Origin of the sequence: Microbacterium sp. A94 (assembly GCF_051842855.1) — a bacterium.
Classification (GTDB): domain Bacteria; phylum Actinomycetota; class Actinomycetes; order Actinomycetales; family Microbacteriaceae; genus Microbacterium.
Genome location: NZ_JBPXMU010000002.1, coordinates 169,687 through 225,684, shown reverse-complemented (window position 1 = coordinate 225,684; position 55,998 = coordinate 169,687). Strand labels below are relative to the sequence as shown.

The following is a 55,998-nucleotide window of genomic DNA, read 5'->3' as shown; positions in this document are numbered from 1 at the left end:
CCTCGGCGTCCTGCAGGCCGTGCACGAGCTCGCCCTGCAGTTCGGGCTCCAGTGCCTCGAAGACCTCGAGCGCCCGCTGCTTCGACAGCAGCCGGTAGACGATGGCGCACTGGCGCGGATTCAGCCGATCGAGGATCTGCACCAGCTGATAGATGGAAGCCGGCGTGAGGGCAGCGGATGCTGCGGCGAGATCGCGTTGGGAAAGCGCCTGTTCGATTGTGTCGATCAGGTCGGTGATCTCGACGGTGGGGACGGGGATGCGCTCCGTGTTCATATGCGTGCTTCCTGGGCAGGCCGACGAGCGCGAACGAATACGCGAACGATCGATCATCGGCTCGGATGGACAGGTCGAAGCCGGGCGCCGCAAGAGGAGTCTGAGTTGTATGGGGCGACGCGACTAGGCGGGGTCCGGATGGTGAGGGCGACTATCACCGCTCATGGCGTCACCACCCCGCTTTCCGTCTCTCAGCGATCCTGCGCGAACTGTCGCGCAACGCACCCGTCAATCTAGCTCATGTCACGTGGACGGGGTCTGAATGCAAAGCGCCCTGCCGGGGCAGCTCAGGCCGGATCGATCCGCAGCACGTCGGGTGTCTCGCCGCCGGCCAGATCGTCAGCGATGCGGATGCTTCGGGCCAGATCATCGAGCGCGGGAATCAGGGCGCCGAAGCGTTCGCGATCACTGCAGATCGCGTTCAGAGTCACGAGATGTGTGCCGGTGTCCCAGCTGTAGCTCGCGAAAGGAGAACTGGCCGGGTCTGACGGAGTGGCGATGACCAGTTTCTCGCCGACACCCAGCGGTGTGGCAAACGACTCGGTGTCGTCGTACTCGATCGGCCGGGTCGCACGGGCGATGCGCACCTGTGGGGTGAGCTCCTGCACCGTGGCCAGTGCGACGACGAGATCGGGCTCCGCCTTCCACGTCCACGCGAGGACGCGGCCGTCGAAGCGGCGCATCATCATCGGGGCCGCCTGGCTCATCATCCACGCGCCGACGCGCGAGCCCTGCTTCTCGCCGCGACCGAGCGCCTGGTTAGCCTGGCCCAGCAGCATCCGCAACGCCGCCTTGCGGTGACGACGGCCACGAAAGCCGAGCGAATCGGTCACGGGGATCCAACGACTCAGGTCTGCGGAAGCTGTCAGGCGCATCCTGTCACGGTACCGGGGTCAACTGCAGGAGTGCCGGGAGCGGCTGGGTGCCTGCCGGGAGGGCAGCCAGCCAGGAGTACGGCTGGCCTGATCAGTGCGCGCGGGCCCCTCCGGTAGAGTTGCCTGCGCCCCGATCCGGGCCTCCCACACTGTAAGGCTCCCATCCGTGACCTCCTCCGACACTCCGCTGAAGATCCTTATCGGTGGCGATACCTTCTCGCCCGACATCAACGGTGCTGCCCGCTTTGCCGAACGCCTGGCCGCCGGGCTCGTGCAGCGCGGTCACGACGTGCACGTTGTCGCGCCGAACCGGAAGTACCGTCGCGCTGCCCCCGCTACCGAGGTCATCGAGGGCGAGCCGATGACCCTGCACCGGCTGCCATCGGTGCGCTGGGCTCCGCACGACTGGCTGCGGTTTGTGTGGCCGTGGCGCTCCAAGCACTATGCCCGCAAGGTGCTCGACGCGGTTCAGCCGGATATCGTGCACATCCAGTCGCACATCATCATCGGACGTGGTCTGGCACGCGTCGCCGCCGAGCGTGGCATCCCCGTCATCGCCACCAATCACGTGATGGCCGAAAACATCCTCGATCACAGCACGTTCCCGAAGTTCATCGACGAGATCGTGTTGAAGTTCGCCTGGGCTGATGCCAAGCGCACTTTCGACCTCACTCGCGCCATCACCACGCCGACCCGTCGTGCGGCCGACTTCCTGGAGCGAACCGTCGGGGTCGAGGGCGTCATCCCGGTCAGCTGCGGAATCGATCGCACTCAGTACACCCCGGTCATCGCCCCGCGCGAGAAGAATCGCATCATCTTCGTCGGGCGACTGACGGCTGAGAAGCAGGTCGAGGTCATCCTCGAGGCGATGACAAAGCTCGACCCGGCACTGGGAACAACATTCGACATCGTCGGCGGCGGTGACCAGCGCAAGAACCTTGAGCGGCTTACGGCTGAGCTCGGGCTGTCTGACCTCGTCACCTTCCATGGGCGCACGACCGATGAGCAGCTGCGCGCGCTCCTGTCGCGGGCGAGCCTGTTCGTGATCGCATCCATCGCCGAATTGCAGTCGATCGCAACCATGGAGGCGATGGCGTCGGCGTTGCCGATCGTCGCGGCGGATGCTGTGGCGCTGCCGCACCTGGTCGACAACGGCGGCAACGGCTACCTGTTCGAGCCGGGCAACGCCGACGAGCTTGCCGCGCGTCTGACCGATGTGCTCACCGCCGAACCGGAAGAGTACGCGCGGATGCAGCAGGCATCACTCGACGGTGTGCTCGTGCACGACATCAACCGCACCCTCGACACCTTCGAGGCGCTCTACCGCGACGAACCGCTCCCGGAGTAAGCGATGCACATCGCGCTGTTCGCGGATCAGCACCTGGCATCTCTCGGCGGAGCGCAGGTGTCGATGAGGTTGCAGAAGCAGTACCTCGAGCGCGCAGGACACACCGTCACGGCGGTCGCGCCGAAGATGCACGCGGCCAGTTACTTCGGCGGCGATGACGCGCTGATCGATCTGCCCTCTCTGCCGATCACGCTGGACCGCGAGTACTCCATGTCGTGGCCGGGCCGGCGCACCGACCGCTTTATCGACCGTGCTTTCACCCGGCGCCCTCCGGTCGACATTGTGCACGTGCAAGCAGACTTCTGGGGGGCGTTCATCGGCCACCGCTTCGCACATCGCCACGGCATCCCGGTCGTGCACACGATGCATAATCGCGTCGATGTCGGCATGGCCGCGGTCACCCCGCTGCACCGCCAGGTGCTCGCGGTGCTGAACCTCTGGCGTCGCTGGTCGATGCGTGGAATCGGCTCTGCCGTCGGCGGCAGCGATGGCTGGGCGTTTTTGCGAGGGATCGCACAGGGATCGGCCGCGGTGACGGCGCCATCCGGGCATTTCGCGCGCCGGCTCGAGCAGTACGGGGTGTTCCCGAGCGTCGACGTCGTCTGGAACGGCATCGATGATGCTCTGCTCGCCGAGGTGCTTGGTGCTGAGGTGCTTGGTGCTGGGGTGCTTGGTGATGGGTCGCTCGGTGATGGGTCGCTCGGTGATGGGTCGTCATTTGCTGCGCGAGACGCCACGTCCGAAGTGCTGATTCGTGGCGGAAGTGCCGATTCAGCCGCGCACCGCCCGCGGTTCGTCTGGCTCGGACGGATGAGCCCTGAAAAGCGCCTGCTTCCGTTCCTGGAAGCGGTTGTCTCTTCCCAGGTGGATGCTGACATCGAGGTGATCGGCGGCGGTGGGCAGTTGCGTGCCGCCGAGAAGATCGCTCGCGGGCACGACAGCGTCCGTTTTGCGGGGCGGCTGTCCTATGCCGAGACTCTCGCGCGAATCGCCGCGGCGGATGCTGTCGTGCAGACGTCCATCGGGTTCGAGACGCAGGGGATGACCCCGTTCGAAGCCGCAGCACTCGGAACGCCCACGGTCATCAGTGACCCCGATATCGCGGGCGAGCTGCGGGGCGGTCTGTGGCAGGTGCCCGGCCCCAGCGTCACCGAGCTTGCAGCGACGCTGCAGCGCGCAGCATCCGATATCGCAGCCGGAACCGCCCCGAAGCCCGATCCTGAGGTTGCCGCGGCGTTCCGCCAGTCATCGCGCACCGCCGCGATGATCGAGGTCTACGAGCGCGTGCTTGGTGCGGACTGGGCTGTGTGAACCTTCCCGCCGCGCGCTCGCGTCAGCGGAGCGCAACCTCGCTCACCACGATCATGTGATCGGAGTATGAACTGGGGATCACGGACGCGGAGTTGGCTGCGACGGTGAAATCCGAGGATTCTGCAAACACGTAGTCAAGCTTCCTCGTTCCAGTATGATCGACGCCCGGGACTTCGTCGCCCATCAGGAGAGGGGCGAAGGTGATGTCGCCATGACGGGAGCTTGGAAGTCCTGTGGACCACCTCGCATCGAACTGATCGGTCTCGGTGAATAGTCCCGCTCCCCCGGCATCCGCGCCGTACAGTTCGTCCAGGCGATCGTCGTCGGGTAGGACGTTGAGGTCGCCGGCCAGTAGCACTCGGTGCGCACCCGCCAGGGATGTGAGCACGTCGGCGAGCTCACTGTTCTGCGACGCGTTGATGTTCGTCCCGCCCAACGTGAGGTGGTGCTCCTCAAGATGGGTCGTGCACGGGGTGATGACTCCGGCGGTGCTAGGCAGGGTAACGTTCATGCAGAGCACACGTCGGAAACGGTTGGGCTGGATCGTCGTGTACGAGTGGTAAAAGCCGCCATCGCCGACCGTGGTCGGGAACGACATCGGCCAGCGGCTGAGAATTGACATCGCGTAGTCATCGTCGCCGTATGCAGGATCGGATGTGGCGCAGTTGGGCACCGAATAGTTCGTCTTGACGCTCTGACGATTCAGAGCCGCGTACTCGGTGTGGGTGCGCAGAGCATCCGCGATCGCCGTGACCTGCTTGATACAGACTTCGTTCAGCGTAATGATGTCGGGCTGAAGTGCCATGATCTTCTGGACGAGATCGGTGACGGGCAGATCTGTCGAACCCAGATTGAGACCGTTTCCGGCGAAGTTGAAGTGGAGGATCCGGATCTTCTGTCCGGTGACGTCCTGGATGCGGTCGGGCGTCGTCGTGACGGCCATGGGAGGATAAACGACGCTCTGAAGAAGAGCGCCCGCTCCGAGCGCGGTGACGGTCAGGAGGGTCGCGAGGACGCGAGCTGTGCGGGAGAACATCGTCATTTCCTTACGGGAAGGGGCGAATGCTGGTGTGGTGCGACGTTAGCACAACCGGTATAGTCCGGAATAGGGTGACTGTGTCATCGCCTGTTGCGATAACACGTAATAGTGGACATCGCGGTCTTCCCGCGTACGAAAGGACTTGTGCATGAATTCGATCGATCTTGCGTCCTCTCCCTTGGCTGCCTCGGCGCGCATCACGGTCATGGAGGGCATGCTCGACGCGGCGCCACCATGGAAGGTTGCGCTTGCTGACGAGCGCGAGGGGCTCGGCACGCTCGGGCCTGCTGCGGTCGGACCATCGCGGTTCCAGCTACGCATCGACGCTCAGGGGCGCGCGGAGATACAGGCGAGTGATCTGCCGGCGCTTGCCCGAGTGGAGACGCTTCTCCGGACGGCGAAGGGGCCGGGACCATCGGGTATCCAGCAGGTTGTCGATCGGGCGAATGTGAAGGTGCGTGCGGTTCTGGAGTGTTTCTACGGTCGGCTCTGGACCGCGCAGGAGCGGGCGAGCGTCGTTGCCGGTGCGGCGCGGCGCGGTGCGAACGCTTACGTGTTCGGGCCGTCCGCAGACCGAGGCAACGGCGGAGGCTGGCGTGAGCCGTACGCGGGGCATGTCCGCGCTGACCTGCAGGCGCTGACAGCGGATCTTCGTTCGAGGGGCATGGTCGGAATCTGGCGGGTCTCGCCGGGTGCTCCTGTCGAGGAGAGCGCCGGCATGCGACTCGGCGACGCAGCCGAGCTCTCGTTGCTGCTCGCCAAGGTCCAGGACGTGCGGGATATCGGGTTCGAGAAGGTGCTCATCGCCTTCGATGATCTGACTGACGGTCTTCGTGGCGACGCGGCGGCGGCGGCGACGCGGCACCCGTTGGCGGAGGCGCATGCGGCCATCGTCAACGCCGTCGCTCGCGCCAACGGTGCCGACCGGGTGATCGCGTGTCCGACTCACTACTGGGATACTGCGCCGTCTCGGTATCGCACCGATCTCGCCGCGTTGTTGGAGCCCGGCGTCGAGATTTGCTGGACCGGCCCCGAGGTGATTTCCCCGGCCGTGACGGCTTCGGAAGTGCGAGAGGTGAGGGCTCAGCTTGGTCGCGACATCTGGCTCTGGGACAACTATCCCGTGAACGATTGGGACCTCGACGGCGTCACTGGTTCGATCTTCGCTCAGATCTCCGGCGTCGACAATCTCGTTGCACCGCGCAGGCTCGCGCTCGCCGCATTGGATGGGCGAGATCCAGGTATGGTCGACGATCTTGCGGCGTACGGTGTGAATGCGGCAATCAACCCTTTGATGGGGGCGATCCCGGTGCAGACCGCGATGGACTGGGCGTGGCAGGGTGCGTCCTACGATCCAGTGACGTCCTGGCGATCCGTCGTCGAGGACGAAGGTGTTGATGCCGGCGCACTCGCCGTGCTCGCGGACGCCGCTGGGCCGACTCTCGGCCTGCCGACCACATCGGTGGGGGCGCTCGCAACAGCCTCTGCGCGAATGATCGCCGAGGCGTTCACGTCGAAAGCCCCCCATGCGGCTGGGGAGTTGGAAAATGAGGCGCGCCGCGCGCTTGAGGCTATTCGTGTTCTCCGCGCGCAGCCGTCAATGCTGGTCGCAGAGGTACACCCGTGGATCATCGAGCTCGGACGGCAGGCGGTCTTCGCGTCGCTCGCGGCGCAGGTGCTGGGCGGGTGGGGTGACCGGCGTGCCCTGGTCGTGGCACTCCGTGACGCACTGGGGCGCAACTCGCTGGTGTCAATGTGCGCAAACGTGCCCAGGGCTGCAGCGGAAGTGGCGCGATCGATGTGCTCTTCTGGTGTCCCGGATCTGCCGAGTTGACAGTGGACTAGTCCAGAATTTAGGATCGCCACAAGCACATCATCTCCTGCACTGACGCAGGTCGATCGAACGGAATCAAATGAAAAAGACGACGGCAATGGTGGGAATCACCGCCTTGGCGCTGAGCCTGACCGCATGTGCGGGGGTCGGCACAGCCGAGGAGGCCAATGACGAGAACACCCTGACGATCTGGGGCTGGCGTGGTGATGCCCCGTGGGTCGAGATGCTCGAGGGCTACGGCGCTGACAACGGAGTGGCGATCGAGTACAGCTCGTTCAAGGGCGAGGAGTACAACAGCGTCCTTCAGAACGGGCTCTCCAGCTCTTCAGGACCCGATATCGTCATGTTGCGCTCGTATGGGGGCCTGTCAACGCTTGTGGCCGGTGGGCAGATCGCGGCGTTGGATGAGGCTTCCTCGCCCGCACTGGCCAATATGTCGGAGGCTGCTATCGACGGTGCTCGCATGAGCGCCGATGGGAAGGTCTATGGCGTTCCATTCCAGATCGTCACCGGGAACATCATCTACAACGCCGACCTGCTCGCCGAGCATGATCTCACCGAACCAACGACGTGGGAAGAGTTCGTAGAGCTGAACGACGCCCTCCTCGAGGTGGGGGTGACTCCAATGGCGGCAGGCGTTCTGGACTCCTGGATTCTGCCGATCTATCGCGACCTGTTCGCTGGTTCCGTATACGGAGGCGCAGAGCTGGCCGAGGCGATCGCCGCGGGCGACACAGACTTCACCGACCCTGGCTATGCCGAGGCGAACGAGGTGCTCCTGAAGCTCGCGAAGTACTTCCCGAAGGGCTTCGAGGGTCTCAACTACGAGGACGCGAAGTCGCTGTTCGCCTCGGGTCAGGCCGCGATGTACCCCGGTGGCATCTGGGAGCTGGCGACATTCCAGGAAAGCATGCAGGGGACGGAGCTAGGGCTCTTCGACGTTCCGGCGGTCGACGGCGGTGAGACCCTGACGATGGGGTACGTGGATGGCTCCTTCGGGATGAGCGCGGCGCTGGAAGGCGATTCGAAGGCCGCGGCAGAAGACTTCCTGGAGTGGGTGGGATCCGCCGAGTTCGGTCAGTTGATCGCGGACGACCTCCTCTCTCTGCCCGTCGTTGAGGGCGTCGTCCCCAGCGACGAGCTGCTAGCGGTCGCGGCGGAGGGCTTCCAGGCCCACCCCGCGCCGTACCTCACGTACGTCCACTTCGACAACGGGACTCCGAGCGGAACGACGCTCGAGTACGACAACCTGCAAAAAATGATGATCGGCTCGATCTCGCCAGCGGAGGTCGGCGTAGCGGTCCAGACTGGAATCTCGCAGTGGTTCACGCCGTCTCCGTGACGACCGTAGAAGCCGGCGGCGTTCCGTCGCCGGCTTCTACGTCGTCACGCACCCGCAAGAGGGGGCGTGGTCCACTTGCTCCGCGCCCTCTCACTCTCCTCATCTTCGTCGCCCCTGCGCTGATCTTCTTCCTGGCGATGTTCGGTTACCCGATCGTCGCTGCGCTGGGAAACGCGTTCTTCGCGTGGAGCGGCACGACGCGGGGCGATTTCCTTGGACTGCAGAACTTCGCAGCGATCTTCACGCTGCAACCGTATGCGTCGCAGATGTTCACGGCGCTCGGGAATAACCTATACTTCTTCGTCGGCACGATGATCCTCCAGAACGGAGTGGGGCTCGCCCTGGCGTTCCTCCTCAACCGCACTCTGGCGGGCAAGCGGTTCTTCCAGACCGTGATCTCCGTGCCGTACCTGATGAGCGCTCTCGTCGTGGGCTACGCCTGGTCGATGATCCTCTCGCCACATTTCGGCATCCTCAACTCCTTGCTAGGCCTCATCGGCATCGACGGGCCAGTATGGCTCGGTGATCCGGATCTGATCATGCCAATCCTGATTGTGATCAATTCCTGGCAGTGGTGCGGCGTGCCGATGCTGATCTTCGGCGCCGCGCTCAGCGCGATTCCACACGAGCAGATCGAAGCCGCGCGAATCGATGGTGCGTCGTGGTGGCGCACCGCGCGGAGCATCCAAATGCCGCAGCTGTTGCCCTCCTTCTCCATCATCACCGTGCTCACGCTAATCGGCTCGTTCAACCTCTTTGATCTCGTGTATGCGATCGGCGGGGTCTCGGGAGGTATCGGCGGAGCCGCTGATGTGCTCGGCACGCTGTTCTTCAGGATCTCGTTCAGTAACGACCCGAATGCGATCGGCCTGTCCGGTGCCCTCTCGATGGTGCAGCTCCTGCTGATCCTCGCCGCGACCGTCGTCACGCAGCGCTTGTTCGCCGGGCTGGCAAGGAGATACGAATGACTCGATCCACCCGTTCAGTGCACCGTCGGGCCAGCGCAGGTGTCTATCTCGTGCTGATCGCAGTGAGTCTGCTCGCGCTGTTCCCGATGCTCGCAGTACTGCTGGGCTCGTTCCGTTCGGATGCTGACATCATTCGCGATCCGATCGGCTGGCCGACCTCGTTCAACATGGACAATTACATCGCCGCGTGGGGTGATGCATCCCTCGGACTGTACTTCCTCAACTCGGTGGGCATTACGGTCGCGGCGCTCGTCCTGGCGACTGCTCTGGCACTGCCCGCCGCCTATGCGCTCGGTCGGTGGGTCTTCCCGGGGCGGGACGTCGTGATGGCGGGATTCCTGATCGGACTGATGGTGCCGTTGAAGATTGGCATCGTCCCGCTGAACCAGGCCTTCGACCGACTCGGACTTATCGATACCCACCTGGGGCTGGTCCTCGTCTACGCCGTCGGGTGCATACCGATGACCATCCTCGTGCTGTCCACGTTCTATAGGCAGCTCCCGAACAGCCTCGAGGAGGCCGCCGTCCTCGACGGAGCGACCAGCGGTCGGATCTTCTTCAGCGTCATGACCCCGCTTGTGCGCCCGGCGCTCGCTGCAGTGCTGGTCCTCAACGTCGGCCCGGTCTGGAACGACTTCTTCATGCCGCTCGTTCTGCTGCGCTCGGATGAGAAGTACACGATTCCTGTGGGGATCACCAAGTTCTTTGGAGAGCACTCGGCAGAACGTGGCCTGCTGTACGCAGGAATCATCATCGCGGTGCTCCCAGTGGCGATTTTCTTCGCTCTCGCGATGAAGCAGATCGTCGGCGGGCTGACGGCCGGCATCGAGAAATGAGCACCCAACTCATCATCGACGTCGGCAAGTCGGCCGTTCGAGCCGGGCTTTCCTGCGGTGGACGGGCGCCGATCGTCGTGTCCCGAGAGCCGGGGCTGCCTCCGGCAACGGCGGGCGACGGGACCGCGGCCGCGCGGCTGAGCGTGATCGTCGATGAACTGCTGGATCTGCTGGGCGGAAGGGCTTCGACGTGTGGTGTGCGCCACATGCTCTTCGCCTCCACGGCTCTGCTGGATGCGCAGGCTCGGAATCAGCTTGCCGACGCCGTGCGTGCCTGGATGCCGGCGGCCGCAATTGCGTTTTGTGATGACGGGATAGCCATGCATGCGGCCGCTCTCGATGGACCGGGTACCGTCCTGACCGTCGGAACAGGCATCGCCGCGGTGCACAGAACTGTATCCGGTGAGGTGCACCGTGCGGATGGGTGGGGTCCGCTCGTCGGAGATCGGGGAAGCGCGTTCGATATCGGGCGGGCGGGACTGACGGCCGTCTTCCGCGCCGTGGATCTCGCTCTTTCCACGGCCTTGCGGGAGCAGGCGACAGCACGATTCGGCGAGCCCGATATCGGGCTTGCAGTGAAGCTGCTTGCACAGGATGATGCCGTCGCACGAATCTCGGCGTTCGCCGAGGACGTCGTCGCCCTTTCGTCATCCGATCACGAAGCGGAGCGGATCGTGCGGGACGCGGTGGATCGATTGGTGGACACCGTCGACGCACTCCGTTCTCCGGGGGCGGAGGACGTCGCTGTCCTCGGTCGGCTGGGTGATTCATACCTGGGCCGCGTGCTGCGTGCTGCGCTCGTAGAAGTCGGCTATCGTGAACGTCCTGCGGGGCGTTCGGTTTTCGAGATCGACGTGGCGGCGTTCTGCGCCGGTGCCTACCGCGACCACATCGACCACACCGAATAGCCCGAGCCGGAGGAGACCCATGGCGCGCCCGAGAGTCGTGTCGATCGAGGACGTTGATCTCCCATCGACGCTCGACGAGGATCGCGCTAAAGGCGATCAGATTCGAGAGATCCTCGAGTCGCTTGCCGCCAGCCTGGGGTCAGGTGCTGCGATCCCTTCTGATCGGCTGCTCTCTGCCCACTTCGGGGTGGCTCGCATGACGGTCCGGGCTGAGGTCAAGCAGCTCGTCGCCGACGGGGTCCTCGCTGTTCGTCCGGGGAGCGGGACATTTGTGGCCCAACCGATGCCGGCGCCATACCGCTGGGGTTCGTCGTACTCGATCGCCACTGCGGAGCGCTCGGGCGAGCCTGGTTCGCGGATGCTGGAGCACGGCGTCCGCTCCGCAAGCGAACGTGTCGCTCAAGAACTTCAGATCGATCGTGGGGCGAAGGTCCTCTCGCTCGTCCGTTTGCGAACCCTCGATGGAGATCCCATCGGTATCGAGCGCACCAACCTTCCGCTGGAGCGCTTTCCGGGGCTGGATGCGGTGGACCTCTCGAATGTGTCTCTCTACGAGACCCTCTCCGACCGCTGGGGAGTCACGCCCGTGGTTGCGACCGGGTCCGCTGAGGCAGTGCTACCCACGGCGGAGGAAGCCGAACTGCTCGGCATCGAGCCCAGCGCTCCGTGCGTCCTAGTGACGATGTCCAGCGCGAACGCCGAAGGTATCCCCTTCGAGGCAGGACGATCCCTTTATCGCGGTGATCGATATTCGGTGGGCCTCAGCTTCGACGCTCGACGCCTGCCTTCGACAGCCTGACCGCGAGCTCGTTCGTATCGTGCGCGCCGAAGAATGAGGAGAGCGCCTCGTAGTCGCCGGCGTTGTGGCTCGCGTCGTCGGCGAGGTAGCCGAGGTAGCCGTCCGTGTATCCGATCACTCGGCACATCGCATCGTTCGCCGCGATCATGTCGCGTAATGAAGCGGCGATCTCGAACGGCGTGTGCAACCAGCTCAAAGGGGGGATCGAAACGCGAGTTGTTCGGATCTCCATGCGCGTGGGCAGGTCCGACTCAGCCATGGCTCTGGCGGATCGGATCCCCTCGGCGAGTGACTCGGCGACACGCCCGCCGAGGTTCGAGATCTCCTCGCTCGCACCTGATGCCGCAGGCTCTCGAGTGTGGACGGGCACGGTGATCGTCTGGCGTCGGATCGACAGCGGGCCGTGCACCGCCGTGGTCTGCGCAAGTGCCGTGGAGATCTGCTCGCCGACCTTTGCTCCGAGACGATCGGCCTCACCAGTGCTGCGATCGCGACGGGTGAATCGCGCGCTCGCGTCACCGGAGCACCCAGGTAGGAAAAGAACCGGCGTACGGGGGTCGGCTGATTCGCCCGTGCGGATTCGCGCTCTGGCTCCGTGTACCCAGTCGGGGGAGTACAGGGCATTCTCGGGTCCCAAGACGGTCGGGTGGCATGCGAAGTCGAACATCACGGCCAGGAGTCGACCTGAGTCCGTGCGCACTGCGAGGACAAGCGACGAAGGATCGTGGGGGCCGTCTGGAGAGTGGCGGTTGGTCGCCACATCAACGATCTCCGTACATGCGTATTCCAGACGGACGGGGTGAATTCCTGCGTTGGCCGCTGCGCTCACGCGCTCGCCGATCACCTCCGCCACACGGATGATGTCCGCAATATCCTCTTCCGCGGGGAGGACGGGATGGATCGTCCCACACCACCCGGATGGGGCCGAATGCGTATGGCTCGCGACGATGATGACTTCGTCCACCCGGAGCCCCGGGCGTCGAGCAATCGCTGTGACGATCGCCTCGCGGAGGTGCTCTCCGATGGCCAAAGCGTCGATCGATATCCAGAGCACGCGCAGGCCGCTCGGATCCTCAAGCAGAAGCATGTTCGCTTCGAGGGGCGCGTGAGTCCCTGTTGCCGCTCCTGTTCTGGCAGCGAATCCGCCGAGGGTGAGACCGGGCACCGGGGTGATCGCTGCGTGCGTCGCCAGCGCGCGGAACCCGCCTGGATCGCTCGGGATCACGCGTTCAAACTCACGTAGGTGGGCGCGGGATGTCCGAGTTCGCGGAGACGGAACGTTACTTCGACGGACAGCGCCTGCAGAAGAAGCGCGCCGACCGCAGTGGAGGTTGCGCCGACCATTCCGTCGGGAGTGGGTACCACGGCATCACCGGGGACGCCGTGGTTGTCGATCACGACTTCGGCCAGCTCGAAGAGCTTGCGTCCGCTCGGTGCGCGCGAGGTCACCGAGCGCGAGTGGTTCACGGACGTCAGAGCGATTACTGCAGCGCCCAGCGAGGAGACCGCGTGCGCGAACTCGACCGGAACGGCATTGCGTCCGGAGTTCGAGATGACCGTCACAACATCCTCGGAACGAATCCCGTGAAGTGCTACGAGCTCTGCGCCCAGTCCGGCGAGGCGCTCCATGCGTGAGCTCTTCTCCAGCCCCTCGTGCAGCATTAGCGCGGGTTCCAGAATGGCGCGAATCTCGACGAGGCCGCCGGCGCGCCCCCAGAGTTCCTCCGCGAGCAGATGCGAGTGTCCGGTGCCGAAAATCCACCAGACGCCGCCCTGGGAAACGCGCGTGGCGATCAGCTCGGCCGCAGCGAGGATCCGTGGCAGTTCGGCTTCCGCTGCCTCTGTGCAGATGGTCAGCGTACGCGCCACGTAGTCGGCGGCAGGAGAGAGGGGCATGACATTCCTTTCTGGACTAGTCCAGTCTAGAGGGCGCCGTCTCGAGCGGCAAGTCATGCGTTACGTTGGCTTACACGCTGAGGGCTTCTTTGAGGATGCTGTTGAGGTCGAGAGCGACATTCCGGGTCAGCTCCGGGACCGATCGGACCCAGCGCACGCCGGTGATCGCTGCGTGTCCGCAGTCGATCGTGAGCTGCCGTGCATCGCGCGGAACGGGAGCTATTCAAGATCGGCAACGCCGATAGGCTCGCCGTTTGCCAGAGTAAGCAGTCCTCGGAACGCCAACTATCCTCACCGCCCCGATATCAAAGAAAGCGTGCGGGTGATCTGTCCGCCAGTCATCGCGCACCGCCGTGATGATCGAGGTCTACGAGCGCGTGCTGCGTTCTGCTCAGTAGTTCGGCCTCCCCGCGGTGGGACAGATCAGTAAAACAGTGGCGCCAGCAGTGCGATGACGGCACCGATGATGCCGCCGGCGACGCCCGCGATGCCTAAGCCCACGGCGATGCCCGCCTGACCGTGCGGTGCGCCGATGCACTTCATCCCGATGATGCCCAGTACCAGCGCGACCGCAGCGGCGATGAAGGCCGCGAGCGAGCCGAAGCCCGAGAGGAATGAGGCGACGCCGAAGCCGAGACTGCGGTAGGTCGCCTGGATCGCGATCGTTGCGATTGCCCCGATCGCGAGGCCAGCGACTCCGAAGATGAGCCCGACCCGGCCGAAAATGTTCGCGGTTCCGGGTGCTGGCTGCTGCTGGGGATGTGCGGCGGCGTAGTACTGGTGGCCCGCTGCCGGTTTCTGTAGCGGGGCTCCGGGTCGCGGATGCTGGCCGGCGTACGGCGGGAGCTGAGGCTGTTGCTGATCGCTCATGGCGTTGAGCTTACGTGCCAGTGCCCCGGCTCAGGGAGCGACGTCTCGTGCGCCTCGACGCCTTCATGACTGACGTCGGCGACGCAGTACAGCAGTGACTGCGTTGGATATCCGTGCGGGCGATTGTCGCGGATGATCGCCGCGTCATCCGTGGGGTCGAGTGCAGCGGATGCCGCGAGCAGGTCGATCCACTCATCGACCCAGTCGTCCGTGCGCGCGGCGTGGGCGCGGAACTCGGGCAGCCACCGGGCGATGCGCGGGGTCTCCGGATCGTCGAGGTCGTCGTGGGCGATCATGTGGACCCCGGGCGGCAGTGGAGTCTCCCGCAGAGTCTTGCCGTCCCAGGACAGCACGCGGGCGGCATCCGGGGTGACTTCCAGCAGGTTGAAGCCGTGCATCGGCAAGGGCGCTGTCGGAGCTCGTCCGGCCACGGATTCCAATGCAAGGCTGCCGCGGGTGAGTACCTGATCCTCCGGCAGATCCAGCGTGTCGGCGCGGTTGAGCAGCACCGCGAGGCGGCGATGCTCTGTGTCGTAGGCGAGCCAGGCGCCGCCGGCGCGGCGATCCCGGATGCCGATGACGCCGGGATACTGCTGCGGCCACCAGGCGCCGAGCGAATCCCACTCGCGCGCGGGGTCCTCGTCGCGGATCGCCAGCAGCCGCGACCCTCCGGGCTCTGCGACATCGATCACGACAGTGCACACGCGGCCAGTCTAAGTGTGTCCGTGTTGCTGCGGGCCGTCGCGCGCTGGGGCGGAGAACGCGCTGTTGGGAGGAGCTGCGGCCCGAGATCCTCCGCCCATCGTTGCGTTCTCCTCCCATCGGCGCGGGGGCAGTCCCCTCAGCACGGGGCAGTCCCATCGGCGCAGGCAGCCCCATCAGCGCGGGCCACTCCCCTCCGTACGAGCCAGATTCGGGCAAACCGGCGACAGGCGAGTGCTGCTCCGGCAGAATCGAGGCATGAACATCGTCGTCGGAGTCACGGGCGGCATCGCCGCGTACAAGAGCGTTCACCTCGTACGGCTGCTGATCAAGGCCGGCCATGAAGTCACGGTGATTCCGACCGAGGATGCGCTGCGCTTCGTCGGGCAGCCGACGTGGGAAGCGATCAGCCGCAACACCGTCACCACCAGCGTGCATGACGATGTGGCACAGGTACGCCACGTCGCACTCGGACAGGCGACAGAGTTGGTGATCGTGGCGCCTGCCACCGCGAACACCATCGCGAAGATGGCCGCCGGTCTCGCTGCCGACCTGCTCGGCACCACGCTGCTCGCGACCACCGCTCCGGTCGCAATCGCCCCGGCGATGCACACCGAGATGTGGCAGCATCCGGCGACGCAGGCGAACATCGCCACCCTGCGTGAGCGCGGGGTGCACGTGCTCGGCCCCGGTGACGGTGAGTTGACCGGCGGTGATTCCGGGCCGGGGCGGATGCTCGAACCTGAGCAGATCGTCGACGCGGCCCTCGCGCTGCTCATGCCCCAGGATCTCGAAGGCGTCCGTGTGGTCGTATCGGCCGGGGGAACCCGCGAGCCGATCGATCCGGTGCGCTTTCTCGGCAATCGATCAAGCGGCAGGCAGGGGGTCGCGCTCGCCGCGGAGGCCGCCGACCGAGGCGCCGACGTCGAGTTGGTCGCCGCGAACATCGCAGCCGATGTGCTGGCCGCCGCCGGGCATCCGCGCATCCGGGTGCGCTCCGTGCAGACCGCCGCGGAACTGGGCGAGGCGATGCGGGATGCAGCGGCATCCGCCGACGTCGTGATCATGGCCGCCGCGGTTGCGGATTATCGACCGACCGAGGCGGCCGAGCACAAGCTCACCAAGGAGAGCGGGACTCTGGAGCGGATCGAGCTGGTGCAGAACGAGGACATCGTCGCTGGGCTCGCGCAGTCCGCTTCCGAGAAGCAGTTGATCGTGGCGTTCGCCGCCGAGACCCTGACCGATCCGGATGCGCGGCGGGAGCGCGCTCGGCGCAAACGGGAACGCAAGGGCGTCGATCTGCTCGCCGTGAACCTCGCCGATGCCGAGCACGGCTTCGAGCGGGCGGACAACGCTGTCGAGATCATCGGCACCGGCGGTGCGGTCGTGGCATCCGTCGCCGGTTCCAAGCGTGAGGTCGCCCGCGAAATCTGGAATGCCGTGCAGAACGTCCGCGCGTGAGGTAAAGTTGAGTCAACACCACTCAACTTTGCAAGGAGACCTCCAGGAGGAAAGATGACCAACCCCGTACAAGATGACCAGCAGTCCGCGCTCGAACAGTTCGGCATCAACCTGACCGACCGTGCCCGCCAGGGCAAGCTCGATCCGGTGATCGGCCGTGACAGCGAGATCCGACGCGTGAGTCAGGTGCTCACCCGACGCACGAAGAACAACCCGGTTCTCATCGGTGAGCCGGGCGTCGGCAAGACCGCCGTCGTCGAAGGGCTCGCGCAGCGCATCGTGGCGGGAGACGTCGCCGAATCGCTCAAGGACAAGGAGCTGATCACTCTCGATATCTCCGCTCTCGTCGCCGGTGCCATGTACCGCGGCCAGTTCGAAGAGCGGCTGAAGCAGGTCCTCAAGGAGATCACCGAATCCGACGGACAGGTCATCACGTTCATCGACGAACTGCACACGCTGATGGGCGCGGGCGGCGGTGAGGGTTCGGTCGCAGCATCCAACATGCTCAAGCCCATGCTCGCCCGCGGCGAGCTGCGTCTGATCGGTGCGACCACGCTCAACGAGTACCGCGAGTTCATCGAGAAGGATGCTGCACTCGAGCGTCGTTTCCAGCAGGTCTACGTCGGCGAGCCGACGGTTGAGGACACCATCGCTATCCTCCGCGGACTCAAGGAGCGCTACGAGGCACACCACAAGGTCGCCATCTCGGACAGTGCACTGGTCGCCGCAGCATCCCTTTCCAATCGCTATATTCCGAGTCGGCAGTTGCCGGACAAGGCCATCGACCTGATCGACGAGGCGGCATCCCGGCTGCGCATGGAGATCGATTCTGCCCCTGTCGAGATTGACGAGCTGCGGCGCTATGTGGATCGGCTGAAGCTCGAAGAGCTCGCGCTGAAGAAAGAGAAGGATGACGCTTCCAAAGAGCGGCTCGCGGCCCTCCGCGAAGACCTCGCCGGTCAGCAGACGCGACTCAGCGAGCTGCAGGAGCGCTGGGAACGTGAGCGCGCATCTCTGAATCGCGTCGGCGATCTCAAGACGAAATTGGATGCTGCGCGCGGCGACGCCGAGCGCGCCCAGCGCGAGGGCAATCTCGAGAAGGCCTCACGCCTGCTGTACGCCGAGATCCCGGCACTGGAACGCGAGGTCGTCGAGGCCGAGCGCTCCGAGGTCGAGAGCGACGGTGAAGGCCGGATGGTGAACGACCAGGTCACCGAAGAAGACATCGCCGGAGTCATCGCCGCGTGGACCGGCATTCCGGTCGGCCGTCTGCTGCAGGGCGAGACGGAGAAGCTGCTGCACCTCGAGGGCGAACTGGGCAAGCGTCTCATCGGGCAGAAGGAGGCGGTGGCCGCGGTATCGGATGCCGTCCGCCGCTCGCGTGCGGGCATCAGCGACCCCGGGCGCCCGACCGGATCGTTCCTGTTCCTCGGACCGACCGGTGTGGGAAAGACCGAGCTGGCCAAGTCGCTCGCCGACTTCCTCTTCGACGACGAGCACGCGATGGTTCGCATCGACATGTCGGAGTACGGGGAGAAGCATTCGGTGTCGCGGCTGGTCGGTGCTCCTCCCGGATACGTCGGCTACGAACAGGGCGGTCAGCTGACCGAGGCCGTGCGGCGACGCCCCTACAGCGTCGTGCTGCTCGATGAGGTGGAGAAGGCGCATCCCGAGGTCTTCGACGTGCTGTTGCAGGTGATGGATGATGGGCGTCTGACCGATGGGCAGGGACGGACGGTCGACTTCTCGAACGTCATCCTGATTCTCACCTCCAACCTCGGCTCGCCTCTTCTCATCGATCCGATGCTCTCGCTCGAGGAGAAGCGCGAGGGGGTGCAGGCGCTGGTGCGTCAGTCGTTCAAGCCGGAGTTCGTCAACCGTCTCGATGACATCGTCATCTTCCAGGCGCTCACCGAGGATGATCTCGCGCAGATTGTCGAGCTGACAATCGATCATCTACAGGCCCGGTTGCGCGAGCGTCGGCTCACGCTCGCGGTCACTCCGGATGCCCGGTCATGGCTCGCCGAGCGCGGCTACGACCCGGTATACGGCGCTCGCCCACTGCGCCGTCTCATCACCAATCAGGTGCAGAACAAGCTCGCGACGGCGCTGCTGTCCGGGCGGGTCCGGGATGGCGACACCGTGAAGGTGGATGTTTCGGCCGACGGGTCCGGGCTGGCGCTCACCTCGGCCTGAGAGCGGATGGCCTGATCGAGAACGCACAAACCGTCCTTCCTGAAGTTCGGGACGGACGGTTTGTGCGTTGTGGATCTTCGCGGTGCGGCAAGAACTATGGTTCTTTCGGGGCGAAGGAGTGAAATTTTCCCCTGTGCTTAGTCGGCCGGTCGATAGAGTCTCGTCTCATGTGCCTACGACGGGCTGTCTGGTCACGTCGTAGACGAGAGACCAGGAGCAGTGGATGACGCGTATCGGTATCGTGCAGGAACAGGTCGGCGAGACGAGGGTTGCCGCAACCCCGCAGACAGTGAAGTCGCTACGCGCGCTCGGATATGACATCGCGATCGAGCGGGGTGCGGGCGCGGCGTCCGCTTATCCGGACACCGCCTATGCGGAAGCCGGCGCACAGGTCGTGGGCGCCGATGAGGCGTGGTCGTCACCGATCCTGCTCAAGGTGAACGCCCCGACGGATGCTGAGATCACGCGGATCGCGGACCGGGCAACGCTGATAGCGCAGCTCAGCCCGAACCTGCGGCCCGAACTGCGCGAGGCACTCGCCACCCGCGGCATCACGGCGCTCGCGCTGGATGCCGTCCCGCGCATCTCGCGCGCGCAGTCGATGGACGTGCTCAGCTCCATGTCGAACATCTCCGGCTATCGCGCGGTCATCGAGGCGGCGAACGAGTTCGGACGATTCTTCACCGGGCAGGTGACCGCGGCGGGCAAGGTTCCCCCGGCGAAGGTGCTCGTCGCCGGCGCCGGCGTTGCAGGGCTCGCGGCGATCGGCGCAGCATCCAGTCTCGGCGCGATTGTGCGCGCCACCGATCCGCGCCCGGAAGTCGCTGATCAGGTGCGCTCGATCGGTGGTGAGTACCTCGAGGTCATCGTTCCTGATGAGCAGAAGGAGGTTTCCTCCGACGGGTATGCCAAGGCGACCAGCGAGGCCTACGACCGCCGCGCCGCCGAGCTGTACTCGGAGCAGGCGGCCGATGTCGACATCATCATCACGACGGCGCTGATCCCGGGGCGCGCGGCTCCGGTCTTGATCACCGCGGCAGATGTGGCATCTATGAAGCCTGGCAGCGTGATCGTCGACATGGCGGCCGCGCTGGGCGGCAACGTTGAGGGAACCCGTGCCGGTGAGCGGTTCGTCACGGACAACGGCGTGATCATCCTCGGATACACCGACCTCGCCGGACGCCTTCCCACGCAGGCCTCACAGCTGTACGGAACGAACCTGGTCAATCTGCTGAAGCTGCTGACCCCCGGCAAAGACGGGCAGCTCGTGCTCGATTTCGACGACATCGTGCAGCGTTCCGTCACCGTCGTCAGAGACGGCACGGAGACCTGGCCACCGCCGCCAGTGCAGGTGTCGGCAGCGCCGAAGGCTGCGGCTGTCGCCGAAGCGGCGGTGGTTGCGCCGAAGCGCACCCTCGGTGTTCGCGGCAAGGCCGCGCTCATCGCGGTCGGCATCGCGGCCGTGTTCCTCGTGAACGCGGTTGCCCCGGCGCCACTGCCGCAGCACTTCACCGTACTGATGCTGTCGATCGTCGTCGGCTTCTACGTCATTGGCAAGGTTTCACACGCCCTGCACACACCCTTGATGAGCGTCACGAACGCCATCTCGGGCATCATCGTCGTGGGCGCGGTCGTGCAGATCACGAGCCCGAACCTGCTGGTGCAGATCCTGTCGGCGGTCGCTGTGCTCGTGGCATCCATCAATATATTCGGCGGGTTCGCCGTGACCAGAAGAATGCTGAAGATGTTCTCCAAGGGGCCAGACGCTGCAGCCGCTGACAAGGGGGCCCGCCGATGAGCGCCATCGAACTCGCCGCATCCGCGGCTGGCGCGGCGTATATCGTCGCCGCTCTGCTGTTCATCATGAGTCTCGCGGGACTCAGCCGCCACGAGTCGTCGCGTGCCGGCGTCACGTATGGAATGGTCGGCATGGCCATCGCACTTGTCGCCACGATCTGGGTCACCTTCCAGGGTGCGTGGGGTCAGCCGCAGGCGGTGGTCGGGCTCGTGCTGCTTCTGATCGCGATGCTCGTCGGCGCCGTTATCGGACTGTGGCGCGCTCGCCGTGTCGAGATGACCGGAATGCCCGAACTCATTGCGCTGCTGCACAGCTTCGTCGGCCTGGCAGCGGTTCTTGTCGGCTGGAATGGGCACCTGCACAACCCCGGGCTCACCGGCGCACTCGCCGACATCCACCACGCCGAAGTGTTCATAGGCATCTTCATCGGTGGTGTGACGTTCACCGGTTCGATCGTTGCATTCTTGAAACTGTCCGGACGGACGTCGTCGAAACCGCTGATGCTGCCGGGCAAGAATGTGCTCAACCTCGGCGCGATCGTCGTGTTCATCGCGCTCACCGTCTGGTACGTGATCACGCCCGTCCTCTGGCTGCTGGTGCTCGTCACTGCGCTCGCGCTCGCGCTCGGCTGGCACCTGGTCGCTTCGATCGGCGGCGGGGACATGCCCGTGGTCGTCTCGATGCTCAACAGCTACTCCGGTTGGTCCGCTGCCGCTGCCGGCTTCCTGCTGAACAACGACCTGCTCATCGTCACCGGCGCACTGGTCGGCTCTTCCGGTGCCTACCTGTCGTACATCATGTGCAAGGCGATGAACCGCTCCTTCATCTCGGTGATCGCCGGAGGATTCGGCATCGCCGCGCCCCAAAGCGACGACGTCGACCACGGAGAACACCGCGAGATCGACGCCGAATCCGTCGCCGACATGCTGGCCGGCGCATCAACCGTGGTGATCACGCCCGGCTACGGCATGGCCGTTGCGCAGGCGCAGTATCCGGTTGCGGAGCTCACCCAGAAGCTGCGCGATCGTGGGGTGGATGTGCGCTTCGGCATCCATCCGGTCGCCGGTCGCCTCCCGGGGCACATGAATGTTCTACTGGCCGAAGCCAAGGTGCCGTATGACATCGTGCTCGAGATGGACGAGGTCAACGACGATTTGGCAGCGACCGCGGTCGTCCTCGTGATCGGCGCGAACGACACGGTCAACCCCGCCGCGACCGAAGACCCGTCGAGCCCCATCGCCGGCATGCCGGTGCTGCGGGTGTGGGAAGCGGAGAACGTCATCGTGTTCAAACGGTCAATGGCCGCAGGCTACGCCGGTGTACAGAATCCACTGTTCTTCCGCGAGAACACGCAGATGCTCTTCGGCGATGCGAAGGATCGGGTCGACGATATCCTCCGCGCGCTCTGACCGCGGGGAGCTGAGCTCCAGCTCCGCGACCTAGCGTGCACAACTCCTGAAGAACCGCCGCTTCCGCTCCTATCCGGGCCGGATGCGGCGGTTCTGCCATGGTTCTTCAGGAGTTGTGAGCGCCGGAGGGTGGAGCGTATACCGCTATTCTCGGCCGTATGAGACTCACCACTCGCTTTGTGCGCATCTTCCAGTGGATCGCTCCGGTACTGCTTCCTGGGTTTGTACTCTTCGGGCGAGGCCTGCTCGGTGCGCCACTGGGGTGGATGGCAGCCATCGGGCTGTTCGTCGCGCCCGTGGTCATCATCGCGATGTACGCGTCAGCGATCGTCTTCGTCTTCGACCGAGACGCTGCGGCAGCGAAGACGAGCCGGTTAGCTTATGACATCCCCAGTTATGTTCTCTGGATCGCCTTGATCGCGATGGGCTTCACCCTCCAGGATGGCGGGGACACCGGGGACTACGGTTCAGTGCTGTCGGAGTGGGGAGTGCTGAGCGACGACGCCACGTTGGCGGCATTCACCGTCGCTGCCGCGATCGCCGCCGTGTCGTGGGTCGGCACACTCGTCGCGGCGATCGTATGCGTCGTGCATTCGCGCGTCGGGATAAAGGTCAGCGCCCGGTGAACTCCGGCTTGCGCTTCTGCTGGAATGCGGCGAACCCCTCGCGGTAGTCCGCAGTGGCGCGCAGCGACACCTGGTTCGCGTTCTCCTCGGCGACGGCATCCCACAGGGCCATGCGCTCGTCACGCAACCGGCCGATAAGTCGTTTGCTGGCCAGGAACGCGCGAGTCGCACCGGTGGCGGCACGGGATGCTGCCAGCACGGTGGCAGAGATGACATCGGCAGCGGGTAGCACCTGTGAAAACAGCCCCGCCTCGACGGCTTCCGTGCCGCTCATGAGCCGCCCGGTGTAGATGAGATCGAGGGTTCGGTGCGCGCCGAGGCGTTCATAGAACAGGGCATGTCCGCCGGAATCTAAGGTCGCCCCGAGCGCGGCGAACGGAGATCCGATCTTCGCTGAGTCGGCGACGTACACGACATCCGTGGCGATCAGCAGCCCGAGCCCGACGCCGAGGCACGCACCGTGCGCCGCGGCGAACGTCGGGGCCGGGAACTGAGACATCCGCTTGAGCAGCGGGGTCACCAGGCCATCGAGATATCCGGACACATCGTCTGTCGCAGGGTCGACGCCGGCGATGTCCCGACCCGCGCAGAACCCTGCACCCTCGCCGCGCAGCACGAGCGCGCGCACACCTGCGGCTTCGGCCTCTGCATACGCTTCAGAAAGCTCGACGAGGGCACCCTCATCGAGCGCATTGCGCTTCTCCGGCGCATTGAGCATGACGTGAGCGACGTCGTCGGTGATGGTCAGATCGATCATGATGCACTCCTTCGGCTTCATTCACGCGTCGTAGTCCACGACGACGTGCTCGGTGATCGGATGCGACTGGCAGGTCAGCACGTATCCGCGCTCGATCTCGTCGGGCTCGAGCGCAAAGTTCTGCGTCATCCGCACTTCGCCTTCGATCAGACGCGCGCGACAGGTGCCGCAGACCCCACCAGCGCAGGCGAACGGCACGTCCCCTCGCACGCGGAGTGCAGCATCCAGAATCGCCTCGTTCGCCGGTGCCGGGCTCTCGACGGTTGATGAAAGCCCGTCGAGGGTGAACTCGATACGCCGCATCTCATCACCGGCGCCGATGGCGACCGGGCGTCCGCGATCGACGCGCGGACCGTCAGCATCGCTGGTGAAGAGTTCGAAACGGATGCTCTCAGCCGGCACGCCGCGACGCTCGAGCGTCTCCCGACAGAGCGTGACGAGGTCGAACGGCCCGCACAGGAACCACTCGGTCACCGTGTCCGGTGGCAGCAGTGAGTCGAGGATCGTGTTCAGCCGCTCAGCGTCGATCCGACCCGACAAGACGGGCGCGGTGCGCTGCTCGCGTGAGAGCACATGGTGCAGCGCGAGCCGGCCCGGGTAGCGGTCCTTCAGGTCCGCGAGCTCATCGAGGAACATCACATCCTGGGTGGCGCGATTCGTATAGAGGAGACTGAACCGCGTTGTCGGAGAGGATGCCAGAACGTGCGAGGCGAGCGCCATCATCGGGGTGACGCCTGATCCGGCAGCGATCCCGGCCAGATGCGCGTGGTCGAGATCCGGGAGGTGCGAGGTGAATGTCCCTTCCGGGCTCATCACGTCGATGCGATCGCCTGGCCTGAGGTTCTCGTACGCCCAGACGGAGAACAGTCCGCCCAGGTCGCGCTTTATGCCGACGCTGATGGTTGCGGGTTCTGACGGCGTCGACGGGATGGGCGCTCGGCAGATCGAGTAGCTGCGGCGCACCTCGCGGCCGTCAACGTGCGCCCGCAGCGCCACGTACTGGCCTGGGAGGTAGTCGTAGTCGCCCTGGAGTTCCGGTGGCACGGTGAAGGTGACTTCGATGCTCTCGTCCGTCAGTGGGCGCACACCGCTGATCTCGAGTTGATGGAAGCGCCCGCGGCGGCGCACGGCGGTATTCACAGCACCTTGAAGTGGTCGAAGGGCTCGAGGCACGCGCGGCACTCGAACAGCGCCTTGCACGAGGTCGATCCGAAATGAGAGACCTCACGGGTGTCGAGCGATCTGCAGCGCGGACACTTCACGGCGAGTTGGACCCTCACTGGCACCTGGCCCTTCGACAGGCTCAGGGGGCGAAAAGCAGCCCGCCCGGACGGCGGAGCGATGCCGTAGTCGCGCAGCTTCTGCTTGCCGGTATCCGTCATCCAATCCGTCGTCCATGCCGGCGACAGCGTGGTGCGCACCTCGACGTCGGCGAAGCCGGCAGCGGTGAGCGCGAGGATGACGTCGTCGCGCATGGCGTCGATGGCGGGGCATCCGCTGTATGTCGGGGTGAGCGTGACAGTGACGCGCTCGCCGCCGGATTCGGGGTCGAGCTCGACGGCGCGCAGCACGCCGAGGTCTTCGATCGTGAGCACGGGGATCTCCGGGTCGGTCACGGATGCCGTGACCCGCCAGGCCTCATCGTGGCGCGTCACCATGATGCCCCCGGATGTTGCCTTGCCAGCACCTGCATCTCGGCGAGCAGGTGCCCCATCGCAGAGAAATGGCGTCCGTGGCGCCCGCCACCCGCGGAAGCCTTCGCCTCGGGGATGTCGAGCTCCGCCTCGTCGAAAACGCTTCTGATGGTCTCGTCGAAGCCCGCGCGCAGCAGCGAGGGCCGCGCGGCGATGCCCTCGAGCTCGTCGATCAGCGGTTCGTCCCGGAACAGCTCATCAATATAGGGCCAGACATCGTGCAGTGCGCGCACCATCCGGCGGCGCGACTCATCGGTGCCGCCGGCGAGGCGCAGCGTCCACTGCACGGCATGGTCGCGGTGATAGTCGACCTCCTTCAGCGACTTCTCGGCGATGGCAGCGAGCGTCGGATCTGCGGAGGAGCGCAGTTGCGAATACAGCTCGAACAGATAGACGGATGCGGCGAGCTGCCGCGCGATCGTCTGAGCGAAGTCGCCGTTCGGCTGCTCGAACAGCCAGGCGCTGCGAAACTCCGACTCATCGCGGAAGTAGGCCAGATCGTCTTCGCTCCGACCGTCGGCGGTGCCGGCGTAGTGCAGGAGTGAGCGGGCGTGGCCGAGCAGATCGAGGCCGATGTTCCCGAGGGCGACGTCTTCTTCGAGCTCGGGTGCATGAGCGATCCATGCGCCGAGCTGCTGGGCGAGGATCAGAGCGTCATCGCCCAGCCACAGCGCGTACTCGGCGACGGCGGGGGATGCTGCGTCGCCCTCCGTTCCGGTGAGCTCGGCGGCGAGATCGAGTTCGTCCACGGTGACCGAGCCGTGCGAGGAATGTGGTGCCGGGACGGAGGCGGGTGCCGGTGCGGAGGCGGGTGCCGGTGCGGAGGCGCTTGCCGGTGCGGAGGCGCTTGCCGGTGCGGAGGCGGGTGCCGGTGCGGAGGTGTCGCGTTGTGTCGCTTCGCCCGCGCCTGTGCGGCCACTTGCGCCACCTGCCGCCGAATGGCTAGACGCCGCGGGCGGGGAGGTGTCGCGTTGTGCCGGTTCGCCCTCGCTCGCGCGGCCGTTTGCGGCACCTGGCGCTGGGCGGGTGCCTGGCGTTGGGCGGGCACCTAGCGTTGGGCGGGCACCTGGCGCGGGGCGGGTGCCTGGCGCCAGGCGGGCACCTTCCGGGGCGTCCGGCACCGGATTGACGCTGCTCACAGGTGCGGCACCCCCTCGGATGCGGTGTAATACACCGCATGGCGGTAGTTCTTGCCGGCGGGGCTCTCGAAGAACGACCCCTTGGCGTCGGGGTCGCTCGTGGTGATGGCATCCGATGGCACGACCCAGATCGATGTGCCCTCACCGCGGCGCGTGTACAGGTCGCGGGCGTTGCGGATGGCGAGTGCAGCATCCGGCGCGTGCAGCGACCCGGCATGTACGTGGCTCATGCCGCGGTTCGCGCGGACGAATACCTCCCACAGCGGCCAGGGCTCTGCGGTTTCGGTTCCTGGTGTCGTCATCATGCGGCTGCCTCCTCGGTTCGCCGGCCCTTCGACAGGCCCAGGGCGCGGCGACGGGCATACGTCGAAGCGGCCTCCCGCACCCACGCGCCCTCCTCATGCGCTTCACGTCGGGCGCGCAGCCGCTCGGCGTTCATCGGACCGTTCCCACCGAGCACCTCGAAGAACTCGGTCCAGTCGATCTCGCCGCCGACGTACTGCTGCGTCTCCTCGTCGAAGCGCAGTTCCGGATCTGGAAGCGTGATTCCGAGGATCTCGGCCTGGGGGACCAGCATCCCGATGAAGCGCTGGCGCAGTTCGTCATTCGAAAAGCGCTTGATGTTCCACGCCATCGACTGCGCAGAGTTGGGAGAGTCTCCATCGGGAGGTCCGAACATCATCAGGCTCGGCCAGTACCAGCGGTCGACAGCATCCTGCGCCATCTTCTGTTGCGCCGGGGTGCCCTTCATCAGCGTCAGCAGAATCTCGAAACCCTGTCGCTGGTGGAACGATTCCTCCTTGCAGACGCGGATCATTGCCCGCCCGTACGGGCCGTAGGATGCCCGGCACAGCGGCACCTGGTTGCAGATCGCCGCGCCGTCGACGAGCCAGCCGATCGCCCCCATGTCTGCCCAGGTGGGGGTCGGGTAGTTGAATATCGAGGAGTACTTGGCGCGGCCGGTGATGAGCTGGTCGGTCATCTCTTCGCGCGTGATTCCGAGGGTCTGCGCCGCCGAGTAGAGGTAGAGGCCGTGCCCGGCCTCGTCTTGCACCTTCGCCATCAGGATCGCCTTGCGCTTCAGGCTCGGCGCACGGGTGATCCAGTTGCCCTCGGGCTGCATGCCGATGATCTCGGAGTGCGCGTGCTGCGAGATCTGGCGGATGAGCGAGCGCCGGTAGGCCTCCGGCATCCAATCACGCGGCTCGATGCGAGAGTCGGCGGCGATGATCTCATCGAAGCGGCGCTGCTCTGCGGTGATCTCGCCTGCGATCTCGGACGTGGTCATCATGACTCCTTCGTCTTCTTTACTGACCGATCGTTTAGTTATTATCGCATGATGGATGCTGGAGCGCAAAGGGTGCCGGCGATGTCCGATGCCTCGGGCAGAGTGGGAGTATGACACCCGACGCCGCATCCACCGCTACGCATGAGGCTGCGCTCGCCGCGCTGCGTGAACTGGTCGGGCGCGATGACGCCGTGTTCCATGACGGGCAGTTCGAGGCGATCGAGGCGCTGGTGAGTGGCCGCCGCCGAGCGCTGGTCGTGCAGCGCACCGGATGGGGAAAATCCGCCGTGTACTTTGTCGCGACGCTGCTGCTGCGCCAGCAGGGGGCGGGGCCCACCGTGCTCGTCTCGCCGCTTCTGGCGCTGATGCGTGATCAAATCAACGCGGCAGAGCGCGCCGGCGTGCGCGCTGTGGCGATCAACTCGACCAATGCGCACGAGTGGACGGATGTGCTCGCGCAACTCGACCGCGATGAGGTCGACGTTCTGCTGGTGTCGCCGGAACGGCTCAACAACCCCGCGTTCCGTGAACAGCAGCTGCCGGCGCTGGTGCGCCGCATCGGAATGCTCGTCGTCGACGAGGCGCACTGCATCAGCGACTGGGGGCATGACTTCCGTCCTGATTACCGGCGACTGCGCGATCTCATCACTCAGATGCCCGCGCAGGTACCGGTGCTGGCCACGACCGCGACGGCGAACAGTCGAGTCGTCGCCGATGTCGAGGAGCAGCTCGGCGCCGGTCCGACCGGCGGGGGCGAAGTACTCACCATCCGCGGGCCGCTCGCACGAGCGTCGCTGCGGCTGGGAGTGCTGCGATTGCCGGATGCTGCGAGCCGGCTGGCGTGGCTGCTCAGCCATCTTGATGACCTGCCCGGGTCCGGCATCATCTACACGCTGACCGTTGCCGCCGCCGTCGATACGGCCCGGCTTCTGCGTGAGCGCGGTCACGAGGTGCGCGCCTATACCGGTCAGACCGACTCGGATGAACGCGCAGAGTCCGAGGGCATGCTGAAGCGCAACGAGGTGAAGGCGCTGGTCGCGACCAGCGCGCTCGGGATGGGATTCGACAAGCCCGACCTGGGATTCGTGCTGCACCTCGGCGCCCCCTCGTCGCCGGTGGCCTATTACCAGCAGGTCGGCCGTGCTGGGCGTGCGAGTGACAGCGCCGATGTGCTGCTGCTGCCCGGGGTGGAAGATCGCGACATCTGGCACTATTTCGCCACCGCCTCCATGCCGGATCAGGAGCGCGCCGAACGCGTGATCGCCGCGCTCGGCGATGCGCCGGTGTCGACCCCGGCGCTGGAGGCGATGGTTGACATCCGCCGCACCCCGCTCGAGCTGCTTTTGAAGGTTCTTGATGTCGACGGCGCTGTGCGCCGCGTGCAGGGCGGGTGGGTATCCACCGGCGAGAGCTGGGTCTACGACCGCGAGCGTTATGAGCGGATCGCCGGCGAGCGCTTGGCCGAGCAGCGCAGCATGATCGAGTACGAACAGACGGACGGATGCCGGATGGAATTCCTCCAGCGCTCGCTCGATGACGAAACCGCTGTGCCGTGCGGACGCTGCGACAACTGCGCGGGTGCCTGGTTTCCGACCGAGATCGGCACGACCGCCACAGCCGCCGCGTCCGAATCCCTGGACCGCGTCGGCGTCGTCATCGAGCCGCGGCGCATGTGGCCAACCGGGGCTGATCGGCTGGGTGTCCCGGCAAAGGGGCGCATCGCCGCAGGAGACCAGGCTGGCGAAGGGCGCGCGCTCGCCCGCCTCACCGACCTCGGTTGGGGTGGCACCCTGCGCACGCTGTTCGCGGCCGGGGTGCCCGATGCGCCGATCTCATCGGAGCTGCTCGGCGCCTGCGTGCGGGTTCTCGCAGGTTGGGGCTGGTCCGAACGCCCGGTCGCAGTGGTCGCGATGCCGTCGCGTTCGCATCCGCTGCTTGTCGATTCCCTTGCACGCGGGATCGCCGAGATCGGCAAGCTGCCATACATCGGTGCGCTGACACTCGTCGATGGTGGGCCCACAGGGCAGCCCGGAGGCAACAGTGCCTTCCGGCTCGCGGGCCTCTGGGACCGCTTCAGCGCTGAGGGGATCGAGATCCCGGCAGGTCCGGTGCTGCTCGTCGATGATCAGGTCGACAGCAGGTGGACGCTCACGGTCGCGGCTCGCGTGCTGCGGCAGACGGGAGCGACCAGCGTGCTGCCGTTCGCTCTCGCGCTGCGTGGCTGAAGAAGAAGTACGTGCTCAGGCCGACGCTTTCTCCACCAGCGTCAGCACGTCGTACGTCGCGACGATTTCGTCGTTCTGATTCAGGATGACGGCATCCCAGCGCACCTCGCCGTACTCATCCGTCTCGCGCGGGGTGATCTGCTTCGCGGTGAGCGTGACCCGGATGCTGTCGCCCGGCGAGACCGGGGTCACGAAGCGCAGGTTCTCCAGGCCATAGTTCGCGAGCACCGGCCCCGGCTCCGGGTCGACGAACAGGCCGGCGGCCCAGGACACCAGCAGGTACCCGTGTGCGACGCGTCCCGGAAAGAAGGGGTTGGCGGCCGCTGATTCCTCATCCATGTGCGCGTAGAACGTGTCGCCGGTGAAATGCGCGAACGTCTCGATGTCGTCGAGGGTCACCTCACGGGATGCCGAGGCGATCTGATCCCCGATGCGCAGGTGCGTGAGTGGCTTGCGGAAGGGGTGGATGCCGTCATCGTTTGCGGCAGCACCGGTATGCCACACGCCGGTGATCGCGGTGAGCATATCGGGGGAGCCCTGGATGGCTGTCCGCTGCATGTGGTGTAGTACTGCGCGGATGCCGCCGAGCTCTTCGCCGCCGCCGGCACGGCCGGGACCGCCGTGCACGAGGCCGGGCAAAGGGGATCCGTGTCCGGTGGAGGAGCGCGCATCGTCGCGGTCGAGGAACAGCACCCGGCCGTTCGAAGCCGCGATCGCGCTCATGATCCCGGCGGCGAAGTCGGCGTCGTGCGTTGCGACGCTGGTCACGAGCGATCCGCCGCCGCGGACGACGATGTCGGATGCCTCGGCGACAGTGTCATACGTGATCAGTGAGGACACCGGACCGAATGCTTCGATGCTGTGCACGGCCTCCGCGTGCGCATCGTCGAAGCGCAGCAGTGTGGGCGCGACGAATGCCCCGTGCGCACGCTCCGAACCGTCGGCCGAACCGTCGACCGCACCGTCGGCCGCGCCGTCGACCGAACCGTCAGCCGCACTATCGGGCGCTCCCGGATCCTCCGGACCGATCACGATTCGCCCGCCGCCGGCGATCAGCGCCTGCACCTGCCGCACGACCTCATCGCGCTGCGAGAGCGAGACGAGCGGACCCATCGTCACGCCCTCGGTGCGCGGGTCACCGATGACGATCTTGTCTTCGATGCGCGCGCGGACGGCCTCGATCACGGCATCCGCCTGAGCTGCGGGCACAACCGCTCGCCGGATCGCCGTGCACTTCTGACCGGCTTTCGACGTCATCTCAGTGACGAGCTGACGAATGTACGCGTCGAACTCCGGTGTACCGGGGGCCGCATCGGGGCCGAGCACGGAGGCATTGATCGAGTCCGTCTCAGCGGTGAACCGCACGCCGCCGGTCTGCACAGCCGGATGCCGGCGCAGCAGCGCCGCCGTCGACGCGCTGCCGGTGAATCCGACGATGTCGCCCAGTCGTAGGTTGTCGAAAAGCGTCGGTACGCTGCCGCTGACCAGCTGCAGCGATCCCTCCGGCAGGAGGTCGGCCTCGACGAGGATCCGCACGAAAGCCTCGGTCAGATATCCGGTGGGGGTTGCCGGCTTCACGAGCGTCGGCATTCCGGCGAGAAAGGCGGGGGCGAACTTCTCCAGCGGTCCCCAGACCGGAAAGTTGAACGCGTTGATCTGCACGGCGACTCCTGGCAGACGCGTATAGATGTGACGCCCGAGAAAGGAGCCGTCCTTCGACAGGGGTTCGACGGGGCCGTCGACGTACACCTGCGCGTTCGGCAGCTCGCGGCGCCCCTTGCCCGAGTATGCGAACAGCACGCCGATGCCGCCGTCAATATCGACCCACGAGTCGGCCTTCGTCGCGCCCGTGCGGGCAGACAGGGCGTAGAGCTCCTCTTTGCGTTCGGTCAGGGCCAGGGCGAACTTCTTCAGCAGCACCGCTCGCTGGTGGAAGGTCAGCGCGCCCAGGCTCGCCTGTCCGGTGGTGCGCGCGTAGTCCAGAGCGCCCGTCAGATCCAGACCCGTGGTGCTGACGTGCGCGATCTCCTCCCCGGTCGAGGCATCCCGCACCGTCGTCATCTCGCTCATCGCAACAGCGGTGGTATCCACCGGCGCAGCGGGGGTCCACCACGAACCCTGCACGTAGCTGGGCAGCACATCAATCATCAGTCGTCCCATCTGTAGAAGCCTTCGCCGCTTTTGCGGCCGAGTTTGCCGTCCGTGACCAGCTGGCGCAGCAGGTCCGGTGGCGCGAAGCGCTCGCCGAGGGCGGCATGCAGCTCTTCTGCAATGGCGAGGCGCACGTCGAGTCCGACGACGTCGGTCGTGCGCAGCGGCCCGAGCGGATGCCGGTACCCGCGCTCCATCGCTGTGTCGATGTCTTCGGCTGTGGCGACGCCGTCCTCCAGCATCCGAATCGCCTCGAGCGCGAGCACAAGGCCGAGCCGACTGGACGCGAAGCCGGGAGAATCGCGCACCGTGATCGGCGTCTTGCCGAGCGCTTCGACCCACCCGCGCGCCGCTGCGATGACGGCGGGGTCGGTGGCCGTGCCGGTCACGATCTCGACGAGCGCGGATGCCGGCACCGGGTTGAAGAAGTGCAGCCCGAGGAACCTGTTCGGACGCGCCAAGCCGACAGCCAGGGCATCGATCGAGATGGACGACGTGTTCGATGCGAGCGCGGCATCCGCGCTGAGCACCCGCTCGATTCGATGAAGCGCCTCAGCCTTGAGCGCGCGGTCTTCTGGAACCGCCTCGATCACGAGATCGCAGTCGCTGAATGCCGAGATATCGACGCCTACCGCCAGGGCAGCGGCGAAGTCGTCGATGCTTCCTGTGGCTCCGCGCTGGATGGAGCGGGATAGGTTGTCGCGGATGCGGCCGGCCGCAGCATCCGCTGTTTCCTCGTCGCGCTCGACGACCGTCACCGAGCTTCCGGTGATCACGAACGCGTGCGCGATCCCGCTGCCCATGCGCCCGCCGCCCAGCACGCCCACCCTCATCGGTGGCCGCGTTTCTCGAGAAATTCAGTCATGCGACGCATCTTCTCCGAGCTCTCGAACAGTTCGGCCTGCAGTTCGCCGTCGATCTGCGGGTGGGCATCGCGCGGCGCGCGCAGTGCTGTCTTCGTGTGCCGAATGGCAAGCGGGTCGCTCTGCGTGATGCGGTCAGCGATCGCATGCGCGGCCGCGAGGAGTTCCTCGGGCGGATGGATGCTGGACACCAGGCCCGCCGAGAGCGCCTCATCCGCCCCGACTAGTCGGCCGGTGAGCAGCATCTCGCTGGCCAGGCCATCGCCCACGATCTCGCGCAGGCGCCAGGTTGCGCCGGCAGCGGCGATGATGCCGAGGCCCGGTTCCGGGTTGCCGATCTTCAGCGTCGGCGTTGCAATGCGAATGTCTGCGGCATAGGTGAGTTCGGCCCCGCCGCCGAGCGCGAAGCCTTCCAGCGCGGCGATCACCGGCATCGGCAGCTCGCGAATGCGGATGAACGCGGTCGCATTGATGCCGCGGTGGGCATCTGCCGCGCGGCGGGCGCGCAACTGACTGATGTCGGCACCGGCGGCGAAGACACCCGCAGTGCCGGTGAGGATAAGCACGCGCGGCGTGTGCTCGAGGTCTGCGCAGAGCGCGTGCAGAGCGTCGATCATCTCGCGGTCGATTGCGTTGCGCTTGTCCGGGCGGTTCAATCGGGCGATGACGCGGTCGGATTGGGAATCGATGATGAGGGGTGTATCGCTCATCATCACGCTCCTGACTGCCTCGTCGCCTCGGTCGGGCACAGATTCCTGACCATTCGTTCAGTATTTGATTATTGCAGGGGAGCAGTGGCTCGGCAATGGTGCGAGACTGGAGCGCGTGTCAGAATCTGAAAAGTCGAATGCGGCCGAGAGCGCGCGACGAGGGCGCCCCGGCTACGACCAGCGCCAGGTGCTCGACATCGCCGTGCAGGTCTTCATCGAGCAGGGGTACGACGCCACATCGGTGGCGACGCTGGCCACGAGGCTTGGGTTGACGAAGTCCGCGCTGTACCACCACTTCGACTCCAAAGAGGCGCTGCTGGAGGTCGCGCTCGAAGAGGCGATCGGCTCGTTGGAGGGCGTTCTTCGCGAGCCCGGAGCGCAGGCCGGTTCCGCGCGCGAGCGGCTGGAGTATGTGCTGCGCGGTGCGGTGCGGGTGCTCGTCGACAAGATCGCATTCGTCACGCTTCTGCTGCGCGTGCGGGGCAACAGTAATGTCGAGCGGGCAGCGCTGGAGCGCCGGCGAGCGTTCGACCGTCAGGTGACGGTGCTTGTGCGCATGGCTCAGGCCGAGGGTGCGGTCCGAGAAGACGTCGACGCTTCGGTGGCCACACGCCTACTGTTCGGCATGGTCAACTCGATCGTCGAGTGGTACCAGCCGGCCGGCGCCGAAGGGGCAGATGGGCTCGCTCGCGACGTACTGGCCGTGGCTTTGGATGGGCTGCGCAGGGGCTGACCTGCGTTCCCGAAGCCGTTTCAGGCGCTCGCGATCACCGTTTCAGCGAGCGAACGGCGCACGCGCGGGGTGGACTCGCGCTGTTGCAGCTTCTCCGACAGCGTCGACGGGTCGCCCAGCGCGCCGAGCGCGATGACCGAGGTGGGGGTGAAGCGATCTTCGACCCCCGGCAGCGCCCGCAGGCTTTCGCGGTCGACGCCACCCATCTGGTGCACGTAGAGGCCATCGGCATGAGCTTGCACCGACAGATGAGCCACCGCCTGGCCGAGGTCGTACTGTGCCCACGGACGCGGATTTCCCTCGGCATCCGCGTCTTCCGAGAGCGCGACGATCAGCACCTGGGCGGTACCGGCCCACTCCCGGTTGAAGCCCATCAGGGCCTCATCGATCTTCACGTGCAGATCGGTGCCCCGACGCGCGACGATGAAGCGCCACGGCTGCGTGTTGCTCGCGGACGGCGACCAGCGAGCGGCCTCCAGCGCAGCGACGAGCTTGTTCTCATCGATCGGCGTCGCCATTTCGAATGCGCGGGGACTCCAGCGCTGGGCGAGAACATCGAGAACGGGAACAGAGGTCTCGGCGGTGCGATCGAGAAGCGGAGTGCTCATGGTGCCTTTCAGAGGAGGACGGGCCGACACCATTGTCCGCATTCTTCAGCGACAACCGGCGTATGCGTGCGCATATTCCCGCATCGAAGAAAATGACGCGGGAATATGCGGATGGGATGTCGCTCAGCCGCGCAGGGCCTCGCGGAACTTCACGCGGGCGCCCATCTTCAGCAGGGCGTTCTCGTAGATCTTCGCGCCGAGCATGATCACCAGGGCGCACGCGCCGAGCATGATCGCCATCGACAGCAGCGGCTCCCACCAGGCGGCCTCATTGAAGAACAGCCGGATCGGCATCGCCACGGGAGCGGAGAACGGCACGTAGGAGAGCACCGTCATCACCGTTGGGTTGTCGCCGAAGAAGATCACCAGGAAATACGGGATCATCGTCAGGTACATCACCGGTGTCATCGTCGCGCCGACATCCTCCTGGCGGGAGACCATCGAACCCGCGGCGGCGAACATGGCGGCGAGCAGGATGAAGCCGAAGAAGAAGAACACCGCGAACCAAGCGATCGGCCCTCCGATTCCCTGCAGGACAGCCGTCTGCCCCGACACGATCAACCCGATCGTGCCGACCACGACCAGCATGAGGATCTGCGAGATCGCGAGCAGCGTATTGCCGATCACCTTGCCTGCCAGCAGTACCCGTGCCGGAATCGCCGAGAGCAGGATCTCGATCACGCGCGTCTGCTTCTCCTCGACCACACTCGTCGCGATGGGGGAGCCGAACGTGATCGCGGCCATCATGAACACCAGCCCGAACGCGATGCCGAGGATGTAGCGTATCGCGCCACCGGCCTCATCCGGATTGAGCAGCTCAACCGACGGCGGCGATGACAGCAACATCATCAGACTCTGCGGTGCCTGCTTGTCAGCGATGACCAGCAGCCCGGTCGCGGACGAAGCGTCTTCGACGATGGCCGCTTCAGCGTCGCCGGAGCGCACCAGCTCTTCTGCGGCATCCCGGTCGGCGACCTCGGTCACCTCGTAGCCGTCGATGTTCTCCAACGCGGATGCTGCGTTGCTTGTTGCCGCGATCTGCGTCGCGCTCGGGTTCGCGCTGGAGACGCCGGCCCAGATGACGCCAGCCAGCGCGATCAGCAGCAGGATGGCGGTCGAGATGAGATAGGCCTTGCTGCGCAGCTTCGTGCTCAGCTCGCGCTCGGCGACGAGCCAGACGCCCTGACCGGCGCTGAGAGTTCTGGTCGCGGTTCGGGTCGAGGCGTTCACTGGATGACCTCCTTGAAGATCTGAGAGAGCGAGGGATGCTGCGGGGCGAAGCGGGAGACATCGCCGCCGTCGAGAGCACGGCGCAGAACCCGCTGAGCGATGGCGGGGTCCTCAGCGTCGAATACGGCGTTGCCGCCCTCGAAGTCGACGACGGTGATCCCCGTCTCCTCGCGCAGCCAGCCGACGTCACCGGTGCTCTCCAACTCCCAGCGCGGAGCGGAGTGCTCTGCGCGCAACTGCTCGCGAGGACCAGCGGCGCGGATCGTGCCACCGGCGATGATGACGAGGTCATCGCACAGACGCTCGACGACATCGAGCTGATGGGAGGAGAACAGGACCGAGACGCCGCGTGCCGCACGCTCCTGAAGCACGCCAGCGACAGTCTCGACCGCGAGCGGGTCCAGACCCGAGAACGGCTCATCGAGGATGAGGACACCGGGGTCGTGCACGAGGGATGCCGCGATCTGCGCCCGCTGCTGGTTTCCGAGCGAGAGCGCCTCGAGGTTGTCGTTCAGTCGTTCGCCGAGTCCGAGTTCTGTGAGGAGGGCGGTCGCCTTCTCGGTGGCATCCGATTTGTTGAAGCCATGCAGTCGCGCGAGGTACACCACCTGCTCGAGCACCTTCATCTTCGGGTACAGGCCGCGTTCTTCGGGCATGTACCCGAACTGGCGGCGTGCCTCGGAGGTGAGGTCCGCTCCGCCGAGGGTGACCGTGCCGCCGTCCGAGGCGAGCAGGCCCAGCACGATTCGCATGGTCGTTGTCTTGCCCGCGCCGTTGCCGCCGACGAAGCCGGTGAGGTGGCCGGGAGCGACCGAGAAGGTGATGTCATCGAGTACCCGGCGGGTGCCGTAGCTCTTTGTGATTCCTGCCAGTTGCAGGGTTCCTGAAGTCATACCTCCAGGCTAGGAGCGCGTGGACTCACCCGGCATCCCCCGCAGGGCGGATATTAAGAGTCCGTCGTCCAGGGGAGGTGTCGCGTTTGGTCGCTTCGCTCGCGTTGAAGCGGCCATCTGCGACACCTGTGACGGGGTGGGACGCGGATGCTTCTGCGGGGGAGCGCGGCAGGTGTCGCGTTTGGCCGCATCGCGTGCGTTGAAGCGGCAACTTGCGACACCTGCGGTGCGGGTGGCGCGGAACCCGCAACACGGACTCAGCCGAGGTCGAGCAGACGAGCAGGGTTCGCGACCAGGAGGCGGTCGACGACCTCACTACCGATGCGCTCGCGCAGTCGCGGCAGGTGCCGCTCGCCGAGGTAGCCCAGCCCGGGCATGCCGCCATAGGAGATGTACCGGGTGCTTCGGGCGACGTCGCCGCCGAGCACGATGCGATCGCCGGCGCCGCGTTCGATGGCTGCGGCGGTCAGTTCGAGCAGTTCAGCGTCGCTGCGGGTACGCGGTCGGGCGAACCCGTCATAGCCGAGGTATGCGCCGCGTTCGGCGAGCGATGCGTGCAGCCCCGGATCCGGGTCGCGGTCGGCGTGGGCGAGCACGATGCGATCGGATGCGACGCCCGAAGCTGCCAGCAGATCGAGAACCTCATGCGCTGCCGTGCAGAATTCCAGGTGCACCATCACCGGTGCGTTGCTCGCGCGATGCGCCACGGCCAGGGCTTCGAGCGTGGTGCGCTCGAAGTCGCTGATCCGCCAATAGTCGATACCGCCCTTGAGCATGCCCGCCCGCACGCGGGTGCCGGTTTCGGTGCGTGCCGCCGGGACGATCGCCATTTCGAAAACGGCGTCGTCTTCTCGGGCCATGCCCACGGTGAGGTCGGCGATGAACAGCTCTGCCAGCTGTTCGACGCTCCATACCTGCATCGGATGGTCTTCTCCGTAGTGCGCTTCGCGGTGACGGCCGGTGGTGGCAACGATGTGCATTCCGGTCGCCGTGCTGATGCGGGCGAGCGCCTCGGGGTTTCGTCCGAGACCGAAGGGCGTGGCATCCACCATCGCGGCGAAGCCGCTGGCCTTCAGCAGCGCTGCCTCGGAGGCCGAGGCATCCTCGTCATCGAGCTCGTCTCCGGGCAGCAGTGGGCTGACCTGGAAAAGGTGCTCGTGGTAGTTCGTCGGCCCGAGCAGTGCCGGGTCGATGTCACCGAGGACGGTGCGAATCATCAGCGCACTCCCTCGGCGGCCTCCGCAAGCTGCTCGACGATGTCGGCGGTCAGCTCCAGCTCGAACACATCGGCGACCACCTGCGACCAGCCGTGGATGAAGTAGCGCCAGCCGTCGACGACATGGAGGTTCTGGGACTGCTCCTGACCGCGTGCCTGGTGCAGGAACTCCAGCGTGCCGCGGTAGTTGAACTCCCAGACGTACGCGCCCTCGGGGAAGACGACGTCGTCGGGCAAGGGGGATCCGGGGCGGTCCTTGCCGAGGCCGGTGGCGTTGACGATCAGCGACCCGCGGGGTGCTGCGGCAACGAGCGCGGCGGCATCCTCGACAGAATCGGTGCGCACGTACTCGATGAGCCCGTCACGGGTGCCGTGCTGGCGGTGCACCTCGCGCAGGTGGTCGAGCTTGTCGTCGCTGCGTGCGGTGACGGTGACCTTCTGCGGGGCGTCGTCGCGCTCGGCCAGGGCCCAGCTGAGTGCGGTGCCGGATCCGCCCGCGCCGAGGATGATGACCTCAGCGCCCGTGGTGGTGAAGTAATCCGCCGGCAGGAAGTCGTTCAGAGCGAGGTCGACCGTGATCGGGTCCTTCGCGCGGCCGGAGAGCTTGTCACCGCGCTTGGCGATGCTGGAGATCTCCGAGCATGAGATCGCGAACGGGTCGAGCTCGTCGAAGAGTTCGGATGCCGCGGCGAACACGTTCATCTTGTGCGTGGTGACGAGGGCGCCGCGGTGATGCGGGTCGTCGCGGATCTGCTCGACGAGCGCGCGGTACTGCTCAGGGGCGGCATCCATCGGCAGGTCGTGGCCGATCAGCGTGCGCGTGGGCAGGCCCAGGATGTCGGCCCACAGGGGGAACACCTTCATGATCGACGATGACCCGGTGGTCACGCCAACGAAGCCCATGTAGTCGCTCGCGGGTGGTGTGCTCATGTTGCGGAGCCTTTCATCTGTTCCGGTCGCACTTCGTGCGGTTAAAAAGTGGGTTTAGCAGCGTCAAGTGCGACCGGAGCCGCGGTGGGGGCGGGGTGAGATCCGGAGACCGGATGCTGCGGGGCCTCGCCCGAGAGGACGGCGAGGACGTCAGCCAGTGACATCGAGCCCATATTGTCGACGGCCTGGGTCGTCTGCGCTCCGAGGTGCGGGGTCACGATCACGCGGTTGGCGAGATCGTCGACCAGTAGGGGACTGGCGGATGCTGCCGTGTCGCCGTCGAGCGTGTCAGCGGCGTAGCCGGCGAGGCGGCCGTCGTGCAGCGCCGCAGCAACCGCCTGCTCGTCGACGAGGTCGGGCCGGGCGGTGTTCACGATGATGCCGCCGATGCGCATGCTCCGCAGTCGTGCGGCGTCGACGAGACGCTGCCCGCCGGGAGCATGCAGGGTGATGAGATCGGCGGTCTGGAAGAGCTCGTCCAATTCCATCGGCTCGGCGCCGAGATCGCGGATGCGGTCAGCGGGGAAATACGGATCGGCGGCGATCACGCGACTGCCGAAGCCCCCGAGGCGCCGGGCGACGCCCTGGCCGATGCGGCCGAATCCGACGATGCCGACGGTGGCGGCACCCAGCTCTCGGCCTCGGCGGACGCTCCAGTCGCCCTGGCGCACGCGCCGGTCGCCGTCCGGGATGGTTCGCAGGGCCGCGAGCATGAGGCCCACGGCCTGGTCGGCGACGGCCTCGGCGTTTGCGCCGGGAGTGTTGGTGACCGGGATGCCCCTGGCCTCGGCCGCGGCGATGTCCACCGCCTCCGTGCCGACGCCGTAGCGCGCGATGATCTTCAGGTTCGGCGCTGCATCCAGGTGAGCTGCGGTGACCGGGCCGGTGCCGGCGATCCAGGCGTCGGCCCCGGCGAGCAGCGGAGCGAGCTCGTGGAGATCGTGGTGCGCTGGTCCGCGAACGATGTCGTGTCCTGCATCCGCTGCGCGCGCGACGAGGTCGATATCACCGTCGGAGAACGAACGGCTGGTGGCGAGAATGATGCCCATCAGTGAGCTCCTTCGGTTTCGTCTGCCGGGACAGATGCCGGCGCAGAACCACGGATGTCGGCCGATTCGGCCGATTTCGGCATACGTTCGTTCCCGTCGGCAGACATCTGTACCGCGGGTCCTGATGCGAACCACGGTGCCAGCGCCGCATAGGCCGAGGTGAAGCGGGCATGGCGGGTGGCGTAGATGCTGTGGCGCGAAGCATCCGGGGTGAACTCCGCCGTCACTTCACTCAGTGCGCGGGCCGCAGAGAAGTCGGCGAGGCCGAGTCCGACCGCGCCGGTGACAGCAGCACCGAGGCTGTTCGCCTCTTCGACGATCGTGCGTCGGCGCACCGGCATCCCCCAGACGTCCGCGAGGATCTGCAGGAGGGCATCGCTCTGCGCGCCCCCGCCGACGGCGTCGATGCTCTCGAGCACGGTGCCCGATTCGCGGAACGCATGGATGCTGGTGAGCAGATTGAATCCGATGCCCTCGAGCACGGCGCGAACCAGGTGCTCGCGGCTGTGGTGACGGCCGATGCCGACGAAGCCCCCGCGGGCGTTCGGGTCCCAGATGGGGGAGCGCTCGCCGAGGAGGTAGGGGAGGAAGTAGAGGTCTTCGGTATCGAGGTCGCCTCCGGCTTCGGAGGTGAGGCGGGCTGTCTCGGGCTTTGCGGGGTCGGGCGAGAGCGCCTCGGAGATCCACTGGATCGAGCCGCCGCCGGCCTGCATCGTCGCTGTCGGCACGAAGGATCCGGGCACGACGTTGTCGAAGGTGAACGTGCCCATCCCCGGGTCATGCAGCGGAGCGTGCGAAGCGAAGGAGATCCAGGATGAGGTGCCCAAGCACACGTACGCGCCATCTTCCGGAGCGACGATGCCGGAGCCGACGGCGGCCATCGGCCCATCTCCGCCGCCCATCACGACGCGGACGCCGGTGTGCAATCCCAGAGCAGCGGCGGCATCGGCGGTCAGCGAACCGGCGATCGCGGTCGACTCGAGAATCTCGGGGAACAGTGCGCGGTCCAGACGTGCCGCCTGCAGCACCTCATCCGACCAGTCGCCGGTGCGCTGGTCGTAGGCGTTCGTGCCGGACGCGTCGGAGCGATCGGTCGCCAGGCGACCGGTGAGACCGAGGACGATGTAGTCCTTGGCAACGCAGAAGCGCCGCACACGTGCCCAGATTTCCGGCTCGTTGTCGCGCACCCACATGACCTTCTCGACCGAGTAGGTAGGGTTCAGGCGGTGTCCGAGCACGGTGTAGGCGTGCTCGGCGCCGAGCGTCTGTTCGAGTTCCCGCTGCTGCTTGCTCGCGCGAGTGTCGGCCCAGATGATGGCCGGGCGGACGGGTGTGCCCTCGCCGTCGAGGAGGACGGCACCCATCATCTGGCCGCTGACAACGAGTCCCTGCACGTCTGGGGCTGCAGTTTCGGTGCGGGCGAGGAGTTCGCGGGTTGCTGAGACGACGGCATCCCACCAATCCTGTGGATTCTGCTCGGCGATGCCGCCGGCGGCGAAGTGGGCGGGGTAACTGACGGTGGTCGCTGCCACGAGACGGCCATCGTCGTGGTGCAGCGAGGCCTTGTTTCCCGTCGTGCCGAGGTCGTGGGCGATGATCACGGTTCGTGCCTGCTTCGTTGGTTGCGGTTCCGGATTGTGCTGTTTTGGAGTATACCTGTAATTACATGTCTTGTAGTTACAAGTTGTGGCAACATCGACTGCGCTGTTTAGAGCGCCCATCATCATCAGGAGAGCACCGTGAGCAACCACCCCGTCGTGGACCTTCCCACCCTGCTGGACATCTCGCCCCAGGGCGGCATCGAGGGCCGGTCCCGTCGTTACGAAAAATACCTCGGTGACATGGACGGCGTCTACCGTGATGACGCAGCCTGGCAGGACGCCGTCGGCGAGCGCGGTGTCGAAGAACTCGTCTACTGGGTCGATGACCATCGCTACCAGGAGGGACCCGGCGCGCTGATCGTCGGTACGAGCACACTGCTGCCCGGACGCTACGGGGAGGAGTTCGCCGTCACCCGCGGGCACCTGCACGCGATCGCCGATCGTGCCGAGCTGTACTACTGCCTGAGCGGCCGCGGCGTCATGCTCCTGGAGACGCTCGACGGTCAGACCTCGGCTGTCGAACTCACGCCGGGCAAGGCGGTTGACGTGCCCGGTCACTGGATCCACCGCAGCGTCAACGTCGGCGACGAGCCCTTCGTCACCCTGTTCTGCTACGCCGCAGATGCCGGGCAGGACTACGCCGTGATCGCCGACGCAGGCGGGATGAAGAATCTTGTTGTCGCTGATGGTGATGGCTGGGCGCTCAAGCCGAACCGCGATCACACCGGGTACCGGGCGTACGCGGAGTAGAAGACGAGCGCCGCGTGCGTCCTGGACGGACACTCACGTTCAGGCCAGCGGCGATCTCGCGGTCGGTCGCACGGTCATCTTCGTCACTGAACTGCGGTCCAGGAGCTGGTCGACGCGCGGGCTGATATCGGTCAACCACGCTTCGGACTGATATATCTCACGGTAACCGGCCGCCCGCGCGTCTTCGTCTTCGAACGCCCGGATCCAAACATAAACATCGTCATCGTCCTCGTCCATGAACGTGCCGAGAACGGCGACGCCGGCGGCCGCGTGCAGCGGGAGAACGGCCTCCTCCATGAACCGGATCCAATCGCTGCGTCGACCGGGAAGAGTCCGGTAGCGGCGAATCTCATAGAGCACGTCAAGCGCTCCAGCTGGCGAGCCGCTGCGCGGCGATCGGTGAGAATTCCACCGCTCGCCTTGTGGTCAGGTCGACATTGATGAGCGTCGCATCGAAGGCGCAGGCGAGGCGGCCGTGCGATTCGTCGAGGAGATAAGCGGTCATGTTCAGTGCTTTTCCGGTCGTGGCACCGACGCGCACCCGAGTCGAGTACGTATCCGCGAGTCGCAGCTCAGCGAAGTAGCGGATGTGATGCTCAGCTGTGAAGACATCCGCACCAGCGCTGCTGCGATAGTGATCATCGAGGCCGAGCCTTTCGCACATTCCGAGGATCGCCCTCGCGGCCGCGTCGAAGTAGAAGCGGATGTTCATGTGATCGCGGTCATCGATCTGCGAATCCTGGACGATCAGTGACTCCCAGATCGGCAGTGCATTCAGCTGCTCGTAGGTCGGAACAGGTGTGTGCGACACGGTCAGACAACCCGGGTCTGACCGTCGATCGCGAGGGTGTGGCCAGTGACATACGACGCGCTGGGTGATGCGAGGAAAACCACGCCGTCAGCGATGTCGTCCGGTGTCGCGAGACGGCGAAGTGCCACGTCGGCGGACTTCTCAGCGAACCCGGTGTCCGCAGAATTGGCGCGTACGCGCCCCGTCATTGTGTACCCGGGAGCAACAGCGTTTACACGGATCCCCTCTGGGCCCACCTCTTCCGCCAACGCGCGGGTGTAGTAGCCCAATGCGATCTTCGACATCCCATAGCCGGCGAGCTTTCCTTCGGGGTGAGCAACGGATGCCGAGAGCGAAGTGGTGTTGACGATCGCAGCCTGCGTCGACTCCCGCAGTGCAGGCACCGCGGCCTGACACATGTAGATCGCTGACATCAGGTTCACATCCAAGATGTGCCGGATGTCCTCGACCGGAATCGTACTGGCGCTGCTGCGGACGAATGGCGTGATCGCGCCACCGGCGATGTTGGCGACGACATCGAGACCGCCCCACGCATCCACAACTTTCGCGACGATGCGGGACGCTGCAGTGGGATCGGTGAGATCTGCCTGGATGCCGAGAGCGCGGCGTCCGAGCCCCTCGATTGCCGCTGTGGTCGGAGCGTCCTCCTCGCCGGGGATGCCCTTGCCGGAGGTGAGGTCGATATCGACGACCGCGACGTCAGCGCCCTGCTCAGCCAGTCGAATAGCGACGGCACGGCCGATTCCTCGCCCTGCGCCGGTCACGATCGCTCTGATTCCCTGCAGCTGCTCGCCCACGAAACGTCCTCGTCTCATACTCGGCCGCCGGTGCGGCCTATCGACCGTCACTCGGTCGTGAGGCCAGTCAACCCGATCCGGTGCGGTGCAGTGTCAGTCCGCCGTCCCGATGGGCACGCGACACATGTCTCGCATCGATCGCAATGCAGCGGGCGTCAACTGATGGTGACGATGCCCTCGCGGATCGCCCAGAGCGCCACCTGGATACGAGAGTTCAACCCGAGCTTCGAGATGATGTGGCTCACATGTGTGCGCGCGGTGCGCTCACTGAGAAAGAGCGTGTCAGCGATCTCCTGATTCGACATCCCCTGTGCGACCAGTGCGACGACTTCCGTCTCGCGCTCGCTCAGAACCGGTTGCGCAGCGCCGCGCGCGGAGTTCGCGACCGTCATCGCGACCTGTGGATCGATATAAGCCTGACCGCGTGCTGCGGTGCGCGCGGCTTCAGCGACCTGCTCGGGAGAGGCATTCTTCAGGAGATAGCCGTTGACGCCCGCACTCATCGCGCCGTTGACTGTTGCCGCGTCGGTCGAGCTCGTGAGCGCCACGATCTTGAGATCCGGATAGCGTGCGCGCAATTGTTGGATCGCGCTGATTCCGTCGAGTCCGGGCATCAGCAGGTCCATCAGCACGACATCGGGTTCGCGAGTCTGCGCGGCGAGGGTGTCGACCACGGCGATTGCCTCGCGCCCATCGGCCGCTTCGCCGACGATCGCCAGATCGGCCTCTGTGTCCAAGAATGCTCGCAGGCCCTTGCGAACCATTGCATGGTCGTCGACGAGGACGATGGTGATCTCGGTCATGATGTTTCCTCAGCTCTGCGTCACGTGACTGCTCTGGCCGCGAAAGGCGCCGGGAAAGATGGCGGTCACAGTCGTGCCTTCCCCCGGTGTTGCTTGCAGCGTCAATGATCCTCCGTGAACCTGCGCGCGTTCGCGCATGGAGTCGATTCCGACGGCGCTTGCGCTGCGTTGAGAGTTCACGAATCCGATTCCATCGTCGGCGACCTCGACGCGCAGTGCTGTCGGATCGTCCGAAGCGCGTGCGAAGCGGACGGTGACGCGTGAGGCGCCCGAATGCTTGGCCGCATTGCGGATCGCTTCAATCACGAGCAGGAAGACATCGTCCTGCAAATCGGCGGCCACTGCATCGGAATCGTTCTCAGCGACTATCTCGATGCTCATTCCCTGTGGAAGATCGAGTTCGTCGCACTTCGACTGCACGGCCTGCAGTAATCCGCCACCGCCGACCTCGACGGCTCGTCCTCGAAGGATGGTCGCCCGCATCTGAGCCAGTGCGCGACGGGACTGTTCGTACAGGTCATCGACTTCTTCGGAGAGCTCGACGTCGGCGCCAGCTCCGAGTCGACGCGCAAGGGCACGCGTGCGCAGCGAGAGCGAGAAGAGCTCCTGCGTCACCGAGTCGTGCAGTTCTCGTGAGAGCTTCAATCGCTCGTCCTGCGCGGCTTGCTCTCGCAATAGCCGTAGCATCCGCGCGTTGGAGATCGCGATCGCTGCGTAGTCCGCCATCGCACGCAGGAACGCGATGTCATCGTGATCGAGCTCGATATCCTCGCGGCAGAAGACTGTCAGGGCGCCGACGACATCATCGATCCCCGCGATTCCCCGTACCTCGATGGGAGCGGCGATCAAGGTGCCGATGCGCAGGCCGCGAACCGTCTCGTAGAGGGGCTCCCACCGTGCATCGGCGAAGATCGCGTTTCGCCAGTGTGGATCCACGATGATTCGACGTTCTTCGAGCGACCGCAACGTGAGAAGCGGGGCCCCGAGCCGGCGACAGGCCTCGAGTTGTTCGGCATAGTCGTCGGGTAGTCCAGAGGTGCCGGCGATGCGCACACGATGATCCGCGTCCAGCAAAGTAAGCGCGCAGGATTCCAGGTCCGCAGCGATCCGCACTTCCCGCGCGAGCTTCTTCAATGCCGCGTCGAGCTGGTCGGTGGTACTGAGTGCCTCGGCGATCGTGACGATGGCGTCGAGCTGCCTGCCGCGTCGAGACTTTTCGTGAACGGGTTCGAACCGAATCAGGAAGCGCTCCGCGTTTTCAGATTCGAACGGAACGCTTGAGAACTCGACCGCGGTCCATCCGATGCGCGTGTGACGTACTCTGCCGTGAAATTGTTGCGAGCGGTCATCGCTGAACGGCGACGGCCGACCGATCAGGTCGGTGTCCTCGCCGATGATCGCCATCGCCGCGGGATTGATGTACAGGTAACGGCTGTCCGCATCGATGATGGCGTGCGGCTCTAGCGACTGATCGAGCAGCAGCTCAACCTCGGATCGCATTCTTCCTCGTTCTGCAGATGGGGCTGAACCCTTAGCTCGCGGGCGCGGCAAGGGTGTTCATCGCACGCCGAATGCTGTCGATTCCGGCGATGATGTCGACGTCTTCCGCATCGAGCAGCCAACGAAATGCCAAGCCGCGCAGGAGATTCATCATCAGCTCGGCGAGTTCGCGAGGATCAGCTCCTGCAGCCAGGCGATTCGTCTCCGCGCCCTGGGCGACCACCTTCTCCACGTCGTCGAGGAAATCCTGGTGGATGCCGGATACGTACTCCTGCAGACCGACGGCGGGCTTCAACGACTCGAACATCAGCGCGTAGAAACCGCGCAGGGACTGCGGGGAATCCTCAGCGTTGGCGCGGATGGAGAGCAGGATCGCGTCGATGGCATCGACCCCGACGGCGTTGTCGACGGTCTGAGCCATCTCAACATGTCCGAAGCGTTTGGACAGTGTTGCGATGAGCGACTGTACGAGATTGGCCTTGGTGCCGAAACGACGGGTGACCAGTCCGTGGCTGTAACCGGCGCGCTTGCCGATCTCGATTAGCGTGGTGCCTTCGTACCCTCGCTCGGCGATCAGGTCTGCCGTTGCCTGCAGGAGCTTGCGCGTCGAGATCGATGATCGCTTCTGCTGGGTCATGCGCGGACGCTTGTTCTCGGCCTGGGTGGCTGTCTCCGATGACATCCCTGCTCCTCTGAGGTCTAGATGGTAGTTGACAGGATACTCTTTCGCGCGACGGAAGGCCTACCCGGCGCGACGCGCGTCGCATGACCGGGGCGACATCCGTCTCGTTTCCTGCTGCAGAGCCGCAACGCGCTGCCCGCGTCGGTAGCCTGGCGATGTGTCGGCGCAGTCGCCGACAGCGTGACCGACAGGATGGGAACCCCGACATGCCTCGCCCGATTCGCTCGCGACGGACTGTCCTCGCCGTGCCCGGTAGCAGTGCCAAGATGCTTGCAAAGGCCCAGACGCTGGATGCTGATTCGGTGTTCCTCGACCTGGAAGATGCTGTGGCGCCCGGCGCCAAGGAGGATGCTCGAGCATCGATCGTGACGGCGCTCGTGGATGGTGACTGGTCAGGGAAGACCGTCAGCGTTCGCATCAACGACGCATCCACCCAGTGGGCGTTCGCCGATCTGTCGACCGTCATCGCCGGCGCCGGCGCGCAAATCGACTGCATCATGCTTCCCAAGGTCGAGCGGCTCGCAGATCTGTACTGGCTCGACACCTCGCTTGACCAGCTTGAAAAGCAACATGGGCTGGAGCCCGGACGGATCGGCATCGAAGTACAGATCGAGGGGCCAGCGGGCCTCAGCATCGCCGATCAGCTCGCCGGCGGGAGCCCTCGGGTGGAAACACTCATCTTCGGCCCCGGAGACTTCATGGCCTCGATGCAGCTGCCATCGCTGACTATCGGCGAGAACTCGCTCGGCGGCTACGCTCCGCTGGACACCGTGTTCGTAATGCTCGCAATCGCTGCACGGAAGCATGGCGTGCAGGTGATCGACGGCCCGTACGGAGTGATCAGTGACCTGCCCGGGTTCGAGGAAGCAGCCAGACGCGCGGTCGCCTTCGGATTCGACGGAAAATGGGTGCTGCATCCGTCACAGATCGAGGCAGGCAACCGCATCTTCGCTCCTCAGCAGGAATCCTACGACCGCGCTGAGGAAATTCTCGAGACGTATGAGTTCCACACATCGGATGCCGGCGGAGGGCGTGGAGCCGTCATGCTCGGCGACGAGATGATCGACGAGGCCAGTCGCAAGATGGCGGAGATGACGGCCCTGAAAGGGCGGCGCGCAGGTCTCGTTCGCACGCCCCGCGGCTGAGCAGTCGTTCGTGGACATGCAGAGCAGCTCTGGTCGGCTGGACCTCCTCGTCGACGAGGCGCTTCGCGTCATGCGATCCCCGCTGCCCTCGGACATCGCCGATCTCGCAGCGCAGGCGATCAGCGACGTGATCATCTGCGCGATCGGAGGAGCCGACGGGCCGGAAGCGCGCGCATCGCGTGCCGCGTTCAGCGGCGAAGGCTCGGTGCGAATCTGGGGGACGGAGGAGTTTCGTGATCCGGTCACGGCTGCGTTCATCAACGGAGTCACGGCCCACAGCCTCGACTACGACGACTGGGCGCCGGGGTCGGGTGCACATCCGTCCGTCGCGATTGTGCCCGCGCTGCTGGCTGCAGCTGCGAGCAGAGATGTGACGGGAACGCAGTTGCTGAGTGCCTATGCCGCGGCCTATGAACTCCAGGAGCGCGTCGGACTGTCCATTAGCCCCTCCCACTACGAGATCGGATTCCACACCACCGGTATCGTCGGCGCGCTGGGTGCCGCCTGCGCGGCCGCGCTCATCCTGGGCGTCGACCGGGCGCCGCTGCGAGCGGCGATCGCATACGCGGCAACCGGGGCATCCGGGCTCAAATCGTTGTTCGGCTCGGCTGGGAAGCCGCTCAACGCCGGGAACGCCGCGAGCGTCGGCATGCGCGCGGCTCTTCTTGCCTCGGCCGGTCTCGCCGGACCGGCAGCCGACACGGTCTTCGGGCCGCAGGGGCTGGTGCCGACCCACTCGACCAGCGTCGACGAGCCGCCGCTCGCCGAGCCGTTCGGCGAGCCGTGGCACCTGCGCCGGCTGCTGTTCAAGTTCTCCTCCGCATGTTTCGGCACCCACGGCTCGATCATGGCCGCCGACGTCCTGCGAACCGAGGGGATCGATCTGGAACGGGTGGCGTCCGTGCATATCACCGTGCCGCCCATCACGCAGACCGTCTGCACCATTCCCGACCCGAGAACTGGTCAGGAGGCGAAATTTAGCGTGGCATTCACCACCGCGGCTGCTCTGGAAGGCCCGATGACGACCGCGCGATTCTCCGAGCCGTTCCAGCCGTCGCTGACCGCGCGGCGGTTGATGGATTCCACCACCCTCACCTTCGACGACGCCTACGCGAAGACGCAGACGGCGATCTCGCTGACTCTCGACGACGGCACGATCCGTCGGGCGGAGGCGGATGCCGGACAGCCGCGGTGGAGCGTGCATCCCGAGGAGCAGTGGGAACCGTTGCGAACCAAAGCCCATGACCTGTGCGACGCACGCATCGGCGCTGACAGCGTCGATCGCCTTGTTAACGCGGCACGCAGGCTGCACCTGAACGAGAGAGGCCACCATGAGTATTGGGCTTGAGAACACGATGACCGCCGTACAGCTGACCACGTCGAACGGTCAGCTGGAGGTGATTCAGGCGCCGATCCCGCATGCGGGGCGCGGAGAGATCCGCCTGCGCGTGAAGTACGCCGGCATGTGCCACACCGACATTCACTTCATCGACGGCGAGCTTGCGCCGAGAATGCCAGAGCGCGTGATCCTCGGGCACGAGGTCGCCGGCGAGGTGGACGAAGTCGGCGAGGGCGTCGCGGGATGGGTGAACGGTGACCGGGTGCTGCTGCACCCGGTCGGCATCGTCGACGGGCAGACGTCGATCGTCGGCGTCCACTACGACGGCGGCTGGGCGCAGTATGTCGTCGCCCCGTCCGAACGGGCGTTACACATCAGTCCGGATCTCGCCTACGATCAGGCGGCCATCATTGCGGATGCCGTCGCCACGCCGTGGGCAGCCATCACGGAGACGGCCCAGGTGCGGCCCGCAGAATCCGTCGCCGTCTGGGGACTCGGCGGGCTGGGATATCACGCAGTCCAACTGCTTCGGCTGGTCGGTGCGGCACCCGTGATCGGTATCGATCCCTCACCGGCAGCCCGTGAACGCGCGCTGCGCGCGGGCGCCGATATCGTGCTGGACCCGAACAATGCCGACTTCGTCGAGCAGCTGTCCGCGGCGCGGCCACTCGACGTCGCTTTCGATTTCGTCGGGCATGCGGCCGTGCAGCAGCAAGCGTTCGACGCGGTCGGTCCGCGAGGCCGCGTTGTGCTGGTCGGCATCCCCGATGCGCCGGTCACGCTCAACGACAGCGCGACCATGATCCGACTGCAGAAGCGCGTTCTCGGTCACTACGGCTCGGAACGACGCCACACCGAAGAGCTGGTCAGCCTCGCCGCGCATGGTCGCCTGGACCTGGGCGAATCTATCTCTGAGGTCCTTCCACTGGACCAGGTGAAAATGGGACTCGATCACTTGCGTAACCAGGTCGGCAATCCCATCAGAATTGTGCTGAAGCCCTGAACCTCTGATGCGCTCAGCGCGCTGGCCTCGGCAGAATGCGGTCACTGATGATCTTCTTCTGGATCTCGCTCGTGCCTTCGAAGATCGTCGTCAACCGGGCGTCACGCCAATAGCGCTCTATCGGGAAGTCGCGCGTGTAGCCATTGCCGCCGTGTAGCTGCAGAGCGCGACCGGTGACATCTACGCACATCTCGGTGGCGAGCAGTTTGGTCATCGCCGCTTCCTTCTCACACGCCACACCTGAGTCCATGAGATGCGCGACCTGCTGGTAGAACGCTCGGGCTTGCGCGACCTGCGCCGCCATGTCTGCAATCTCGAAGCGCAGTGCCTGGAAATCGCCGAGCGGATGCCCGAACTGCACGCGCTTCTGCAGGTAGCTCACCGAGTCCTCCACGGCTGCCCGTGCGAGACCCACTGCGCGCGCGGCCGTGTGCACACGCGCGACGTTGAGACCGTTCTCGACCGCCCGGAAACCACGGCCCTCGGCGCCGGAGAAACCGAACGGCTCGGCGAGATCAGCATCCGTGACGCGCACGTCGCGCAGCTCGAGGTCGTAGCTGACAATGCCGTTGTACCCGATCTTGTCGATCGGGGAGCCGGTGACACCTTCGGGGAAGCTATTGCGCGGTTTCTCGAGCACGAAGGTCTCGACGGGGCCGCGACTTCCATCCGCCTCGACGATGCGGCACATTACGAGGATGAAGTCGCCCTCGAATGCGTTTCCACACCACCGCTTCGTCCCAGAGATCACGTAGCCGTCGCCCTCGCGAACGGCGACGGTCTCGATCGACCCGAGATCCGATCCTGACTCCGGCTCGGAGAACGCGGCTGCGCCGATCCACTCGCCGCGAGCACTGCGACGACGGGCTTTCTCGGTGCGTTGAGGATCTGCGAAGGCCGTTCCGAGCCCCTGTGCCCTGGCGATGATGCTCGCCACGCTCATCCACCCGCGACCGAGCTCCTCGGCGATCATGCAGTATTCGAAGACTCCGAGACCGAGGCCGCCGTACTCCTTCGGTACCGTGATGCCGAAGTACCCGTGCTCGGAGAGCCCATGCAAGATCTCCGCCGGCATGGGGGCCTCATCGCGATCGTGCTGGTTGGCGATCGGCAGCACGACGTCAGTGGCAAACGTCCGGGCCTCCGCGAGGATCGCCTGGCGTGCGGGCGTCGACCAGGGCGGCAGCAGTGTCGGCGGTGCGGCGGGCAGCTCTACGAATTCACGGTATGCGTTGCGGTTCACAGTGCTTCGGCTTCCTGGTCGAGCCCGATTCGGTCTTTCATGAAGCGGGCGATGTAGTCCATCGCTCGTTTCGATTCCGGCACCTGCGAGGCGAAGAAAGGGAAGATATGGATCATCTTCGGCCACACGTCGAGATCTGCCGAGCCGCCGGCATCCCGGATCTTGCGGACGACTCGCACCGAGTCGTCGAAGAGTAGTTCATCTGTTCCGACGGTGACCAGCACCGGTGGAAGCCCGGAAAGGTCGGCGTAGACGGGCGAAGCGTACGGGGTATCGAAGTCCCCATCCTCACCGAGATATCGCGTGGAGTACGCGTGTGACCCGGCTGGAGTCACGATCGGGTCCACATGAGCGCGCTCATGAACCGAGTCGCCCGTGTGCGCCATGTCGGCGAGAGGAGAAAGCAGCACGGCTCCTGCAGGAAGTGGGCGAGAGTCATCGCGCAGCGCCAACATGAGGGCGAGTGAAAGCCCTCCGCCAGCCGAGTCTCCGGAGACGACGATGCGATCCGCGCTGATGCCCTGACCCAGAAGCCAGTCGTAGGCAAGACGCGCATCATCCAGCGCCGCGGGGTAGGGATGCTCGGGCGCAAGGCGGTAGCCGACCGACAGCACCGGCACTCCTGTCGTCACTGAGAGCCGTGCGCAATGGTCACGGTATGCGGCAATCGAACCGATCGAGTAGCCACCGCCGTGCAAGTAGAGCACGGCGGCATCCGCGGACGCGTTCTCCGCGATCGCCCACTCCATCTCGACCCCGACGCCGTCGACCGACTCGAATCGTGTGCTGGCCGGGATATCGGAGAACCCGGATGCGAAACGCTCGAAGTTCTCGCGCAGCTCGGGCACCGTCTTGGTGTCCGCCTTGAACGGCGCAGCGCGAAGCCGTGCGATGAGTGCCAGCATTTCTTTGCTTGCGGGATAAGGGTCCGGGAATACACGGTCACTCATCGGTTGACTCCTTACTTCGTGCGATCTCCTGGCGAATCGCGTCACCATGCTCGTCGAGGAACGGTGCGCGCACGAGCGGGTCGGGCTTCGTGCGGCTGAACTTCAGCGGCTGGCCGGCGATGATCGCCGGTCGGTCAGCGTTGGGATTCTCGACCTCGACCAGCATTTCGCGTGCCCACGCGTGCGGACTCTCGAAGATGTCGCGGATGTCGTTGACCTGACCGTACGGCACCTTGCCGCCCAGCATCTGGGTCATCTCATCGCGAGTGAAGGCCGCCGTCCACTCATCGAGGATCACCCGGATGTCGTCCCGATGGTGGGATCGCTCGAACTCCGTGATGAAACGCGGGTCAGAGATGAGTTCGGTCTTGCCCATGATGCGGCACAGCGCCTCCCATCGCAGTTGCGTGGTGGCGGCGATCGCAATCCAGCCGTCCTTGACCTTCAGGATGTCGAAGGGTGTGAGGATCGGATGCGTGTTTCCGATCGGCTTCGGCACCTGGTCTGTGTATGAGTACTGATAGACGATCCGCTCGGTGAGCGAGAGGATCGCGTCGTACATCGCGATGTCGACGTGTTGGCCGATCCCGGTCGTACGCGCTTCGAGGACCGCCGCGAGGATGCCAGTCATCAGCAGTGCACCGGGAAAGATATCGCCGACGCCGGGTCCGATCTTGACTGGATCCCCGGATTCCGTTCCCGTCACGCTCAAGGGACCTGCCATGGCCTGGATGGTGATGTCCATCGCCGGCCAGTCGATGTACGGGCTCTCGCCCGCCCAGCGTGAGCCGAAGCCGGTCAGGGTTCCATAGACCAGGCGGGGGTTGACCGCGTTGAGGGTCGCATAGTCGATACCCAGGCGGTCGACGACGCCGGGACCGAAGTTCTCGACCAGCACGTCGGCTGTGCGCACGAGAGCGAGGAACTCCTCGTGCCCCTCGTCTGTTTTGAGGTCGATGACGATGCTGCGCTTACCGCGGTTGATGCTCTGGAAGTACCCTCCGAGCATCGGCCCTTCCGCCTCCGACGTATCCTCGCGCTGGGGCAGTGGACCGACGCGGCGGGTGACCTCGCCACCGGGGGCCTCGACCTTGATGACGTCCGCACCGAGGTCGGACAGCATCATGGTGCCGTAGGGGCCCGCCAGTGCCGCCGTGAGGTCGACGACACGCAGGCCGGCAAGAGGGCCGCTCATGATCGCACGGCGTACGGGGAGGAGGTGAGCATCAGATCTGTCCGTTCACTGCGGCGCGGGTGAGTACGGTCTCGAAGATACGCGCTGTGGCGGCATCCACCATGACACCGTCGATCGCGACAGCGCCTTCGCCCTCAGCTTCGGCGGCGCGCATCGCGGAGACGACGGACTGAGCGCGCTCGATCTCTTCGGGCGTGGGGGAGTAGACCTCGTTGGCGACGGTGACCTGGTTGGGGTGGATGGCCCACTTGCCGACGGCGCCGAGCTCTGCGGCCCAGGTTGCCTGCGTGCGGTAGCCGTCGGTCTCGCGAAACTCGCCGAAAGGCCCGTCGATCGCGTCGATGCCGTTGCTGCGCGCTGCCACGATGAGTCGCGAACGCGCGGAGTGCCAGATGTCGCCGGGGTAGTGGGCACTGGTGCCGATGTGTGCCGAACGCATGCCGTGGCTCGCGGCGAGATCACCGACACCGAGGATGATCGCTTCCAAGCGGGGAGTCGATGCGGCGATGGCGTCGACATCCGAGAGTGCCTCGACCTCTTCGATCAGCACCTCGAGGCCGATGCGGCCGACGACGAGGCCAGCCTTCTCTTCGAGCTTTCCGAGGAGCGTGTCGATGAACACCACGTCTGCCGCGCTCTTCACCTTGGGCACGATGAACACGTCGAGATTCGCACCGGCGTTCAGTACGACGTCGGTGATGTCATCGAGGAACCACGGGGTCACGATGCCGTTGATGCGCACCGCACGGGTCTTGTCGCCCCAGTCGAGCGTGTTGAGCGCTTCGGCGGCCTGCGTGCGCGCGACATCCTTGACGTTAGGGGCGACAGCATCCTCAAGATCGAGGAACACGAGGTCGGCGTCGCTGGCCGCGGCCTTCGCCATCATCTTCACATTGGTCGCGGGGGTTGACAGCTCCGAACGACGTCGGCGGATCGGACGTCCGTTGACGGTGGTCGGCGGGGGGAACAGGGGCATGGTGGTCATGAGAGGCTCCAGTGTGAGTGACGTTTGATGAGGACGGAGCGGCGGCACTCGAAGACCTGCTTACCTTCGGAGGTCGCGCCCCAGTGCTGGAAGACGACGACGCCCGCGTCGTCCCGGTCGGAATCGCGCTTCTCGAGAACCTCGGTATACGCGTAGATCGAGTCGCCGTGGTAGACACTCGCGGTGAAGCGGATGGCGTCGAGACCGAGCTCCTTGATCGCCTGCTCGGCGGTGTCCTGGCTGGCGAGCCCGATCGTCAGGCTCCCGGTGATCAGGCCGAAAACGATACGCGTGCTGCCCCATTCGGAACCCTGCATCGACGCGTCGTTCCAGTGTTCCTGCGCGGAGTTCATCACGAGTTTGGTCAGCATCTGGTTCTCGACCTCGTCGACGGTCGCGCCGCGCGCATGGCGCCAGCGCTGACCGATCTCGAAGGACTCGAACCAGCCGTCATCGTCGACGAGTGTGCGTGCGCTTTGCGCTTCCATCACAGTTCCTCCTTAGTGACCAGGAGGTTTTTACGGATGTATGTCACCACGACCTTGTCGTTCTGGTTGAATCCGGTCGTGCGCCACGTGACGATGCCACGCCCGGGCCGGCTCGCCGACAGCCGGGTGTCGAGCACGACCGAGCGCGCGCGGACGGTGTCGCCGGCGTAGACCGGTGTGATGAACTCGCATTCCTCGATCCCGAGGAATGGTCCGGCCGACTCGCTGAGGTCCTCGACGGAGACGCCCACGACCGTGCACAGCACGAGGAACGGATTGATCGGCCGCGAGGGGTGTCCCTCGTGCCGCGCGTATTCATCGTTGAGATAGAGAGGAAGGAAGTACGCCAGACTCGTGGAGAATAGCGTGCTGTCGCCGGTGTCGAGAGTGCGACCCCAGTGGTGGTCAAACTCCTGACCGATCTTGAACTTCTCCAGGTAGGAGCCGCGGCGACGGACGGGGAAGCTGACAAAGTCGGGTGCGGTGGATGCGCTCATCGGATGCTCCTCACTCCACGATTCGCATGACGACCGTCGCCACGCATACTGGCTTGGTGCTGCTCGGGATGGTCATCGTCATCTTGACCCGCACCTCGGCGCCGCCGGGCTTGTCTATGACCTCTTCCAGGGTGGCGGTCGCCGAGACATCGGAGCCGGAGGGGACCGGGGTGGGGAAGCGGACAGTGTCGAGTCCGTAGTTGAGCGTGGCTTGAACGCCTTCGACGACAA

Annotated in this window: 55 protein-coding genes (2 of these 55 cut by a window edge); 19 read left to right on the top strand and 36 right to left on the bottom strand. The window is 65.6% G+C overall.

Translation table 11 applies throughout. The features are described 5' to 3' along the window. A protein-coding gene (gene mgtE, locus ACSU1L_RS06985) for a magnesium transporter (RefSeq protein WP_438253930.1) crosses the window boundary here: on the bottom strand, nt 1-274 show its beginning. 1,097 nt of this gene lie to the left of the window's left edge; 274 of the gene's 1,371 nt are visible here — the first part of the coding sequence; it begins with the start codon at nt 272-274; its stop codon lies beyond the left edge, outside the window. A 287-nt stretch (nt 275-561) separates the two neighbouring features. After that, nucleotides 562-1,149 carry a hypothetical protein gene (locus ACSU1L_RS06980; protein WP_439255226.1) on the bottom strand — a complete coding sequence of 196 codons (588 nt, stop codon included), beginning with the start codon at nt 1,147-1,149 and terminating at the stop codon, nt 562-564. A gap of 166 nt (nt 1,150-1,315) precedes the next feature. Here ACSU1L_RS06980 and ACSU1L_RS06975 point away from each other — a divergent pair, with 166 nt between their 5' ends. Together ACSU1L_RS06975 and ACSU1L_RS06970 are read left to right on the top strand one after the other, a co-directional pair. Beyond that, nucleotides 1,316-2,497 (top strand): glycosyltransferase, encoded by a 1,182-nt coding sequence (locus ACSU1L_RS06975; protein WP_439255225.1) that lies wholly within the window; start codon nt 1,316-1,318, stop codon nt 2,495-2,497. Nucleotides 2,498-2,500: 3 nt separating this feature from the next. Then, entirely contained in the window at nt 2,501-3,808 is a 1,308-nt protein-coding gene (locus ACSU1L_RS06970) for a glycosyltransferase family 4 protein (protein ID WP_439255224.1), read from the top strand. A 22-nt stretch (nt 3,809-3,830) separates the two neighbouring features. On the opposite strand, the gene ACSU1L_RS06965 is transcribed toward ACSU1L_RS06970, so the two are convergent. Next, entirely contained in the window at nt 3,831-4,844 is a 1,014-nt protein-coding gene (locus ACSU1L_RS06965; RefSeq protein ID WP_439255223.1) for an endonuclease/exonuclease/phosphatase family protein, read from the bottom strand. Between the two features lie 151 nt (nt 4,845-4,995). On the opposite strand from ACSU1L_RS06965, the gene ACSU1L_RS06960 reads away from it, so the two are divergent. The 6 genes from ACSU1L_RS06960 to ACSU1L_RS06935 all read left to right on the top strand — a co-directional run bounded on the left by ACSU1L_RS06960 (nt 4,996) and on the right by ACSU1L_RS06935 (nt 11,534). Further along, on the top strand, nt 4,996-6,681 hold the full coding sequence (locus ACSU1L_RS06960; protein ID WP_439255222.1) for a beta-N-acetylglucosaminidase domain-containing protein: 1,686 nt from the start codon (nt 4,996-4,998) through the stop codon (nt 6,679-6,681). Between the two features lie 79 nt (nt 6,682-6,760). Next, nucleotides 6,761-8,023 (top strand): ABC transporter substrate-binding protein, encoded by a 1,263-nt coding sequence (locus tag ACSU1L_RS06955; protein WP_439255221.1) that lies wholly within the window; start codon nt 6,761-6,763, stop codon nt 8,021-8,023. Continuing rightward, entirely contained in the window at nt 8,002-8,991 is a 990-nt protein-coding gene (locus ACSU1L_RS06950) for a carbohydrate ABC transporter permease (RefSeq protein ID WP_439255220.1), read from the top strand. Before ACSU1L_RS06955 ends, ACSU1L_RS06950 begins: the two co-directional genes overlap by 22 nt. Further along, nucleotides 8,988-9,827 carry a carbohydrate ABC transporter permease gene (locus tag ACSU1L_RS06945; RefSeq protein WP_439255219.1) on the top strand — a complete coding sequence of 280 codons (840 nt, stop codon included), beginning with the start codon at nt 8,988-8,990 and terminating at the stop codon, nt 9,825-9,827. The genes ACSU1L_RS06950 and ACSU1L_RS06945 overlap by 4 nt, the downstream gene beginning before the upstream one ends. Beyond that, nucleotides 9,824-10,735 (top strand): BadF/BadG/BcrA/BcrD ATPase family protein, encoded by a 912-nt coding sequence (locus ACSU1L_RS06940; protein ID WP_439255218.1) that lies wholly within the window; start codon nt 9,824-9,826, stop codon nt 10,733-10,735. Before ACSU1L_RS06945 ends, ACSU1L_RS06940 begins: the two co-directional genes overlap by 4 nt. 19 nt (nt 10,736-10,754) lie before the next feature. After that, nucleotides 10,755-11,534, top strand: a complete 780-nt coding sequence (locus ACSU1L_RS06935) for a GntR family transcriptional regulator (RefSeq protein ID WP_439255217.1) — start codon at nt 10,755-10,757, stop codon at nt 11,532-11,534. Here the strand turns inward: ACSU1L_RS06935 and ACSU1L_RS06930 are convergent. The 4 genes from ACSU1L_RS06930 to ACSU1L_RS06915 form a co-directional block, all read right to left on the bottom strand. Then, a complete protein-coding gene (locus ACSU1L_RS06930; protein ID WP_439255216.1) occupies nt 11,497-12,759 on the bottom strand; it encodes a neutral/alkaline non-lysosomal ceramidase N-terminal domain-containing protein in 1,263 nt (420 codons plus the stop codon). The two genes, ACSU1L_RS06935 and ACSU1L_RS06930, sit on opposite strands and share 38 nt — an antisense overlap. Next, nucleotides 12,756-13,430 (bottom strand): sugar isomerase domain-containing protein, encoded by a 675-nt coding sequence (locus tag ACSU1L_RS06925; protein ID WP_439255215.1) that lies wholly within the window; start codon nt 13,428-13,430, stop codon nt 12,756-12,758. Before ACSU1L_RS06925 ends, ACSU1L_RS06930 begins: the two co-directional genes overlap by 4 nt. A 423-nt stretch (nt 13,431-13,853) precedes the next feature. Further along, nucleotides 13,854-14,300 carry a hypothetical protein gene (locus ACSU1L_RS06920; protein ID WP_439255214.1) on the bottom strand — a complete coding sequence of 149 codons (447 nt, stop codon included), beginning with the start codon at nt 14,298-14,300 and terminating at the stop codon, nt 13,854-13,856. Beyond that, entirely contained in the window at nt 14,297-15,004 is a 708-nt protein-coding gene (locus tag ACSU1L_RS06915; RefSeq protein WP_439255213.1) for an NRDE family protein, read from the bottom strand. Before ACSU1L_RS06915 ends, ACSU1L_RS06920 begins: the two co-directional genes overlap by 4 nt. A gap of 256 nt (nt 15,005-15,260) precedes the next feature. Between ACSU1L_RS06915 and coaBC the strand changes: the two genes are divergently transcribed. The 5 genes from coaBC to ACSU1L_RS06890 all read left to right on the top strand — a co-directional run bounded on the left by coaBC (nt 15,261) and on the right by ACSU1L_RS06890 (nt 22,492). Next, on the top strand, nt 15,261-16,463 hold the full coding sequence (gene coaBC / locus ACSU1L_RS06910; RefSeq protein WP_439255212.1) for a bifunctional phosphopantothenoylcysteine decarboxylase/phosphopantothenate--cysteine ligase CoaBC: 1,203 nt from the start codon (nt 15,261-15,263) through the stop codon (nt 16,461-16,463). Nucleotides 16,464-16,517: 54 nt separating this feature from the next. Beyond that, nucleotides 16,518-18,659 (top strand): ATP-dependent Clp protease ATP-binding subunit, encoded by a 2,142-nt coding sequence (locus ACSU1L_RS06905; protein ID WP_439255211.1) that lies wholly within the window; start codon nt 16,518-16,520, stop codon nt 18,657-18,659. A gap of 223 nt (nt 18,660-18,882) precedes the next feature. Continuing rightward, complete coding sequence (locus ACSU1L_RS06900) at nt 18,883-20,457, top strand: Re/Si-specific NAD(P)(+) transhydrogenase subunit alpha (RefSeq protein ID WP_439255210.1); 1,575 nt, start codon at nt 18,883-18,885, stop codon at nt 20,455-20,457. After that, complete coding sequence (pntB, locus tag ACSU1L_RS06895) at nt 20,454-21,866, top strand: Re/Si-specific NAD(P)(+) transhydrogenase subunit beta (protein WP_439255209.1); 1,413 nt, start codon at nt 20,454-20,456, stop codon at nt 21,864-21,866. Before ACSU1L_RS06900 ends, pntB begins: the two co-directional genes overlap by 4 nt. A 158-nt stretch (nt 21,867-22,024) precedes the next feature. Further along, complete coding sequence (locus ACSU1L_RS06890) at nt 22,025-22,492, top strand: hypothetical protein (protein WP_439255208.1); 468 nt, start codon at nt 22,025-22,027, stop codon at nt 22,490-22,492. On the opposite strand, the gene ACSU1L_RS06885 is transcribed toward ACSU1L_RS06890, so the two are convergent. From ACSU1L_RS06885 to paaA, 6 genes are all read right to left on the bottom strand, one after another. Then, a complete protein-coding gene (locus ACSU1L_RS06885; RefSeq protein ID WP_439255207.1) occupies nt 22,479-23,249 on the bottom strand; it encodes an enoyl-CoA hydratase/isomerase family protein in 771 nt (256 codons plus the stop codon). The two genes, ACSU1L_RS06890 and ACSU1L_RS06885, sit on opposite strands and share 14 nt — an antisense overlap. A gap of 21 nt (nt 23,250-23,270) precedes the next feature. Then, complete coding sequence (paaE, locus tag ACSU1L_RS06880) at nt 23,271-24,389, bottom strand: 1,2-phenylacetyl-CoA epoxidase subunit PaaE (RefSeq protein WP_439255206.1); 1,119 nt, start codon at nt 24,387-24,389, stop codon at nt 23,271-23,273. Next, nucleotides 24,386-24,907, bottom strand: coding sequence for a 1,2-phenylacetyl-CoA epoxidase subunit PaaD (paaD, locus tag ACSU1L_RS06875; protein ID WP_439255205.1), 522 nt, complete (start codon nt 24,905-24,907; stop codon nt 24,386-24,388). The genes paaE and paaD overlap by 4 nt, the downstream gene beginning before the upstream one ends. Continuing rightward, on the bottom strand, nt 24,901-25,692 hold the full coding sequence (gene paaC, locus ACSU1L_RS06870) for a 1,2-phenylacetyl-CoA epoxidase subunit PaaC (RefSeq protein WP_439255204.1): 792 nt from the start codon (nt 25,690-25,692) through the stop codon (nt 24,901-24,903). Before paaC ends, paaD begins: the two co-directional genes overlap by 7 nt. 386 nt (nt 25,693-26,078) lie before the next feature. After that, complete coding sequence (paaB, locus tag ACSU1L_RS06865) at nt 26,079-26,384, bottom strand: 1,2-phenylacetyl-CoA epoxidase subunit PaaB (RefSeq protein WP_439255597.1); 306 nt, start codon at nt 26,382-26,384, stop codon at nt 26,079-26,081. Then, nucleotides 26,384-27,370, bottom strand: a complete 987-nt coding sequence (paaA, locus tag ACSU1L_RS06860) for a 1,2-phenylacetyl-CoA epoxidase subunit PaaA (RefSeq protein ID WP_439255203.1) — start codon at nt 27,368-27,370, stop codon at nt 26,384-26,386. The genes paaB and paaA overlap by 1 nt, the downstream gene beginning before the upstream one ends. 110 nt (nt 27,371-27,480) lie before the next feature. Between paaA and ACSU1L_RS06855 the strand changes: the two genes are divergently transcribed. After that, the gene (locus ACSU1L_RS06855; protein WP_439255202.1) at nt 27,481-29,595 is read left to right on the top strand and encodes a RecQ family ATP-dependent DNA helicase; all 2,115 of its coding nucleotides are present in this window, start codon (nt 27,481-27,483) and stop codon (nt 29,593-29,595) included. Between the two features lie 15 nt (nt 29,596-29,610). Here the strand turns inward: ACSU1L_RS06855 and paaZ are convergent, their stop codons facing one another. Genes paaZ through ACSU1L_RS06840 form a run of 3 tightly spaced genes read right to left on the bottom strand, consistent with a single transcriptional unit; the run spans nt 29,611 to nt 33,322 of the window. After that, the gene (paaZ, locus tag ACSU1L_RS06850) at nt 29,611-31,743 is read right to left on the bottom strand and encodes a phenylacetic acid degradation bifunctional protein PaaZ (RefSeq protein WP_439255596.1); all 2,133 of its coding nucleotides are present in this window, start codon (nt 31,741-31,743) and stop codon (nt 29,611-29,613) included. After that, nucleotides 31,743-32,579 (bottom strand): 3-hydroxyacyl-CoA dehydrogenase family protein, encoded by an 837-nt coding sequence (locus tag ACSU1L_RS06845; protein WP_439255201.1) that lies wholly within the window; start codon nt 32,577-32,579, stop codon nt 31,743-31,745. Before ACSU1L_RS06845 ends, paaZ begins: the two co-directional genes overlap by 1 nt. Then, nucleotides 32,576-33,322: an enoyl-CoA hydratase/isomerase family protein gene (locus ACSU1L_RS06840; protein ID WP_439255200.1), complete on the bottom strand. Its 747-nt coding sequence runs from the start codon at nt 33,320-33,322 to the stop codon at nt 32,576-32,578. The genes ACSU1L_RS06845 and ACSU1L_RS06840 overlap by 4 nt, the downstream gene beginning before the upstream one ends. Before the next feature lie 112 nt (nt 33,323-33,434). Here ACSU1L_RS06840 and ACSU1L_RS06835 point away from each other — a divergent pair, with 112 nt between their 5' ends. Next, entirely contained in the window at nt 33,435-34,052 is a 618-nt protein-coding gene (locus ACSU1L_RS06835; protein WP_438253949.1) for a TetR/AcrR family transcriptional regulator, read from the top strand. Between the two features lie 20 nt (nt 34,053-34,072). Here the strand turns inward: ACSU1L_RS06835 and ACSU1L_RS06830 are convergent, their stop codons facing one another. The 7 genes from ACSU1L_RS06830 to xylB all read right to left on the bottom strand — a co-directional run bounded on the left by ACSU1L_RS06830 (nt 34,073) and on the right by xylB (nt 41,579). Continuing rightward, nucleotides 34,073-34,660, bottom strand: a complete 588-nt coding sequence (locus tag ACSU1L_RS06830) for a nitroreductase family protein (RefSeq protein WP_439255199.1) — start codon at nt 34,658-34,660, stop codon at nt 34,073-34,075. Between the two features lie 123 nt (nt 34,661-34,783). Then, nucleotides 34,784-35,890 (bottom strand): ABC transporter permease, encoded by a 1,107-nt coding sequence (locus ACSU1L_RS06825; RefSeq protein WP_439255198.1) that lies wholly within the window; start codon nt 35,888-35,890, stop codon nt 34,784-34,786. Continuing rightward, the gene (locus ACSU1L_RS06820) at nt 35,887-36,783 is read right to left on the bottom strand and encodes an ABC transporter ATP-binding protein (RefSeq protein ID WP_439255197.1); all 897 of its coding nucleotides are present in this window, start codon (nt 36,781-36,783) and stop codon (nt 35,887-35,889) included. The genes ACSU1L_RS06825 and ACSU1L_RS06820 overlap by 4 nt, the downstream gene beginning before the upstream one ends. 257 nt (nt 36,784-37,040) lie before the next feature. Next, nucleotides 37,041-38,000, bottom strand: a complete 960-nt coding sequence (locus tag ACSU1L_RS06815; RefSeq protein WP_439255196.1) for a phosphotriesterase family protein — start codon at nt 37,998-38,000, stop codon at nt 37,041-37,043. Continuing rightward, entirely contained in the window at nt 38,000-38,929 is a 930-nt protein-coding gene (locus ACSU1L_RS06810; protein ID WP_439255195.1) for a shikimate dehydrogenase family protein, read from the bottom strand. Before ACSU1L_RS06810 ends, ACSU1L_RS06815 begins: the two co-directional genes overlap by 1 nt. A gap of 41 nt (nt 38,930-38,970) precedes the next feature. Continuing rightward, a complete protein-coding gene (locus ACSU1L_RS06805; RefSeq protein ID WP_439255194.1) occupies nt 38,971-39,978 on the bottom strand; it encodes a phosphoglycerate dehydrogenase in 1,008 nt (335 codons plus the stop codon). Then, nucleotides 39,978-41,579, bottom strand: coding sequence for a xylulokinase (gene xylB, locus ACSU1L_RS06800; RefSeq protein ID WP_439255193.1), 1,602 nt, complete (start codon nt 41,577-41,579; stop codon nt 39,978-39,980). Before xylB ends, ACSU1L_RS06805 begins: the two co-directional genes overlap by 1 nt. Nucleotides 41,580-41,717: 138 nt before the next feature. On the opposite strand from xylB, the gene ACSU1L_RS06795 reads away from it, so the two are divergent. Then, nucleotides 41,718-42,329, top strand: a complete 612-nt coding sequence (locus tag ACSU1L_RS06795; protein ID WP_439255192.1) for a glucose-6-phosphate isomerase family protein — start codon at nt 41,718-41,720, stop codon at nt 42,327-42,329. Nucleotides 42,330-42,368: 39 nt separating this feature from the next. On the opposite strand, the gene ACSU1L_RS06790 is transcribed toward ACSU1L_RS06795, so the two are convergent. The 6 genes from ACSU1L_RS06790 to ACSU1L_RS06765 all read right to left on the bottom strand — a co-directional run bounded on the left by ACSU1L_RS06790 (nt 42,369) and on the right by ACSU1L_RS06765 (nt 46,922). Beyond that, on the bottom strand, nt 42,369-42,689 hold the full coding sequence (locus ACSU1L_RS06790) for an NIPSNAP family protein (protein ID WP_439255191.1): 321 nt from the start codon (nt 42,687-42,689) through the stop codon (nt 42,369-42,371). Between the two features lies 1 nt (nt 42,690). Next, nucleotides 42,691-43,140: a thioesterase family protein gene (locus tag ACSU1L_RS06785; RefSeq protein WP_439255190.1), complete on the bottom strand. Its 450-nt coding sequence runs from the start codon at nt 43,138-43,140 to the stop codon at nt 42,691-42,693. 2 nt (nt 43,141-43,142) lie between these two features. Beyond that, nucleotides 43,143-43,937, bottom strand: a complete 795-nt coding sequence (locus tag ACSU1L_RS06780) for an SDR family NAD(P)-dependent oxidoreductase (RefSeq protein WP_439255189.1) — start codon at nt 43,935-43,937, stop codon at nt 43,143-43,145. Between the two features lie 155 nt (nt 43,938-44,092). Then, nucleotides 44,093-44,740, bottom strand: coding sequence for a response regulator (locus tag ACSU1L_RS06775; protein WP_439255188.1), 648 nt, complete (start codon nt 44,738-44,740; stop codon nt 44,093-44,095). 9 nt (nt 44,741-44,749) lie between these two features. Further along, nucleotides 44,750-46,240 (bottom strand): ATP-binding protein, encoded by a 1,491-nt coding sequence (locus ACSU1L_RS06770; protein WP_439255187.1) that lies wholly within the window; start codon nt 46,238-46,240, stop codon nt 44,750-44,752. Nucleotides 46,241-46,271: 31 nt separating this feature from the next. After that, the gene (locus tag ACSU1L_RS06765; protein ID WP_439255186.1) at nt 46,272-46,922 is read right to left on the bottom strand and encodes a TetR/AcrR family transcriptional regulator; all 651 of its coding nucleotides are present in this window, start codon (nt 46,920-46,922) and stop codon (nt 46,272-46,274) included. An 83-nt stretch (nt 46,923-47,005) separates the two neighbouring features. Between ACSU1L_RS06765 and ACSU1L_RS06760 the strand changes: the two genes are divergently transcribed. From ACSU1L_RS06760 to ACSU1L_RS06750, 3 genes are read left to right on the top strand one after another with little or no spacing between them, the layout of a single operon-like run. After that, complete coding sequence (locus ACSU1L_RS06760) at nt 47,006-48,067, top strand: HpcH/HpaI aldolase/citrate lyase family protein (protein WP_439255185.1); 1,062 nt, start codon at nt 47,006-47,008, stop codon at nt 48,065-48,067. Nucleotides 48,068-48,083: 16 nt separating this feature from the next. Beyond that, on the top strand, nt 48,084-49,415 hold the full coding sequence (locus ACSU1L_RS06755; RefSeq protein WP_439255595.1) for an MmgE/PrpD family protein: 1,332 nt from the start codon (nt 48,084-48,086) through the stop codon (nt 49,413-49,415). Continuing rightward, entirely contained in the window at nt 49,399-50,409 is a 1,011-nt protein-coding gene (locus ACSU1L_RS06750) for a zinc-binding dehydrogenase (RefSeq protein WP_439255184.1), read from the top strand. The genes ACSU1L_RS06755 and ACSU1L_RS06750 overlap by 17 nt, the downstream gene beginning before the upstream one ends. A gap of 13 nt (nt 50,410-50,422) precedes the next feature. Here the strand turns inward: ACSU1L_RS06750 and ACSU1L_RS06745 are convergent, their stop codons facing one another. The 7 genes in view from ACSU1L_RS06745 to ACSU1L_RS06715 are tightly spaced (at most 31 nt apart) and all read right to left on the bottom strand, a layout consistent with a single transcriptional unit that may run on beyond the window. Then, entirely contained in the window at nt 50,423-51,652 is a 1,230-nt protein-coding gene (locus tag ACSU1L_RS06745; RefSeq protein WP_439255183.1) for an acyl-CoA dehydrogenase family protein, read from the bottom strand. Further along, complete coding sequence (locus ACSU1L_RS06740) at nt 51,649-52,602, bottom strand: alpha/beta hydrolase (RefSeq protein WP_439255182.1); 954 nt, start codon at nt 52,600-52,602, stop codon at nt 51,649-51,651. The genes ACSU1L_RS06745 and ACSU1L_RS06740 overlap by 4 nt, the downstream gene beginning before the upstream one ends. Continuing rightward, a complete protein-coding gene (locus tag ACSU1L_RS06735) occupies nt 52,595-53,797 on the bottom strand; it encodes a CaiB/BaiF CoA transferase family protein (protein ID WP_439255181.1) in 1,203 nt (400 codons plus the stop codon). Before ACSU1L_RS06735 ends, ACSU1L_RS06740 begins: the two co-directional genes overlap by 8 nt. 31 nt (nt 53,798-53,828) lie before the next feature. Then, a complete protein-coding gene (locus ACSU1L_RS06730; RefSeq protein ID WP_439255180.1) occupies nt 53,829-54,782 on the bottom strand; it encodes an HpcH/HpaI aldolase/citrate lyase family protein in 954 nt (317 codons plus the stop codon). Continuing rightward, the gene (locus tag ACSU1L_RS06725; protein WP_439255594.1) at nt 54,779-55,270 is read right to left on the bottom strand and encodes a MaoC family dehydratase; all 492 of its coding nucleotides are present in this window, start codon (nt 55,268-55,270) and stop codon (nt 54,779-54,781) included. Before ACSU1L_RS06725 ends, ACSU1L_RS06730 begins: the two co-directional genes overlap by 4 nt. After that, nucleotides 55,270-55,767 carry a MaoC family dehydratase gene (locus ACSU1L_RS06720; protein WP_439255179.1) on the bottom strand — a complete coding sequence of 166 codons (498 nt, stop codon included), beginning with the start codon at nt 55,765-55,767 and terminating at the stop codon, nt 55,270-55,272. The genes ACSU1L_RS06725 and ACSU1L_RS06720 overlap by 1 nt, the downstream gene beginning before the upstream one ends. Nucleotides 55,768-55,777: 10 nt before the next feature. Next, nucleotides 55,778-55,998, bottom strand: the end of a protein-coding gene (locus ACSU1L_RS06715) for a MaoC family dehydratase (protein ID WP_439255178.1). Its footprint extends 232 nt past the window's final position; only the last 221 of its 453 coding nucleotides appear in the window; its start codon lies beyond the right edge, outside the window; it ends in the stop codon at nt 55,778-55,780.

Coding starts and splice junctions, on each gene's coding strand:
- ACSU1L_RS06980 (WP_439255226.1), bottom strand. CDS start 1,149: ATGCGCCTGACAGCTTCCGCAGACCTGAGTCGTTGGATCCCCGTGACC.
- ACSU1L_RS06970 (WP_439255224.1), top strand. CDS start 2,501: ATGCACATCGCGCTGTTCGCGGATCAGCACCTGGCATCTCTCGGCGGA.
- ACSU1L_RS06965 (WP_439255223.1), bottom strand. CDS start 4,844: ATGTTCTCCCGCACAGCTCGCGTCCTCGCGACCCTCCTGACCGTCACC.
- ACSU1L_RS06960 (WP_439255222.1), top strand. CDS start 4,996: ATGAATTCGATCGATCTTGCGTCCTCTCCCTTGGCTGCCTCGGCGCGC.
- ACSU1L_RS06955 (WP_439255221.1), top strand. CDS start 6,761: ATGAAAAAGACGACGGCAATGGTGGGAATCACCGCCTTGGCGCTGAGC.
- ACSU1L_RS06945 (WP_439255219.1), top strand. CDS start 8,988: ATGACTCGATCCACCCGTTCAGTGCACCGTCGGGCCAGCGCAGGTGTC.
- ACSU1L_RS06940 (WP_439255218.1), top strand. CDS start 9,824: ATGAGCACCCAACTCATCATCGACGTCGGCAAGTCGGCCGTTCGAGCC.
- ACSU1L_RS06935 (WP_439255217.1), top strand. CDS start 10,755: ATGGCGCGCCCGAGAGTCGTGTCGATCGAGGACGTTGATCTCCCATCG.
- ACSU1L_RS06925 (WP_439255215.1), bottom strand. CDS start 13,430: ATGCCCCTCTCTCCTGCCGCCGACTACGTGGCGCGTACGCTGACCATC.
- ACSU1L_RS06920 (WP_439255214.1), bottom strand. CDS start 14,300: ATGAGCGATCAGCAACAGCCTCAGCTCCCGCCGTACGCCGGCCAGCAT.
- coaBC (WP_439255212.1), top strand. CDS start 15,261: ATGAACATCGTCGTCGGAGTCACGGGCGGCATCGCCGCGTACAAGAGC.
- ACSU1L_RS06905 (WP_439255211.1), top strand. CDS start 16,518: ATGACCAACCCCGTACAAGATGACCAGCAGTCCGCGCTCGAACAGTTC.
- ACSU1L_RS06900 (WP_439255210.1), top strand. CDS start 18,883: ATGACGCGTATCGGTATCGTGCAGGAACAGGTCGGCGAGACGAGGGTT.
- pntB (WP_439255209.1), top strand. CDS start 20,454: ATGAGCGCCATCGAACTCGCCGCATCCGCGGCTGGCGCGGCGTATATC.
- ACSU1L_RS06890 (WP_439255208.1), top strand. CDS start 22,025: ATGAGACTCACCACTCGCTTTGTGCGCATCTTCCAGTGGATCGCTCCG.
- ACSU1L_RS06885 (WP_439255207.1), bottom strand. CDS start 23,249: ATGATCGATCTGACCATCACCGACGACGTCGCTCACGTCATGCTCAAT.
- paaD (WP_439255205.1), bottom strand. CDS start 24,907: ATGGTGACGCGCCACGATGAGGCCTGGCGGGTCACGGCATCCGTGACC.
- paaB (WP_439255597.1), bottom strand. CDS start 26,384: ATGACGACACCAGGAACCGAAACCGCAGAGCCCTGGCCGCTGTGGGAG.
- paaA (WP_439255203.1), bottom strand. CDS start 27,370: ATGACCACGTCCGAGATCGCAGGCGAGATCACCGCAGAGCAGCGCCGC.
- ACSU1L_RS06855 (WP_439255202.1), top strand. CDS start 27,481: ATGACACCCGACGCCGCATCCACCGCTACGCATGAGGCTGCGCTCGCC.
- paaZ (WP_439255596.1), bottom strand. CDS start 31,743: ATGATTGATGTGCTGCCCAGCTACGTGCAGGGTTCGTGGTGGACCCCC.
- ACSU1L_RS06845 (WP_439255201.1), bottom strand. CDS start 32,579: ATGAGGGTGGGCGTGCTGGGCGGCGGGCGCATGGGCAGCGGGATCGCG.
- ACSU1L_RS06840 (WP_439255200.1), bottom strand. CDS start 33,322: ATGATGAGCGATACACCCCTCATCATCGATTCCCAATCCGACCGCGTC.
- ACSU1L_RS06830 (WP_439255199.1), bottom strand. CDS start 34,660: ATGAGCACTCCGCTTCTCGATCGCACCGCCGAGACCTCTGTTCCCGTT.
- ACSU1L_RS06820 (WP_439255197.1), bottom strand. CDS start 36,783: ATGACTTCAGGAACCCTGCAACTGGCAGGAATCACAAAGAGCTACGGC.
- ACSU1L_RS06815 (WP_439255196.1), bottom strand. CDS start 38,000: ATGATTCGCACCGTCCTCGGTGACATCGACCCGGCACTGCTCGGGCCG.
- ACSU1L_RS06810 (WP_439255195.1), bottom strand. CDS start 38,929: ATGAGCACACCACCCGCGAGCGACTACATGGGCTTCGTTGGCGTGACC.
- ACSU1L_RS06805 (WP_439255194.1), bottom strand. CDS start 39,978: ATGGGCATCATTCTCGCCACCAGCCGTTCGTTCTCCGACGGTGATATC.
- ACSU1L_RS06775 (WP_439255188.1), bottom strand. CDS start 44,740: ATGACCGAGATCACCATCGTCCTCGTCGACGACCATGCAATGGTTCGC.
- ACSU1L_RS06770 (WP_439255187.1), bottom strand. CDS start 46,240: ATGCGATCCGAGGTTGAGCTGCTGCTCGATCAGTCGCTAGAGCCGCAC.
- ACSU1L_RS06765 (WP_439255186.1), bottom strand. CDS start 46,922: ATGTCATCGGAGACAGCCACCCAGGCCGAGAACAAGCGTCCGCGCATG.
- ACSU1L_RS06760 (WP_439255185.1), top strand. CDS start 47,006: ATGACCGGGGCGACATCCGTCTCGTTTCCTGCTGCAGAGCCGCAACGC.
- ACSU1L_RS06755 (WP_439255595.1), top strand. CDS start 48,084: ATGCAGAGCAGCTCTGGTCGGCTGGACCTCCTCGTCGACGAGGCGCTT.
- ACSU1L_RS06750 (WP_439255184.1), top strand. CDS start 49,399: ATGAGTATTGGGCTTGAGAACACGATGACCGCCGTACAGCTGACCACG.
- ACSU1L_RS06740 (WP_439255182.1), bottom strand. CDS start 52,602: ATGAGTGACCGTGTATTCCCGGACCCTTATCCCGCAAGCAAAGAAATG.
- ACSU1L_RS06735 (WP_439255181.1), bottom strand. CDS start 53,797: ATGAGCGGCCCTCTTGCCGGCCTGCGTGTCGTCGACCTCACGGCGGCA.
- ACSU1L_RS06730 (WP_439255180.1), bottom strand. CDS start 54,782: ATGACCACCATGCCCCTGTTCCCCCCGCCGACCACCGTCAACGGACGT.
- ACSU1L_RS06725 (WP_439255594.1), bottom strand. CDS start 55,270: ATGGAAGCGCAAAGCGCACGCACACTCGTCGACGATGACGGCTGGTTC.
- ACSU1L_RS06720 (WP_439255179.1), bottom strand. CDS start 55,767: ATGAGCGCATCCACCGCACCCGACTTTGTCAGCTTCCCCGTCCGTCGC.